Annotated in this window: 49 protein-coding genes, 5 tRNA genes and 1 riboswitch (2 of these 55 cut by a window edge); of the genes, 26 read left to right on the plus strand and 28 right to left on the minus strand. The window is 64.6% G+C overall.

The window, feature by feature from the left end; all coding sequences use genetic code 11:
- On the minus strand, positions 1 to 1,021 hold the 5' portion of the coding sequence (cytX, locus tag U5768_RS27045) for a putative hydroxymethylpyrimidine transporter CytX (RefSeq protein ID WP_322033444.1). 296 nt of this gene lie to the left of the window's left edge; 1,021 of the gene's 1,317 nt are visible here — the first part of the coding sequence; its start codon is at positions 1,019 to 1,021; its stop codon lies beyond the left edge, outside the window.
- Positions 1,022 to 1,248: 227 nt separating this feature from the next.
- On the opposite strand from cytX, the gene U5768_RS27050 reads away from it, so the two are divergent.
- From U5768_RS27050 to U5768_RS27060, 3 genes are all read left to right on the plus strand, one after another.
- Entirely contained in the window at positions 1,249 to 2,580 is a 1,332-nt protein-coding gene (locus U5768_RS27050) for a replication-associated recombination protein A (RefSeq protein ID WP_322033445.1), read from the plus strand.
- A gap of 87 nt (positions 2,581 to 2,667) precedes the next feature.
- Entirely contained in the window at positions 2,668 to 3,960 is a 1,293-nt protein-coding gene (gene serS / locus U5768_RS27055) for a serine--tRNA ligase (protein WP_322033446.1), read from the plus strand.
- A gap of 120 nt (positions 3,961 to 4,080) precedes the next feature.
- Positions 4,081 to 4,171: transfer RNA gene (locus tag U5768_RS27060), tRNA-Ser, on the plus strand.
- Between the two features lie 86 nt (positions 4,172 to 4,257).
- On the opposite strand, the gene U5768_RS27065 is transcribed toward U5768_RS27060, so the two are convergent.
- Positions 4,258 to 5,052, minus strand: coding sequence for a hypothetical protein (locus tag U5768_RS27065; protein WP_322033447.1), 795 nt, complete (start codon positions 5,050 to 5,052; stop codon positions 4,258 to 4,260).
- Positions 5,053 to 5,262: 210 nt separating this feature from the next.
- Between U5768_RS27065 and map the strand changes: the two genes are divergently transcribed.
- From map to U5768_RS27105, 8 genes are all read left to right on the plus strand, one after another.
- Positions 5,263 to 6,048 carry a type I methionyl aminopeptidase gene (gene map, locus U5768_RS27070; RefSeq protein ID WP_322033448.1) on the plus strand — a complete coding sequence of 262 codons (786 nt, stop codon included), beginning with the start codon at positions 5,263 to 5,265 and terminating at the stop codon, positions 6,046 to 6,048.
- Positions 6,049 to 6,190: 142 nt separating this feature from the next.
- Positions 6,191 to 6,739 (plus strand): GNAT family N-acetyltransferase, encoded by a 549-nt coding sequence (locus U5768_RS27075; RefSeq protein ID WP_322033449.1) that lies wholly within the window; start codon positions 6,191 to 6,193, stop codon positions 6,737 to 6,739.
- 171 nt (positions 6,740 to 6,910) lie between these two features.
- Complete coding sequence (gene minC, locus U5768_RS27080) at positions 6,911 to 7,780, plus strand: septum site-determining protein MinC (RefSeq protein ID WP_322033450.1); 870 nt, start codon at positions 6,911 to 6,913, stop codon at positions 7,778 to 7,780.
- A gap of 97 nt (positions 7,781 to 7,877) precedes the next feature.
- Entirely contained in the window at positions 7,878 to 8,693 is an 816-nt protein-coding gene (gene minD / locus U5768_RS27085) for a septum site-determining protein MinD (protein ID WP_112171401.1), read from the plus strand.
- 14 nt (positions 8,694 to 8,707) lie between these two features.
- Entirely contained in the window at positions 8,708 to 8,962 is a 255-nt protein-coding gene (gene minE / locus U5768_RS27090) for a cell division topological specificity factor MinE (protein WP_027795398.1), read from the plus strand.
- A 177-nt stretch (positions 8,963 to 9,139) separates the two neighbouring features.
- Positions 9,140 to 9,457 carry a YXWGXW repeat-containing protein gene (locus U5768_RS27095; RefSeq protein ID WP_322033451.1) on the plus strand — a complete coding sequence of 106 codons (318 nt, stop codon included), beginning with the start codon at positions 9,140 to 9,142 and terminating at the stop codon, positions 9,455 to 9,457.
- Positions 9,458 to 9,836: 379 nt separating this feature from the next.
- A complete protein-coding gene (gene waaC / locus U5768_RS27100) occupies positions 9,837 to 10,844 on the plus strand; it encodes a lipopolysaccharide heptosyltransferase I (protein WP_322033452.1) in 1,008 nt (335 codons plus the stop codon).
- Between the two features lie 271 nt (positions 10,845 to 11,115).
- Positions 11,116 to 11,241 (plus strand): hypothetical protein, encoded by a 126-nt coding sequence (locus U5768_RS27105; protein ID WP_256094537.1) that lies wholly within the window; start codon positions 11,116 to 11,118, stop codon positions 11,239 to 11,241.
- A 51-nt stretch (positions 11,242 to 11,292) separates the two neighbouring features.
- Here the strand turns inward: U5768_RS27105 and U5768_RS27110 are convergent, their stop codons facing one another.
- The 8 genes from U5768_RS27110 to rph form a co-directional block, all read right to left on the minus strand.
- Positions 11,293 to 11,472 (minus strand): hypothetical protein, encoded by a 180-nt coding sequence (locus U5768_RS27110; protein WP_322033453.1) that lies wholly within the window; start codon positions 11,470 to 11,472, stop codon positions 11,293 to 11,295.
- A 181-nt stretch (positions 11,473 to 11,653) separates the two neighbouring features.
- Positions 11,654 to 12,970, minus strand: coding sequence for an MFS transporter (locus U5768_RS27115; protein WP_322033454.1), 1,317 nt, complete (start codon positions 12,968 to 12,970; stop codon positions 11,654 to 11,656).
- Between the two features lie 391 nt (positions 12,971 to 13,361).
- Entirely contained in the window at positions 13,362 to 13,883 is a 522-nt protein-coding gene (locus U5768_RS27120; protein ID WP_322033455.1) for a TonB family protein, read from the minus strand.
- A gap of 120 nt (positions 13,884 to 14,003) precedes the next feature.
- A complete protein-coding gene (locus U5768_RS27125; RefSeq protein ID WP_322033456.1) occupies positions 14,004 to 14,216 on the minus strand; it encodes a hypothetical protein in 213 nt (70 codons plus the stop codon).
- Positions 14,217 to 14,546: 330 nt separating this feature from the next.
- Positions 14,547 to 14,636 (minus strand) — tRNA-Ser (locus tag U5768_RS27130).
- A 65-nt stretch (positions 14,637 to 14,701) separates the two neighbouring features.
- The gene (gene hemW, locus U5768_RS27135) at positions 14,702 to 15,871 is read right to left on the minus strand and encodes a radical SAM family heme chaperone HemW (RefSeq protein ID WP_322033525.1); all 1,170 of its coding nucleotides are present in this window, start codon (positions 15,869 to 15,871) and stop codon (positions 14,702 to 14,704) included.
- Between the two features lie 44 nt (positions 15,872 to 15,915).
- Positions 15,916 to 16,563, minus strand: coding sequence for an RdgB/HAM1 family non-canonical purine NTP pyrophosphatase (gene rdgB, locus U5768_RS27140; protein WP_322033457.1), 648 nt, complete (start codon positions 16,561 to 16,563; stop codon positions 15,916 to 15,918).
- Entirely contained in the window at positions 16,556 to 17,296 is a 741-nt protein-coding gene (gene rph, locus U5768_RS27145) for a ribonuclease PH (protein ID WP_322033458.1), read from the minus strand. The genes rdgB and rph overlap by 8 nt, the downstream gene beginning before the upstream one ends.
- A 303-nt stretch (positions 17,297 to 17,599) precedes the next feature.
- On the opposite strand from rph, the gene U5768_RS27150 reads away from it, so the two are divergent.
- The 5 genes from U5768_RS27150 (at position 17,600) to U5768_RS27170 (ending at position 22,585) form a co-directional block, all read left to right on the plus strand.
- Positions 17,600 to 18,538, plus strand: coding sequence for a YicC family protein (locus U5768_RS27150; protein WP_322033459.1), 939 nt, complete (start codon positions 17,600 to 17,602; stop codon positions 18,536 to 18,538).
- A gap of 14 nt (positions 18,539 to 18,552) precedes the next feature.
- Positions 18,553 to 19,266: a guanylate kinase gene (gene gmk, locus U5768_RS27155; RefSeq protein ID WP_322033460.1), complete on the plus strand. Its 714-nt coding sequence runs from the start codon at positions 18,553 to 18,555 to the stop codon at positions 19,264 to 19,266.
- Between the two features lie 40 nt (positions 19,267 to 19,306).
- The gene (gene rpoZ / locus U5768_RS27160; protein WP_006400783.1) at positions 19,307 to 19,510 is read left to right on the plus strand and encodes a DNA-directed RNA polymerase subunit omega; all 204 of its coding nucleotides are present in this window, start codon (positions 19,307 to 19,309) and stop codon (positions 19,508 to 19,510) included.
- Between the two features lie 150 nt (positions 19,511 to 19,660).
- Positions 19,661 to 22,027: a bifunctional (p)ppGpp synthetase/guanosine-3',5'-bis(diphosphate) 3'-pyrophosphohydrolase gene (locus tag U5768_RS27165; protein WP_322033461.1), complete on the plus strand. Its 2,367-nt coding sequence runs from the start codon at positions 19,661 to 19,663 to the stop codon at positions 22,025 to 22,027.
- A 78-nt stretch (positions 22,028 to 22,105) separates the two neighbouring features.
- Positions 22,106 to 22,585 carry a phage protein NinX family protein gene (locus U5768_RS27170; RefSeq protein ID WP_322033462.1) on the plus strand — a complete coding sequence of 160 codons (480 nt, stop codon included), beginning with the start codon at positions 22,106 to 22,108 and terminating at the stop codon, positions 22,583 to 22,585.
- Positions 22,586 to 22,647: 62 nt separating this feature from the next.
- Here U5768_RS27170 and U5768_RS27175 read toward each other — a convergent pair.
- Positions 22,648 to 22,724 (minus strand) — tRNA-Arg (locus U5768_RS27175).
- An 81-nt stretch (positions 22,725 to 22,805) separates the two neighbouring features.
- Positions 22,806 to 22,882: transfer RNA gene (locus tag U5768_RS27180), tRNA-Arg, on the minus strand.
- A 154-nt stretch (positions 22,883 to 23,036) separates the two neighbouring features.
- Between U5768_RS27180 and greB the strand changes: the two genes are divergently transcribed.
- Complete coding sequence (greB, locus tag U5768_RS27185) at positions 23,037 to 23,600, plus strand: transcription elongation factor GreB (RefSeq protein WP_322033463.1); 564 nt, start codon at positions 23,037 to 23,039, stop codon at positions 23,598 to 23,600.
- Positions 23,601 to 23,690: 90 nt separating this feature from the next.
- Here greB and U5768_RS27190 read toward each other — a convergent pair whose 3' ends face one another.
- On the minus strand, positions 23,691 to 24,839 hold the full coding sequence (locus tag U5768_RS27190; RefSeq protein ID WP_322033464.1) for a porin: 1,149 nt from the start codon (positions 24,837 to 24,839) through the stop codon (positions 23,691 to 23,693).
- A gap of 536 nt (positions 24,840 to 25,375) precedes the next feature.
- A complete protein-coding gene (locus U5768_RS27195) occupies positions 25,376 to 25,576 on the minus strand; it encodes a hypothetical protein (protein WP_322033465.1) in 201 nt (66 codons plus the stop codon).
- A 413-nt stretch (positions 25,577 to 25,989) separates the two neighbouring features.
- Here U5768_RS27195 and U5768_RS27200 point away from each other — a divergent pair, with 413 nt between their 5' ends.
- Positions 25,990 to 26,193, plus strand: a complete 204-nt coding sequence (locus tag U5768_RS27200) for a cold-shock protein (protein ID WP_028205165.1) — start codon at positions 25,990 to 25,992, stop codon at positions 26,191 to 26,193.
- Positions 26,194 to 26,472: 279 nt separating this feature from the next.
- Positions 26,473 to 27,642, plus strand: a complete 1,170-nt coding sequence (locus tag U5768_RS27205; RefSeq protein WP_322033466.1) for an exonuclease domain-containing protein — start codon at positions 26,473 to 26,475, stop codon at positions 27,640 to 27,642.
- A gap of 7 nt (positions 27,643 to 27,649) precedes the next feature.
- Here U5768_RS27205 and U5768_RS27210 read toward each other — a convergent pair whose 3' ends face one another.
- The 3 genes from U5768_RS27210 to U5768_RS27220 all read right to left on the minus strand — a co-directional run bounded on the left by U5768_RS27210 (position 27,650) and on the right by U5768_RS27220 (position 30,259).
- Entirely contained in the window at positions 27,650 to 28,240 is a 591-nt protein-coding gene (locus U5768_RS27210; protein ID WP_322033467.1) for a chorismate mutase, read from the minus strand.
- A 199-nt stretch (positions 28,241 to 28,439) separates the two neighbouring features.
- Entirely contained in the window at positions 28,440 to 28,589 is a 150-nt protein-coding gene (locus tag U5768_RS27215; RefSeq protein WP_027795377.1) for a hypothetical protein, read from the minus strand.
- Positions 28,590 to 29,146: 557 nt separating this feature from the next.
- On the minus strand, positions 29,147 to 30,259 hold the full coding sequence (locus tag U5768_RS27220; RefSeq protein ID WP_322033468.1) for an aldo/keto reductase: 1,113 nt from the start codon (positions 30,257 to 30,259) through the stop codon (positions 29,147 to 29,149).
- 120 nt (positions 30,260 to 30,379) lie between these two features.
- On the opposite strand from U5768_RS27220, the gene U5768_RS27225 reads away from it, so the two are divergent.
- The 5 genes from U5768_RS27225 to U5768_RS27245 all read left to right on the plus strand — a co-directional run bounded on the left by U5768_RS27225 (position 30,380) and on the right by U5768_RS27245 (position 37,731).
- Positions 30,380 to 31,333 carry a LysR family transcriptional regulator gene (locus U5768_RS27225; RefSeq protein WP_322033469.1) on the plus strand — a complete coding sequence of 318 codons (954 nt, stop codon included), beginning with the start codon at positions 30,380 to 30,382 and terminating at the stop codon, positions 31,331 to 31,333.
- A gap of 162 nt (positions 31,334 to 31,495) precedes the next feature.
- Positions 31,496 to 33,325, plus strand: a complete 1,830-nt coding sequence (locus U5768_RS27230; RefSeq protein ID WP_322033470.1) for a hypothetical protein — start codon at positions 31,496 to 31,498, stop codon at positions 33,323 to 33,325.
- A 519-nt stretch (positions 33,326 to 33,844) separates the two neighbouring features.
- Complete coding sequence (locus U5768_RS27235) at positions 33,845 to 34,045, plus strand: hypothetical protein (protein WP_322033471.1); 201 nt, start codon at positions 33,845 to 33,847, stop codon at positions 34,043 to 34,045.
- 238 nt (positions 34,046 to 34,283) lie between these two features.
- Positions 34,284 to 37,202, plus strand: coding sequence for a muramidase (locus U5768_RS27240; RefSeq protein ID WP_322033472.1), 2,919 nt, complete (start codon positions 34,284 to 34,286; stop codon positions 37,200 to 37,202).
- Positions 37,203 to 37,206: 4 nt separating this feature from the next.
- Positions 37,207 to 37,731, plus strand: a complete 525-nt coding sequence (locus U5768_RS27245; RefSeq protein ID WP_322033473.1) for a hypothetical protein — start codon at positions 37,207 to 37,209, stop codon at positions 37,729 to 37,731.
- Between the two features lie 1,006 nt (positions 37,732 to 38,737).
- Here the strand turns inward: U5768_RS27245 and U5768_RS27250 are convergent.
- From U5768_RS27250 to pepN, 3 genes are all read right to left on the minus strand, one after another.
- Positions 38,738 to 38,813 (minus strand) — tRNA-Thr (locus U5768_RS27250).
- A gap of 66 nt (positions 38,814 to 38,879) precedes the next feature.
- Complete coding sequence (locus tag U5768_RS27255) at positions 38,880 to 39,908, minus strand: class 1 fructose-bisphosphatase (protein ID WP_322033474.1); 1,029 nt, start codon at positions 39,906 to 39,908, stop codon at positions 38,880 to 38,882.
- 220 nt (positions 39,909 to 40,128) lie between these two features.
- Positions 40,129 to 42,837, minus strand: coding sequence for an aminopeptidase N (gene pepN / locus U5768_RS27260; RefSeq protein WP_322033475.1), 2,709 nt, complete (start codon positions 42,835 to 42,837; stop codon positions 40,129 to 40,131).
- Positions 42,838 to 43,171: 334 nt separating this feature from the next.
- Here pepN and U5768_RS27265 point away from each other — a divergent pair, with 334 nt between their 5' ends.
- Positions 43,172 to 43,870: a DUF4136 domain-containing protein gene (locus U5768_RS27265; RefSeq protein ID WP_322033476.1), complete on the plus strand. Its 699-nt coding sequence runs from the start codon at positions 43,172 to 43,174 to the stop codon at positions 43,868 to 43,870.
- 7 nt (positions 43,871 to 43,877) lie between these two features.
- Here the strand turns inward: U5768_RS27265 and U5768_RS27270 are convergent, their stop codons facing one another.
- The 8 genes from U5768_RS27270 to U5768_RS27305 all read right to left on the minus strand — a co-directional run bounded on the left by U5768_RS27270 (position 43,878) and on the right by U5768_RS27305 (position 54,851).
- Positions 43,878 to 44,450, minus strand: a complete 573-nt coding sequence (locus U5768_RS27270; protein WP_322033477.1) for a TMEM165/GDT1 family protein — start codon at positions 44,448 to 44,450, stop codon at positions 43,878 to 43,880.
- Positions 44,451 to 44,505: 55 nt separating this feature from the next.
- Positions 44,506 to 44,708, minus strand: a riboswitch (yybP-ykoY riboswitch).
- Positions 44,709 to 44,742: 34 nt separating this feature from the next.
- Complete coding sequence (guaD, locus tag U5768_RS27275) at positions 44,743 to 46,050, minus strand: guanine deaminase (protein WP_322033478.1); 1,308 nt, start codon at positions 46,048 to 46,050, stop codon at positions 44,743 to 44,745.
- 183 nt (positions 46,051 to 46,233) lie between these two features.
- Positions 46,234 to 47,295: an adenosine deaminase gene (locus tag U5768_RS27280; RefSeq protein WP_322033479.1), complete on the minus strand. Its 1,062-nt coding sequence runs from the start codon at positions 47,293 to 47,295 to the stop codon at positions 46,234 to 46,236.
- 35 nt (positions 47,296 to 47,330) lie between these two features.
- A complete protein-coding gene (gene xdhC / locus U5768_RS27285; RefSeq protein ID WP_322033480.1) occupies positions 47,331 to 48,389 on the minus strand; it encodes a xanthine dehydrogenase accessory protein XdhC in 1,059 nt (352 codons plus the stop codon).
- Between the two features lie 85 nt (positions 48,390 to 48,474).
- A complete protein-coding gene (gene xdhB / locus U5768_RS27290) occupies positions 48,475 to 50,874 on the minus strand; it encodes a xanthine dehydrogenase molybdopterin binding subunit (protein ID WP_415913981.1) in 2,400 nt (799 codons plus the stop codon).
- A gap of 23 nt (positions 50,875 to 50,897) precedes the next feature.
- On the minus strand, positions 50,898 to 52,421 hold the full coding sequence (gene xdhA, locus U5768_RS27295) for a xanthine dehydrogenase small subunit (protein WP_322033482.1): 1,524 nt from the start codon (positions 52,419 to 52,421) through the stop codon (positions 50,898 to 50,900).
- Positions 52,422 to 52,780: 359 nt separating this feature from the next.
- Positions 52,781 to 53,311: a disulfide bond formation protein B gene (locus tag U5768_RS27300; RefSeq protein ID WP_322033483.1), complete on the minus strand. Its 531-nt coding sequence runs from the start codon at positions 53,309 to 53,311 to the stop codon at positions 52,781 to 52,783.
- Between the two features lie 151 nt (positions 53,312 to 53,462).
- On the minus strand, positions 53,463 to 54,851 hold the full coding sequence (locus U5768_RS27305) for an amidase (protein WP_322033484.1): 1,389 nt from the start codon (positions 54,849 to 54,851) through the stop codon (positions 53,463 to 53,465).
- A gap of 160 nt (positions 54,852 to 55,011) precedes the next feature.
- Between U5768_RS27305 and U5768_RS27310 the strand changes: the two genes are divergently transcribed.
- Positions 55,012 to 56,713, plus strand: partial view of a cation:proton antiporter gene (locus tag U5768_RS27310; protein WP_322033485.1) — the 5' portion only. The gene runs 56 nt beyond the window's last position; the window shows 1,702 of its 1,758 coding nt (coding positions 1-1,702); the start codon lies at positions 55,012 to 55,014; its stop codon lies off the right edge, out of view.

Genomic DNA, 56,713 nt, shown 5'->3' on the forward strand with positions numbered 1-56,713 from the left:
TCTCGTACTTCGCCATCGGCACGACGAGGCCAATCAGCGTGCACAGCGCGCCGAACGCGGCGGAGAGCCAGGGCACGCTGGCGCGCGTCCAGAACGTGCCGGTCGAGACGGCGGCGGAGTGGATGTCGGCGAAGGCGTTGTCGATTTCGTCGATCAGCACGAGCAGCAGCGCGAAGCCGCCGCCGGCCTGGGCGAGCGCCGTGGTGAGGAGCGCGTCGCCGCCGCCTGCGGCCAGGCCGTAGACGGCGCCCAGCGCGTAGAACCACAGGTTCGCGATGCCGTAGCCCAGCAGCGTGCCGCGGAAGGTTTCGCCCGCTTTGCGGCCGAAGCGCGTGTAGTCGGCGATGAGCGGCAGCCACGAGAGCGGCATCGCCACCACGAGGTCGATGGCGCTGCCAAACGGCATCTCGCCCGTGCCCGGGCGGCGCATGAGCGCACCGATGTCCTGCTTCACGAGCAGGCTCCACGTGAGCCAGGCCGCGCCCGCGAGCAGCAGCCAGATGCCCCATGTGCGCAGGAAGCGCCGCACGAACGAGAGCGGGCCGCTCACGGCGAGCAGCGTGGCGAGCACGCCGAAGATCACGGTCCAGACGAGCGGCATCGAAAGGCCGAAGGCCTGTTTGGCGAGCGCATCGGCCGAATCGCGCATCACGATGATCTCGAACGAGCCCCAGCCCACGAGCTGCACCATGTTGATGACAGCCGGCACCGACACGCCGCGAATGCCGAGCGTCGGGCGCAGCGACGACATGGCGGCGAGGCCCGTGTCCGTGCCGATCACGCCCGCGAGCGCGAGCAGCACGACGCCGATCACGCTGCCGATGACGATGGCCACGAGCGCGTGGGGCAGCGAAAGGCCCGGCACGAGCAGCGCGCCCGCCTGCGCGACCAGCAGGCCGATGCCGAGCGAAAACCACAGCGCGAAGGCGTCGCCGGTGCGGAACTGGCGGCGCGCGTCGGGCACAGGCACGTTCGGCGCGTAGGTGGAGCCGGCTTCGCCGGCGTGCGAATCTTGAGTCATGTGGAACGCTTTCCTCTGTATCGTCTGTTTTATCTATGTTGTCCGGCCCAGTCGGCGTAAGCCGCCAGGCCCCGCGCTTCGCGCCGCGTCGCACACTGTCATAATGCACGACTGCATCCGGTGCGGCAGGCCGATTTGCGATGGCGGGCGGTATGTCCCCGAATCCTTCGGCGAATTGGCAACATACGAGCGGCCTGCCGGAAAGCCGTCATTATCGCGAAAACGTCATGTTTGAAGAAACCCGTGCCAACGTCCCCCTCGCCGAGCGACTGCGCCCGCGTTCCGTCGACGAGGTCATCGGCCAGAAGCATCTGCTCGGGCCCAACAAGCCGCTGCGCGTGGCGTTCGAGTCCGGCGAAGCGCATTCGATGATCCTCTGGGGGCCGCCGGGCGTGGGCAAGACCACGCTCGCGCGCCTCATGGCCGATGCCTTCCACGCCGAATTCATCGCGCTCTCGGCGGTGCTCTCGGGCGTGAAGGACATCCGCGAAGCCGTGGAGCAGGCGCAGGTGCATCGCGCGCATGGGCACCAGACGCTCGTGTTCGTCGATGAGGTCCATCGCTTCAACAAGAGCCAGCAGGACGCCTTCCTGCCGCATGTCGAGTCGGGCCTCTTTGTGTTCATCGGCGCGACGACGGAAAACCCGTCGTTCGAGGTGAACAGCGCGCTGCTCTCGCGTGCGGCCGTGTACGTGCTCAAGAGCCTCGACGAGGAAGAGCAGGGCGAACTGCTGGCGCGTGCTTCCGCGGAACTGGGCGGCCTGACGTTCACCGACGAAGCGAAAAAAGCGCTGATCGGTTCTGCGGACGGCGACGGGCGCAAGCTCCTGAACAACCTGGAAATCGTCGCGCGCGCGGCCGCCCAGCAAAAGAAGACGGAGATAGACGGCGAACTGCTCGGCAGCGCGCTTGCCGAGAACCTGCGCCGCTTCGACAAGGGCGGCGATGCGTTCTACGACCAGATCAGCGCGCTGCACAAGTCGGTGCGCGGCAGCAACCCGGACGGCGCGCTCTACTGGTTCTGCCGCATGCTCGACGGCGGCGCGGACCCGCGTTATCTCGCGCGGCGCATCGTGCGCATGGCGTGGGAGGACATCGGTCTCGCCGACCCGCGCGCCGGGCGCATCACGCTCGACGCGGCCGAGACCTACGAGCGCCTTGGCTCGCCCGAAGGCGAACTCGCGCTCGCGCAGGCCGTGATCTATCTGGCCGTCGCGCCGAAGTCGAACGCGGGCTACAACGCCTATAACGAGGCGCGTCGTTTCGTGGGCAAGGACCAGTCGCGCGCGGTGCCCATCCATCTGCGCAACGCGCCCACGAAGCTGATGAAAGAGCTGGGCTACGGCCACGAATACCGCTATGCGCACGACGAGCCCGACGCCTACGCGGCCGGTGAAACCTATTTGCCCGATGGCATGCGCGAGCCGCACTGGTACCAGCCCACGCCGCGCGGCCTCGAAGGCAAGATCGGCGAAAAGCTCGCGCGCCTCGCCGACCTCGACGCGCAATGGCGCGAGGAGCACCGGGACGAAATCCGCGAAAGGAAGCGCAAAGGCTGATGCCGGTCGCGCCGGAGTGCGCCAGACTGCCCCGGCCGGTGCGCTAAAATCGTCCCTTCATACAACGAAACTGCGTCTCACAATCCCATGCTCGACATCCAGATGCTGCGCAAAGACCTCGACGGCGTCGCGAAGCGCCTCGCCGACCGCGGCTACACCCTCGACGTGGCGGCCTTTTCCGCGCTCGAAGCGGAACGCCGCGCCATCCAGACCCGCACCGAAGAACTGCAGGCACGCCGCAACAGTCTGTCGAAGCAGATCGGCGCGATGAAAGGCCGCGGCGAGGACACCTCGGCGGTCATGGCCGAAGTGGGCGGCATCGGCGACGAGATGAAGGCGTCGGCCGCCAAGCTCGACGAGATCCAGTCGAAGCTCTCGGAGCTGTTGCTCGGCGTGCCGAACCTGCCGCACGAAAGCGTGCCGGCGGGCAAGGACGAATCCGACAACGTGGAAGTGCGCCGCTGGGGCACGCCGCGCGCGTTCGACTTCGAGGTTAAGGATCACGTGGACGTGGGCACGCCGCTGGGTCTCGATTTCGAGACGGGCGCGAAGCTCTCGGGCGCGCGCTTCACGATGCTGCGCGGCCAGATCGCGCGCCTGCATCGCGCGCTGGCGCAGTTCATGATCAACACGCACACGCTCGAGCACGGCTACACGGAAACGTACACGCCGTACATCGTCAATCCGGAGATCCTGTACGGCACGGGCCAGCTTCCCAAGTTCGCCGACGACATGTTCCGCGTGGAAAAGGGCGGCGGCGAGAACACGGTCACGCAGTACCTCATTTCGACCTCGGAAATCTCGCTCACGAACACGGTGCGCGAGAGCATCGTGGAAGGCAGCGCGCTGCCCATCAAGCTCACGGCGCATTCGCCGTGCTTCCGCTCGGAAGCGGGTTCCTACGGTCGCGACACGCGCGGCATGATCCGTCAGCACCAGTTCGACAAGGTGGAGATGGTGCAGATCGTTGCGCCCGAAACGTCGTACGACGCGCTCGAGCAGATGGTCGTCCACGCGGAAACCATCTTGCAGAAGCTCGGCCTGCCGTACCGCGTCATCACGCTGTGCACGGGCGACATGGGCTTCTCGGCGACCAAGACCTACGACCTCGAAGTGTGGCTGCCCGCGCAGAACACGTATCGCGAAATTTCGAGCTGCTCGAATACGGAAGCGTTCCAGGCGCGCCGCATGCAGGCGCGCTATCGCAACGCGCAGGGCAAGCCGGAACTCGTGCACACGCTCAATGGCTCGGGCCTCGCCGTGGGCCGCACGCTCGTTGCCGTGCTGGAGAACTATCAGGAAGCGGACGGCTCGGTCACCGTGCCCGAAGTGCTGCGTCCGTACATGGGTGGCGTGGCGCGCCTCGAAGCGAACGCCTGAATCTGCTCGCCCTCGAAACTTTTTTGCAGAGAGGGCTTGCGGAATTCAAAAAACGTTCTATAATCTTCGCTTCTCCGGTCGCCGACCAAGGTCGGAGAAGCAGTAAAAAGGCAGTACACCGGAGAGGTGGCAGAGTGGTCGAATGTACCTGACTCGAAATCAGGCGTACGGTTTCCCCGTACCGTGGGTTCGAATCCCACCCTCTCCGCCAGATTCAGAAAACCCCTGCATGCTTAATCGCTGCAGGGGTTTTTGCTTTTCTGCCTGTGCTCCGGCGTGCGCCGCCGGAGCACAGCTTTACTTTTGCATATGCCCGCGCAGGTTCAGCGCATTGAGGTAAGTGCCCGAAATCGACGATCCGCCGTGGTGCACGATCTTTTCGTCGACGAGCGCCCACACCGACTTGCCCGCCGCGCGCACGCGCCGGCAGAACGACAGGTCTTCCGAGAGATACACGCCTTTCTCGCCAACGGTGTCGAAGAACGCATAGAACTTGCCGTCCGGCAGATAGCCCGCGTACTGCGTGGGCGGGCGGTAAAGCTCCGTATGCGGCACGATTGCCTCCAGCGCCTCGCGCCGCACGAGGAAAATGCCCGTGCCGATATGACTCACCTCGGCCCAGCCGTCGGACACAAAGCTGTTGCCCGCTTCGTCGGCGAGAATCGCCGTGTTGTAGTCCACGGTTTTTTCCTGCCATTCGCGCAGTGTGAGCCCCACGTCGGCGCTCGTAATCACCTTTTCCCGGTCGAAATAGCGATACGGGCAGGCAACGCCGGCCACGGGCTTGTCACCGGCGATCAGGCGCAAGATCGCCTCGCGCGTGAAGTCCATGTCCGTGTCGAGAAAAAGCAGATGCGTGAACTCGGGATGGCTCAGAAAATAATTCGCAAAAAAATTGCGCGCGCGGATGATGTGCGACGAAGCGGTATGAATGTACTCGTAGCGGATGCCGTTTTCCTTGAGCGCTTCCATGAGCCGCGCGAGCGCCATGGCGAAGTCGAAATGCACCGAGTTGTCGTAAGTCGGCAGTGCAATCAGGACGTTGAGCGCCGCGTTTTGAGTGGAAGAGGGGGCGGGATGACTTGAGATCATGATCGGACTGTCTGCTCGCGATGTAAGATATTTCTCATTCTTGACGGTGGCTTGCGCTCGAACAATCGGAGATATCTGAAAATTCGATGCCCGGCGTCAGCGGGATGACGCGGTTTGGGGCGCAAGCGACGTCGCAGCGCCGGTACAATCGCTCCTTTGAATTTGCGGCGAAGCGCATGCGTGCGCCGCCGCGCCCACTTCGGTCCACAGATGCCTATCACCTACAAGTCTGCCGACGATCTCGAGCGCCTGCGCATTTCGGGCCGTCTCGCCGCCGACGTGCTCGCGATGATCGGTGAGCACGTGAAGCCGGGCGTCTCCACCGACGACCTCGACGCGCTCTGCAACGACTACATCGTCAACACGCTCAAGGCCGTGCCGGCCAATGTCGGCTACCTTGGCTTTCCGAAGACGATCTGCACGTCCGTCAATTCCGTGGTCTGCCACGGCATTCCGAATCGCGGCGAGGTGCTCAAGGACGGCGACATCATCAACATCGACGTGGCCGTGATCAAGGACGGCTATTTCGGGGACACGAGCCGCATGTACTGCGTCGGCACGCCGAGCACGGTGGGCCGTCAACTGATCGACACGACCTACGAGGCGATGCTCGCGGGCATCCGCGAGGTGAAGCCGGGGGCGACGCTCGGCGACGTCGGCCACGCCATCCAGAAGCGCGCTCAGGCAGCCGGCTTCTCGATCGTGCGCGAGTATTGCGGCCACGGCATCGGCAAGGTCTATCACGAGGAACCGCAGGTGCTGCACTACGGGCAGCCGGGGCAGGGTGTGCGCCTGAAGCCGGGCATGGTCTTCACGATCGAGCCGATGGTGAACGCGGGCCGCGCGGGCACGACGGTGCAGCGCGACGGCTGGACGGTCGTCACCAAGGACCGCTCGCTCTCGGCGCAGTGGGAGCACATGGTCGCCGTCACGGAAGACGGCTATGAACTCCTCACGCCCTGGCCGGACGGCACTGGCGCCTACGAGGCCCCGTGAGCGCGGCTGTGCGGCCTGGGCGGCCGTCTGTCAAGGCTCGCACGCCGGGCGTGGTCCGCCCGCAATTGTCAAATAAGGATTTGACTCTCAAGCCAGTTCGGTTAAAGCTACGCGTTAGCGCTTTATTGGGGTTTACGACTGCATGAGTCCGTCACTGACCGTTCGCCGTATCGCCGCCGATCAGGGTGCCGTGCTCCGCGAGCTTCGAACAGCTTCGTTGCGCGATGCGCCTTATGCATTCGGCGACACGCTCGAAGACGCGCTATCCGCCGATGCCGCCGTTTTCGACGCTGCGGCGGCCCGGCATGCGGTTTCGCACACGGGCACGTCGTTCATTCTCTATACCGAAGGCCATCCGGCCGGTTTGATCGGCGCGAGCTTCGAAAGCGCGCCCGCGCGCCGCGCGTTCGTCTCGGCGCTGTGGGTCGCGCCTGCGGTGCGTCATCTGAGCGGCGGCGAACTGCTGCTGAACAGCGCCATCGACTGGCTCGTGAGCGAAGGCGCCACGCAGGTCTACGCCTGGGTGACCGACGCGAACACGACGGCCATGCGCTTCTACGAGCGCCTCGGCTTCGTCGCCACCGGCGACCACGCGCGCAGCCAGCAGCAGCCCGAACAATGGGAAACGCTGCTCATGCGCGCGCTGGGCGAGCCCACGGCGTCCGCTTCTTCGGCCGCTCCTTCGCCATAACGCCCGGCATTCGCGCCGCGGCGTCCCTCGCGGCGTCTCTCCTTCGCGCGCTTTTTTTGCGCCAGATTTGTTTGCGCGTATTCAGCAGCGAATTTGGCCGAATACACCATTAAAAATAATGGCCGTGCGCGCCCGCGCCTGTAAAATACGCAAAATTTTTAGCCGAACGCCATGTCGCCCAGGAAATCGCCATATTTTGAACTGAAGAGCGGTTCAGTCGATACGCTTCTGTTCGTGGTCAAGACAACCGAGCTCGATGCCATGCGCGCCGAGCTTACTCGACGCTTCGAGGCGACGCCCGAATTCTTCGCAAACGACACGGTCGCGATCGACGTGCGGCGTCTCGCCGACGGCGAGCAGGTCGCGCTCGGCGATATCGTTCGCTTGCTCCAAAGCGTGCGCATGCGCCCGGTGGGCGTGGTTGCTCAGCCCGAACAACATGGCTGGGCCGCCGAAGCAGGCCTGCCGTTCCTCGAAGCGCGCGACCGCCGCGGCGCGGGCGCGAAGCCGGCCGAAGAAGCCGCAAGCGAAGGCGAGGCATCGAACGCGGCCGCTTCCGTCACCCCTTCGGCCGCTCCGCAATCCGCCGCTGCGCAGCCCGAACTCTTTTCCACCGACACGGGCCCATCCGCCGCCGAAGCGAGCGCGGCAGCCACGGTGAGCGCCGCGGCAATGCTCGACGCGAGCCCGTCCGGCACGCGCACGGAACCCACGCTCGTGGTCGACCGGCCGCTGCGTTCGGGCCAGCGCATCTACGCGAAGGGCGACGTGGTCGTGCTCGGCCTCGTTTCCAACGGCGCGGAAGTGATCGCCGAGGGCAACATCCACATTTACGCGCCGCTGCGCGGCCGTGCGCTCGCGGGCGTGCACGGCAATCACGACGCGCGCATTTTCTGCACGAGCCTCGAGGCGGAACTGATTTCGATTGCGGGTATCTACCGTACCACTGAAGTTCCACTCGCCGACGACGTGCGGGGCAAGCCGGCGCAAATCCGGCTCGAAGAAGAAAAGCTGTTGATCGAACCGTTGAGGCTCACCTGAGTCGCCGCCCGAGCGTTGTGCCCGGGCGAGCAGGGCCATGAGCGGCAGAGGCCAGGACGAGGCCAAATTGGGAAACTGACGAACGCAAGGTAAGGGAATGGCAAAAATCATTGTGGTGACTTCGGGCAAAGGTGGTGTCGGCAAGACGACCACGAGCGCGAGTTTCGCATCGGGCCTCGCGTTGCGCGGCCACAAGACCGCGGTCATCGACTTCGACGTGGGCCTGCGCAATCTCGACCTCATCATGGGTTGCGAGCGCCGCGTCGTGTACGACCTGATCAACGTGATCCAGGGTGAAGCGAACCTCAATCAGGCGCTCATCAAGGACAAGAAGTGCGAGAACCTCTTCATCCTGCCGGCCTCGCAAACGCGCGATAAAGACGCGCTCACGAAGGAAGGCGTGGAAAAGGTGATCGAGGACCTGCGCAAGATGGACTTCGAGTACATCGTGTGCGATTCGCCCGCCGGCATCGAGTCGGGCGCGCTGCTCGCCATGCACTTCGCCGACGAAGCGCTCATCGTGACGAACCCCGAAGTCTCTTCCGTGCGCGACTCGGACCGCATCCTCGGCATGCTGTCGTCGAAGACGAAGCGCGCAATCGAAGGCAAGGACCCGATCAAGGAGCACCTGCTCATCACCCGCTACAACCCCAAGCGCGTGAGCGAAGGCGAGATGCTCTCGCTGTCCGATATCTCGGAAATCCTGCGCATCGAGCTGATCGGCGTGATTCCGGAATCGGAAGCGGTGCTGCACGCATCGAACCAGGGGCTGCCCGCAGTCCATCTCGACGGCACCGATGTCGCCGAGTCGTACAAGGACGTGGTTTCGCGTTTTCTCGGCGAAGACAAGACGCTTCGTTTCACCGATTACCAGAAGCCGGGGCTGCTCCAGCGCCTCTTCGGTAGCAAGTAAGGGAGGCGAACGTCATGTCGTTTCTTTCGTTTTTTCTCGGCGAGAAGAAGAAGTCCGCCTCGGTAGCGAAGGAACGCCTGCAGCTCATCATTGCGCACGAGCGCGCAGGCGGCCATCCGCCCGCCGACTATCTCCCGGCCCTGCAACGCGAGCTGGTCGCGGTGATCTCGAAGTACGTGAAGATCTCCGATGAAGACATTCGCGTGAGCCTCGAACGCCAGGACGATCTCGAAGTGCTCGAGGTCAAGATCGAGATTCCGCAGGCTTGAACCGAAAGCGCGCGCGGCTGCCGTGCTGCGCGCGTTTTTGGCGTGGCCGCCGCCTTACCGAAATATTCAGTTTCACTTCACCCTGCGCCGTTACACCGCCGATGTCAGCGCAACGCCGTGCTCGCGCATTGAACGGATAACGCCAATCAAGGCGTCCAAAAATCAAGGGTGATCAACATGAACAACTCCATTCGCCTCCTCATCGCCAAGGCTGCGATCGTCGCCGCTGGCACCTGCGCTGTCGCGGCTCCCGCATTCGCCGAAATCGTCGTGGTCGAGCCGAGAATGGCGCCGCCCGCGGAGCGCGTGGAAGTCGTGCCGGCGCCGCGTGCGGGCTATGTCTGGGACAAGGGCCACTGGCGCTGGGACCACGGCCAGTACGTGTGGGTGACGGGCCACTGGCAGGCCGAGCGTGTCGGCTATCACTGGGTGCCCGGCCACTGGATCGAGCACGGCCCGAACTGGCATTGGGTCCAAGGCCATTGGGCCGCCTGATCTGGCGCGCGAAGGGAGCCCTCTTATGAGTAAAAAGCTGCTCGCGGCGGCCGTGCTCGCGTTGATGCTGGCGGGCTGCATCGTCGTGCCGGCGCGGCCCATGTACGTGAGAACCGCACCGGTCGTCGTCTACTAGTCGCCGACCGTTCCTCGCGATCCTTCGACGGATCGCGCATACCGGGCTCGACGCGCTGTGGCGTGTCGGGCCCGGCGCATTTTGCGGCGCACGCATGTCGATGCCGCCCCAGAACCTGTAAGAAAGGGACAGATTTCGCGCGTGCCGGATCGCACCGTTCGCAGGCTGGCGCAAGGTTCGTCCGCTAAAATCTCCCGCAATTCCCTGAAGACTGGACTACCGGGCCCTGCGGCCTGCAGCACAATGAAACGAGTTTTGATTGTCAAAGTGACTTCGCTCGGCGACATCGTCGAGGCGCTTCCGGTCGTCGCCGACGTGCAGCACGCCTTTCCGGGCGTGAAGGTCGATTGGGCCGCGGACGAGGCCTTTGCCGATATCGTGCGCTGGAACGCGGGCGTGGACCGTGTGCTTTGCGCGCCGCTGCGCCGCTTCAAGAAGGCGCGCCGCTGGAGCGACTTCAAGGCGATCTGGGCGTCGATTTCGGAGCTGCGTGCTTATCGCTATGACGCCATCATCGATATTCACGGCGTCTACAAGAGCGCGATCATCGCGTTTCTCGCGCGCGGGCGGCGGCGCTTCGGCTATCGCTCCCAGGACCTCGGCGAGCGCGGCGCGGCCTTCGCGTACAACGGCCGCTTCGGGCCGCGTCCGAAGTGCGATGCGTGGCACGGCATGCGCATCAGCGCGGGCGAAGCGCTCGGCTATACCGTCGACACGCCGCCCGAATTCCAGATGCGCATTCCGCGCGACAGCACCGCGCTGCCCGCACCGGAGGCGCCCACCGCGCTGCTCTTTCACGCGACCTCGAAAGACGAGAAGAAGTGGCCGGTCGGCCATTGGGGCGAACTCGGCAAGGCGTTGATTGCGCGCGGCCTGCGCATCGAACTGCCGTGGGGAAGCGAGAGCGAGCACGTCACGGCGCGCGAGATCGCGGCGCTCATTCCGGGCGCGACGGTGCTGCCGCGCCTCACCGTTTTGCAGGTCGCGCAGCGTATCGAAGATTGCGCGCTCGTGGTCGGCACCGACACGGGCTTCGTGCATCTCGCCCACGCGCTCATCAAGCCCACGGTGATGGTCTTCGTGACGACCGACGCCGAGCACAGCGGCGTGCGTGCGTCCAATCGCTCGATCTCGATTGGCGATGGCCGTCACGTGCCGCCGGTGCAGGTCGCGATCGATGCCGTCGATCGCATCTATCCCGCGCGCGAAGGCGGCGCATCGGCACAGGCATCGGACGTTCACGCCGCTTGAGTTTGGCGGGCTGGTCTGCGCTTGCTTCGGCGTTTCCCGAATGTCTTCCCGCGTACTTTCCCATTACGAGCTTGTTAAAAGTGTCGCGCTTGTATTGCAAGGGCGCCTCGCGCCACGTGTGCCAAAGGCTTCGAGCGCTCGCACTGTTACACGAGCCATACCGCTGCTTACAAATTGCAACGCCTCACTTGTTCGCTGTCGTGTTCAATCGTAACCGTCCAGCCCGACATCGCATGGCCGGACACAGACACTGACTTGAAGGGAGAACACTGTGAAACGATTGACGCTTACCCTCATCGCCGGCGCACTGCTCGCGGCTTCGCTGGGCGGCTGCGTCGTGGTGCCGGCCGGCGGCTACTACGGCGGCGGCTACCATCACGGCTATTACTATCGCTGATCGGTGTCGCACAGTGCCGCGCAGGAGGCGGCGCTTACGGCGCGACTGCCTTCAGGCAAGCAGCATTTCGATCGCGACGACCGCGGCGATTGCCGCGGCGTTCGCCGCCAGCGCTTCGAGCAGGACCGCGCGCCAACTCGCGGTGCGCAGGCGAAACGCCAGCAGAAGGGAGATGCCCAGGGCGAGGGCGATGATCAGAACAATGTCAGCGTTGCCCAGATGCAGGTTCATCGTCGGCTCCCCCGGGAGTTCGCTCCCCGCCTGTTGATTCGAGTATAGGCATGCATTGCGCGTGCCCAAAGGCATTAACGCGGGATTAAAGCGGGATCAAAAGCGCGACTGGAATACCCATGAAAAAAGCGGAATCCGCGCCTGCGGATTCCGCTTTTTTTACGTCAATGCGGGCATGCGTTTACGAGAGCGACGTATGACGCGTCTCACGCATGCACAGGACACCGAACAGGCTCACGCAGGCCGCGATCGACACATACGCGCCGACCCACGAGAGCCCGCCGCGCGCGGCCAGCACCTGTGCGATATACGGCGCGACCGAAGCGCCGAGAATACCGCCGAGGTTGTACGCGACGCCCGCGCCCGTATAGCGCACGTTGGTCGGGAACAGCTCGGGCAACAGCGCGCCCATCGGGGCGAACGTGGCGCCCATCAGGAAGAGCTGGATCACGAGGAAGAGCAGCACGAGCGGCGTCGCACCGCTGCCGAGCAGCGGCTCCATGGTGAAGCCCGAGAGAATGGCCAGAATGCAGCCGACGATCAGCACGGGCTTGCGTCCGAAGCGATCGGAAAGCCAGGCCGAGATCGGCGTGGCGATGCCCATGAACACTACGGCGACGCACAGCATGCCGAGGAAGGTCGGACGCGGAATGTGCAGCGCCGTCACGCCGTGCGAGAGCGAGAACACCGTGGCGTTGTAGAAGAGCGTGTAGCAGACGACCATGGCGAGCGCGCCGAGCAGCGTCGGCCACCAGTACTGCGAGAGCAGCGTCGCGACCGGCACCTTTACGCGCTCCTCGCGCTCGACGGCGGCCTTGAAGGCGGGCGTTTCGGCGATCTTCAGGCGCACGTACAGACCGAGCGCGACGAGCACCGCCGAGACGATGAACGGCACGCGCCAGCCCCAGTCGCGAAACTGCTGGTCGGAGAGCGTCGAGGCGAGCCCGAAGAAAAGGCCGTTCGAGGCGAGGAAGCCCACCGACGGCCCGAGCTGCGGGAACATGCCGAACCAGCCGCGCTTGCCTTGCGGCGCGTATTCGGTCGCGAGCAGCGCGGCGCCGCCCCATTCGCCGCCAAGGCCGATGCCCTGGCCGAAGCGCAGGATGCACAGCAGGATAGGCGCGAGGCTGCCAATCGCGTCATAGCCGGGCAGGAAGCCGATCAGCGTGGTGGAGAGGCCCATGACGAGCAGCGACGCGACCAGCGTCGATTTACGGCCGATGCGGTCGCCGAAGTGACCGAAGATGAACGAGCCGATCGGCCGCGCGACGAACGCAATGCCGAAGGTGACGAACGCCGAGAGCGCCTGGGCCGTGGCCGAGCCGTGAGGGAAGAACACGGGGCCGATCACGAGCGCCGCGGCCGTTGCGTACACATAGAAGTCGTAAAACTCGATTGCAGTGCCGATAAAGCTCGCAAAGATCACGCGTGCGGTGCTTTGCTGCTTCGCTGCGTTTGCCTGATCGGCGCGCGCGGGCGAAATGGGTGAGGTTGACATTCAAGGGTCTCCAGTCGTTGTGGCGCGCTTGCGCCAGAGTCTTGCGAGGCTTGCGCGGGCGTCTTGTTCAGGTTCGAAGCGGGGCGGCCGCGTGGCTGGCGTTTAAGGCTCAGGCAGGCTCGGGCGGGCTCCGGCCGCATGCGCCGGGGTGCGGCGCTTCGCCAGTATGCATCGCACCGCGCGGGCTGTGCACGTTGATTCCTGACCGGTCGTGGCGCGCGCCGATAGGCGCGAAGGAGCGGCAGCACGGTCGAAGCCTCACGCGCAGGCGCGGATGGCGCGTGGCGGGAGGCGTGGCCGGCTGGCGCCGGCGGGGGATAGCGAAAAATTATAACGACCGTGCGCACCGTGCAGCAAGGCGGGCGTAAGCAGGTGGCGCAAGCGTTTTATGTCACTGGAAGTTCTGCGCCTGCGGCGTGGCGAGCGTGCGCAACTGGAACTTGCCGTTGTCGTTGAAGAGCCAGTCCTCGAACATCTCTAGCTGGCCTGCCGAATTGAGCAGACGGCCGGGCGGGGGCGGCAGCGGCGCGGCGCGGCGCAGCGTCGCGAGGGCGGTGGCTTCGGCTTCGTCGTCGCCGTTGGTGCGATAGACCGATGACTTCACGATCTGGCCATTGCGATTGACCGTGAAGGACACGACCACGAGCGAGCGCAGCATGGCTTGCGGTGTGCCGTGCAGAACGTAGGATGGGCTGCGCGCGACGATGTGTTTCGCGACCGTGGTGCGGTAGTCGTCGAGCGTGACGCTGTTGATTGCAGCCGGTGGGATGGCGACGAGCGGTTTGGGCGGCGGCGTGATCGTGCACGCGCCAAGGCAACCGAGAATCGCGAACAGCACAGGCAGACCGAGGCGCCGTGCGAGGAAGGCGCGCGTTGCGGACGGACCGCATGACCACTGGACGCAAATGAGCATGTCGAACAAGCTCGGAAGCAGGACTTGAATTCGAGCTTAGACGATACGCGGCGGGAAGCAATCAGCACTGTCCCGCGTAGTTCGCGGGACACGCAGAACGGCGAAGGTGCCTGGGGATGCTTATTCGACCGGGAACTGCGCGCAAGGGTCGGCCGCGGTTGTTGCGCACGCGTACGAGTATTCGCCGCTCTTCAGGAACAGCTCCTTGCCTACCTGGAAGTTGTCGCGCAGGTTGGGCGACGTTTCCCACGCGATGTAGCTGGAGCACATTACGGCGAACAGAACGACAAGTGTAAATGCGAATTTTTCGAGCAGTTGATATTGGTGCGGCATGGTGATCTTCCCATCGATGGGTCGGATTTTACCTCATGATTAGGGTTTTCACCTAGTGTTTTGGGTGTGGTTTGCTGGGTGGATTATTTCTCTCGACCCTTTAATCGACCCTCGATGGCAAGGCACGCCCTCGGGCGGCGGCAGGGATCCGTCCTACGGTGCGCCGCCTGCCATATCAAATATCTCGTAGTCCTGATTATTTTCAACGCGATAATTCGTCACGCGTTTTCGCGTGGCGGAGCAGCATCGAATTGATTAACGGTGTTTCGGCCTGAAGGCCGGCCGCTTTGAGGACACGCTGACGCCGCGAAGCGCCAGGGTTTCATGAATTGGCGGAGGCGGTGAGATTCGAACTCACGGAAGGGTTACCCCTTCGCCGGTTTTCAAGACCGGTGCATTCAACCACTCTGCCACACCTCCGGAGCCGCGCATTGTAACCCGAAACGCAAGCGCGGCGGCACTCGCTCAGTCGATGCAGATCGACCTCAGTGCGGGTCCTTGAGAAAGAGCGCCTGCAAGTCGTTCAGAAAACGCTGTCCCAACTCCGTCGGCGCGATCTTTTCGTAATCGCGCGTGATGAGCCCGCGCCGTTCCGCTTCCTGCAGCGCCGGTTCGATCGTCGTGATCGGCAGACCTGTGCGCTCGATGAAACGGTGCACCGGAAATCCCTCCACGAGTCGCAGCGCGTTCAGCATGAATTCGAACGGCAAATCGCGCGCGCTCACTTCGTGCTCTTCCTGGACCGGCGTGCCGGCGCGTGCCTGCTCGATGAAGGTCGCCGGATGCTTGTAGCGCGCCTGGCGCACGATGCGGTTCGGAAACGAGAGCTTCGTATGCGCGCCTGCGCCGATGCCGAGATAGTCGCCGAAGCGCCAGTAGTTGAGGTTGTGCCTGGACTGGCGACCCGGCTGCGCGTAAGCCGACACCTCATAGCGTCCGTATCCCGCTGCGCTCGTGCGCTCGTGAATCCAGTCCTGCATGTCGGCGGACTGGTCGTCGTCGGGGAGCGGTGGCGGGAACTTCGCGAATAGCGTGTTCGGTTCGAGCGTGAGGTGATACAGCGACAGATGCGGCGGCTTGAACGAGAGCGCGGTCTCGATGTCGGCCTCGCACTCGGCAAGCGTTTGCTGAGGCAGCGCGAACATCAGGTCGAGATTGAAGTTGTCGAAAGTATGCGCCGCGACTTCGACCGCGTGGCGCGCCTGCGCCGCGTCGTGAATGCGGCCCAGCGCCTTCAGGTGTGCTTCGTTGAAGCTCTGGATGCCCACCGAGAGCCGGTTCACGCCGCTCGCGCGAAACTGCGCGAACTTCGCGGCCTCGAACGTGCCGGGGTTCGCTTCGAGTGTGATCTCGGCGTCGGCGTCGAGCGGCAGCAGGGCGCGCACGTCCGAAAGCAGCCGGTCGAGACCCGCCGCGGAAAGCAGGCTGGGCGTGCCCCCGCCGATGAACACCGTATGCACCTGGCGTCCCCATACGAGCGGCAACGCGTGCTCGAGATCGGCGCGCAGCGCGTCGAGATAATCGTTTTCGGGGAAGCGCTCGCCTTTCCATTCATGCGAGTTGAAATCGCAATACGGGCACTTGCGCACGCACCACGGAAAATGCACGTAGAGCGCGAGCGGCGGCAGCGAAGCGAGCCGAATGCTGCCAGGCATCGTGAACGACTTCACGACTTCGATGCCGATTCGATGCTGCTCGCTCACGCGTCCTCCCGAAGTCGCGCGAGCAGTTGGCGCAACGCGATCGCGCGATGGCTCGACGCGTTCTTGAGCGCCGGATCGAGTTCGGCGGCCGTGGCCTCAAGCTCGGGAACGTAGAAGTAAGGGTCGTAGCCGAAGCCGTTGTCGCCGCGCGGCGCGTCGAGCACCACGCCGTGCCAGCGGCCTTCGGCGATCAGCGGCTCGGGGTCGTCCGCATGACGCACGAGTGCTAGCACGCAGTAGTAGTAGCCGCGGCGATCCGCGTGATCTTTCAGGTTCGCGACGAGTAGCGCGTTGTTCGCCGCGTCGCTCTTCTCGCCGCCGGCAAGCTGCGCGTAGCGCGCCGAATACACGCCCGGCGCGCCGCGCAGCGCGCGCACGCACAGGCCTGAGTCGTCGGCGAGTGCGGGCAGGCCCGTGAGCTTCGCCGCGTGCCGCGCCTTGGCAAGCGCGTTCTCCACGAAAGTGGGATGCGGCTCCTCGGCTTCGGGCACGTTGAGCGCGCCTTGCGGCACAAGCTCGATGCCGGCCGCGCCGAAGAGCGCCGCGAACTCGCGCAGCTTGCCCGCGTTGTTCGACGCGAGCACGACGCGCGCGAGCGCGTGAGCCGCGGTGTTAGCCGCTGAATCTGGCTGCTGATCAGCCATGCGAAATCTCCAGCGCGGCCTTTTGCTTCTCGATCAGCGAGCGGATGCCGCTTTGCGCGAGGTCCAGCAGCGCGTTCAGTTCTTCACGCGAGAACGGCGCGCCTTCCGCTGTGCCCTGGACCTCGACCATGCCGCCGGAGCCCGTCATGACGACGTTCATGTCGGTGTCGCATTGCGAGTCTTCGTCGTAGTCGAGGTCGAGCACAGGAACGCCGTCGTACACGCCGACCGAAATCGCGGCCACGTAGTCGCTGATCGGCGAGCGTTCGATACGGCCCGTGGCCAGCAGCTTCGAGACGGCGTCGTGAGCCGCGACGAACGCGCCTGTGATGCTCGCGGTGCGCGTGCCGCCATCGGCTTGCAGCACGTCGCAATCGAGGTTGATGGTGCGCGCGCCGAGCGCTTCGAGGTCGAATACCGCACGCATGGCGCGGCCGATCAGGCGCTGGATTTCCTGCGTGCGGCCCGTTTGCTTGCCGCGCGCGGCTTCGCGGTCGCTGCGCGTGTGCGTCGCGCGCGGCAGCATGCCGTATTCGGCGGTGAGCCAGCCCTGGCCCTTGTCTCGCAGGAACGGCGGCACGCTTTCCGACACGCTGGCGGTGCACAGCACCTTCGTGTCGCCGAACTCGACGAGGACCGATCCTTCGGCGTACTTCGTGTAATTGCGGGTGATGCGGACTTCGCGAAGCTGGTCGGCGGCGCGGCCCGAGGGGCGCTGGTTGGATTGGGTCATCGTGAAGGTGCGCGAGGGCACGAGAGGGAAGGGGAAACCATGATTTTACCGCCTAAGCGCGGCTCGCGATGGGCGCGGCCCGAAGGCGGCGGGAGGATGGCGGGAAGGCAAAAAGGGACACGCTCAGGCCGGCGGCGCCATGGAGCCCGCGCTTGCGAAGGCGCGCCCCCAAAAATGGGATAATACGGTTTCTCCGCCCCGCGCTTTTCGTCCATTCGCGACAACACGCCGGGCGCCTCGATTCCTTCGCCGTGACCCGCGCGCCCTGCGCACGACGCCACGGCTTTCTTCGCGAGACGAACCATGATTTACAGCATGACCGGCTATGCCAGCGCCACGCGCGAGCTGGCTGCGGCTTCGGGCACGGGCGGCGCCAGTGTTTCCGTCGAATTGCGCACGGTGAATTCGCGCTTTCTCGACCTGAATTTCCGCATGCCCGAAGACGTGCGCGTGTGCGAGCCCACGCTGCGCGAAATGCTGATGACGAAGCTCTCGCGCGGCAAGGTCGATATCCGCATCAACATTCAGCGCAGCGAGCAGGGCGCCAACGCGGGCGCGCTCAACCGCGACGCGCTCGATCAACTCGCCGGGCTCGAGCGCGCCGTGCTCGAAGCCTTTCCCGAGTCGGGCCGTCTGCGCACGGGCGAGATCCTGCGCTGGCCCGGCGTGCTCGCGGAAAGCGGCGTGGCGGCCGAAGTGCTGCGCGACGCCGTGCTCGGCTGCGGCAAGCAGGCCATCGCCGATCTGATCGAAGTGCGCGGCCGCGAAGGGGCGCAGCTCGCCAACATGCTGCTCGCGAACGTCACAGAAATGGAGGCGATCGTCGCGCGTATCACGCCGCTCGTGCCGGAGCTGATCGCGAAGCACCAGCAGAAGATCGTCGAGCGTCTGCAGGAAGCGCTCGGCATTGCCGCGCCGGATAGCAACGGCAACGGCGGCAGCATCGGCAATATTTCGCGCGAGGAAATTGCCGAGCGCATTCGCCAGGAAGTGACGATGTACGGCATTCGCATCGACATCGCCGAAGAACTCTCGCGCCTTACCGCGCACCTGAACGAAACGCGTCACGTGATCGAGAAGGGCGGCCGTGTCGGCAAGCGTCTCGACTTCATGATGCAGGAACTCAACCGCGAAGCGAACACGCTTGGCTCGAAGGCGGCCGCGAAGGAACTCGCCGACGCCTCGATGACGCTCAAGCTGCTCATCGAGCAGATGCGCGAGCAGGTTCAGAATCTCGAATGAAGGAAGCAACGAACATGACCGACCACACCAGCGCACCGCATGCGGATGCGAAGCACGACAAGAAGCGCAATCCCTACGCGGGCAACTATCCCGGCAACCTCTTCATGGTGGTGGCGCCTTCGGGTGCGGGCAAGTCCACGCTTGTGAACGCGCTGCTCGCCGAGGACAGCGCGATCCGCCTGTCGGTTTCGTACACGACGCGTGCGCCGCGTTCCAAGGAGCGCGACGGCGAGCACTATCACTTCACGAACGTCGACGACTTCCTCACGCGTCACGCCGCGGGCGAGTTTCTCGAGAGCGCGGAAGTGCATGGCAACTACTACGCCACGTCGCGCGTGTGGATCGAAGACCAGATGAAAATCGGCCATGACGTCCTGCTCGAAATCGACTGGCAAGGCGCGCAGCAGGTGAAGAAGCAGTTCCGCAACGCCGTGGAAATTTTCATCCTGCCGCCCTCGCTCGAAGCGCTCGCCGACCGCCTGAAAAAGCGCGGCGAAGACGAGCCGAACGTCATCACGCGACGCCTGCTCGCAGCGGGCAGCGAGATCGCGCACGCGAGCGAATCGGAGTACGTCGTGATCAACGAGAACTTCGATCGCGCGTTGCAGGAGCTGCGCAATATCGTGAGCGCCACGCGCTTGCGCTTCGCTTCGCAATACGCACGGCATACGGAGCTGTTCGTGCAGCTCGGTATCCATCACCCGCAGCCCGGCGCATCGGGCACATAAGGTAGAATAAGAACCTGCTGAGAATGAGAAGGAACACGACATGGCCCGCATCACCGTCGAAGACTGTCTGAAACAGATTCCGAACCGTTTCGAACTGGCGCTCGCCGCGACGTATCGCGCCCGCCAGCTCGCACAAGGTCACACGCCCAAGATCGAAAGCCGCGACAAGCCAACCGTTGTCGCGCTGCGCGAGATCGCGGCTGGCCAGGTCGGCCTCGAAATGCTGAAGAAGGTGCCCGTCTGAAGTTGTCGGACTAAGGGCGCGTTCGCGCACATTCCCGCGCGTATTCCCGCATTCCGTTAGGCACGTAGTCGTTAGGCACGTAGTTCGTAGCACGCGCAGTTGCAACAACCGGCATCAACCGTCAACGCCAAACCTGATACGGAGGGGAACATGAGCCTTACGCCCTCGCCGGCCACCGAGGTGGACCAGGAAGCCGAGACCGCGAGCCCTGCGCGCAATTACATCGACGCGGTTCTCGAACAGTCGTTTCGCCATCTGTTCGGACCGACCGCGACGCCGGAGCAGCCCCGCAAGCACGGGGTCGTCTCCATCGCCAATCTGACCGCCGCGCTTTCCGGTTACCTCACGCCCGAGGAGATCAAGGAAGTCAAGGCGGCGTTCCACTTCAGCGATGAAGCCCACCTCGGGCAATATCGCCAGAGCGGCGAACCCTATATCACCCATCCCGTCGCCGTCGCCGAAATCTGCGCCGGCTGGAAGCTCGACGCGCAGTCCATCATGGCCGCGCTCCTGCACGACGTGATGGAAGACCAGGGCGTGACCAAGGCGGAACTCGCCGAGCGCTTCGGCGCGAAAGTCGCGGAACTGGTCGACGGCCTGTCGAAACTCGACAAGATGGAGTTTCGCAACCGCGAGGAAGCGCAGGCGGAAAATTTCCGCAAGATGCTCCTCGCGATGGCGCGCGACGTGCGCGTCATTCTCGTGAAGCTCGCCGACCGCCTGCACAACATGCGCACGCTCGGCGCAGTGCCGCCCGAGAAGCGCCGCCGCGTGGCGCGCGAGACCATCGACATCTACGCGCCCATCGCGCACCGTCTGGGCCTGAACAACACCTATCGCGAGCTGCAGGACCTGAGCTTCGCGAACTTCAACCCGAATCGCTACGCCACGCTCGAAAAGGCGGTGAAGGCCGCGCGCGGCAATCGGCGCGAAGTGGTGAGCAAGATTCTCGAAGCGGTGCAGCGCGCCATTGCCGACGCGAAGCTCGACGCCGAAGTCACGGGCCGCGAGAAAACCATCTTCAGCATCTACAAGAAGATGCGCGACAAGCAGTTGTCGTTCTCGCAGGTGCTCGACGTGTACGGTTTTCGCGTCGTGGTCGAGTCGGCGCTCGAGTGCTACACGTGTATCGGCGCGCTCCATGCGCTGTACAAGCCGGTTCCGGGCAAGTTCAAGGACTACATCGCCATTCCCAAGGTGAACGGCTATCAGTCCCTGCATACGACGCTCGTGGGCCCGTTCGGCGCGCCTATCGAGTTCCAGGTGCGTACGCGCAAGATGCACGAAATCGCCGAGGCGGGCGTGGCCGCGCACTGGCTCTACAAGAACGGCGGCGCGGACCTCAACGACGTGCAAAAGCGCGCGCACCAGTGGCTCAAGTCGCTGCTCGACATCCAGAGCGAAGTGGGCGACTCGAGCGAATTCCTCGAACACGTCAAGATCGACCTGTTCCCGGACGCCGTGTATGTGTTCACGCCGAAGTCGAAGATCATGGCGCTGCCGCGCGGCGCCACGGCGCTCGACTTCGCTTATTCGATCCACAGCGACCTGGGCAACCAGTGCGTGGCAGTGAAGATCAATAACGAACTTCTGCCGCTGCGCACCGAACTCAAGAGCGGCGATATCGTCGAGGTGATCACCGCGCCGTACTCCAAGCCGAATCCGGCGTGGCTCGGCTTCGTGCGCACCGGCAAGGCGCGTTCGGCGATCCGGCACTATCTGAAGACGATGCGTCTCACGGAGTCGGTCCAACTGGGCGAACGGCTCGTCGACCAGGCGCTCAAGGGTTACGGCTACCAGCTATCGGAAGTCACGCCGGAAGTGTGGGAAAAGCTGGTCCTGTGGACCGGCAACAAGAACCGCCAGGAAATTTTCGCCGACATCGGTCTTGGCCGGCGCGTGGCGGCGGTCATGGCCAAGCGCATCGAAGTGCTGATGAACGGCCTGGACGCCGACGACGCCGAGCATCATCATCCGCCGCGCGACCCGAACGCGCCGCCGGCGCCGCCTGTGGTCATCACGGGCACCGAGGGAATGTCGGTGCAGCTTTCGGCTTGCTGCCGCCCGATCCCCGGCGACGACATCATGGGCTACATCGGCATCGGTCTCGGTATGGCGATCCATACGACCGACTGCCGCGTCGCGCAGCGTATCCACCGGCGCGACCCGGGCCGCTGGATCGACGTGGCGTGGGCGCCGCAGCCGGGCCGTCTGTTCGACGTCGCCGTGAAGGTGCTCGTGAAAAACACCAAGGGCGTGTTTGCGCGCGTGGCGGCCGACATCACGTCAGCGGACGCCAATATCGTGCACATCGCCATGGACGACGATCTGGCACAAGAATCGAACATGCTGCGCTTCGTGATACAGGTGAGCGACCGCGTGCACCTCGCGAACGTCATGCGCCGCGTGCGCACGAATCCGGACGTGATGCGCATTGCGCGCGAGCGTTCGAGCGACGACGGGCACCATCGCCACGACGGCGGCATGCGAATCGAGCGCGAACGCGCCGATTATTGATTCGATACTTTGCGGTGGCCTGACTGGGCTTGCCGGTCGCGTCGCCATCTTCCTTCGACCTGAAACGAGGGACTCGCAATGAACGTAGCTGAACTCACCGGCCTCGCGCTCGATTACTGGGTGGCGCGCAGTCTGCCGGACTTCGTGCGCGAAATCTATTTCACCGACAGTGGCGAGACAGTCGCCGTGCGTGGCAACGACCGCGGGCGGCCCTGGGATGGCCGCTTCATGCCCAGCGATTCGTGGGAGGCGGCCGGCGTGGTGCTGGAGCGCGCAAAGCGCATCGAGCTGCGCGAAGGCGAGCCGGCCTCCTGCGTGGCCGAGTTCGAGGGTGAGTCGGGCGCGATTCAAGCCTACGGCGAAACGACGCGCGAGGCGTTGCTGCGGGCGTTCGTGACGAGCCGTTTTGGCGAGACGGTAGGGGAGATGGTGCGTCAGCCCCAGGCATTGCTAGGAATGGGCATGGAGCCCGTGGCGGAGCCCAGCGCGATTGGCGACGTTGAGGATCTGCCGCGTCCCGATGCGCAGATCGGCGACATCGGCACGCCGCCGCGCTAATGCGGAAAAGACGCTGAAAAGACAAAGGGCCTTTCCATACGGAAAGGCCCTTCTTCAATGGGTGGCGCGGCTGGCAGGATTCGAACCCACGACCCCTTGGTTCGTAGCCAAGTACTCTATCCAACTGAGCTACAGCCGCACGCTAAAACGATACTACTAATAACACTATACAGCTTGAAACCCTTCCCGGCTCAAACAGACGAGAAACGTTTCGAATAAGTGGCGCGGCTGGCAGGATTCGAACCCACGACCCCTTGGTTCGTAGCCAAGTACTCTATCCAACTGAGCTACAGCCGCACGCAGAAAAGAGATTATAGCAGGGCTTCAAAAAAAGGGAAGGCCCTTGTCGTGATTTGTCTTGCGGCGAGGTTCGTGTACGCTGACAGTAGCGACGCATAGCTGTGACGCACGGCAATGAATCAGTCAGTACACGTACCGCAGTGATCCCATCATGAACAAGGCCTTTGTCAAAGAATCGACCGACAACGACGACGACGATCTCGAAGCCGGTCACTCCGAAATTCCCGCCGGCACGAAGAACTACATGACGCCCGCCGGCTACGAGCGCATGCGCAGCGAATTGCTGCATCTGATAGACGAGGAGCGGCCCGAAGTGGTCAAGCTCGTCTCGTGGGCGGCGTCGAACGGCGACCGCTCCGAAAACGGCGACTACATCTATGGCAAACGCCGTTTGCGCGAAATCGACCGCCGCATCCGCTTTCTCACGAAGCGGCTGGATCTGGCCGAAGTCGTGGACAGCAGCCGGCAGGAGAACGTGGACCAGGTGTTTTTCGGGGCGACCGTCGAGTACGGCACCGAAGACGGCGAGGCGCACACCATCACGATCGTCGGCATCGACGAGGTCGATCTCGACCATGGGCACGTGAGCTGGATTTCGCCGATCGCGCGGGCGCTTCTGAAGGCGAAGATCGGCGATCAGGTCACGTTGCACACGCCCGCGGGGCCGGAGCCGATCGACGTGCTGGACGTGCGCTATCCGCCGCCGCGCGCCTGAATGCATCCGTCGTTCGCCGCGCAATAAAAAAGGCACCCGAAGGTGCCTTTTTAGCTGCAGTGCTGGCCGAAGCGGCCAGCTGCGTGCTGCTTAGAAGCGGTGACGCATACCAACCGTCACAGCGATCTGGTCTTGACGGGTCGAAGCCGAACCGAGACCGTTCAGGTAAGCGCCGATACCGTCCTGGTTCGACGACACGTGCTGCCAGTCGCCTTGCAGGTAGACGTCCGTGCGCTTCGACAGTGCGTAGTCCGACTGCAGAGCGACCGTGTTGTAGTTCGGGTTCACGCCGCCGGCGAAGCTCGCACGGGTGTACGTGTACGCGCCAGCCAGGCTCAGGGCCGGGGTCAGAGCGTAACGGACGTTGCCTTCAAAGTTCTGGAAGCGTGCGCTGCTATCGCCCAGCGAGACGCCATTCGTTCTACCCGACTGCGTGGGCGAAATGCCAACCGCGTTGCCCAGTTGCGTCTGCGTGTAGACGAAGCCAGCCGTTGCCGGGCCGAACGTGTAGTTCACGCCGCCGCCGAACGTGCTTTGACGGCCTGCAGCAAACGTGTATTCACCCGTTTGCGCGCCCGAGTTGGCAACGCCGAGTTGCAGATTGTTGATGTCGCTGTTCGCGTGCAGATAACCGCCCGCAACGTTCAGGCCGCCCCAGTTGTACGATGCGCCGACGCTGTACGCACGGTTGTTCGCGAATTCGCTGCTGTTCGAGAACGAGTACGTGCCGCCGAACTTGAAGCCAGCGTAGTTGACGCTCGAGTACTTGATCGTGTTGTTGAAACGAACCGAATTGTTCAGGTTGTCGTTATCGTACGGGTGAGCGGCGATCGTGCCACCGTATTGCGTGCCGGTATTCGACAGCGGTGCGAGGTAGTCGACCACGGAGTCGTACTGACGACCGAGGGTGACCGCGCCGAACTGGTCGCTTGCCAGACCAACGAATGCTTGACGGCCGAACATGCGGCTCGACTGGCTAGCCGTACCGTTCATGATGTTGAAGCCGTTTTCCAACGTGAAGATGGCCTTCAGACCGCCACCGAGGTCTTCAGCGCCGCGCAGGCCCCAACGGCTGCCGTTGACCGTGCCGCTCGATGCCTTCCACAGGCTGTGGCCACCCGAGTTGTTTGCGTAGGTGATGCCTGCGTCGATCAGGCCGTACAGCGTAACGCTGCTTTGCGCGTGTGCAGCCGTTGCAAAAACGCCCGTCAGGGCGGCGACCATGAGAGTCTTTTTCATCTTTGTAAACTCCGAGAACAGAGGTGGGTTTCGTTGAACCCTGTTTGGGAAACCATCCATGCGAAGCGCAGCGAGAGGCAAAGTTCGCGTGGTGCGGATTAATCCGCCCAAGATGGTTTCCAGACAGGCAGAGTGTAGAGAGGGTGCTCGAAGAGGGGGTATTCCGAAATTCGCAATAAAGTATTGCGATATCGGAAATGATTATCTCGCTCGCCTTAAGCCCTGCTGGTAAAGGCTTTGAGCGGATTTCTCAGGGAGGGGATGAAACTGTCAACCGCGGGAGCGTTGTGCGATCGCTACAACAATCGACTGCGAAAAGCGGTTTAAATCGATGCAAACCGATTATTGCGTCCGACGTAACAGATGATTGTGCGTCGTATACTTAATCGTCAGACCTGTGCCCGGCTATACTTGAATCGCTGCTTTCCGAAGCAGACTTTTTCGTTGACGAAAAAGATCTCCAAACCTTTGTCGGCGCGGCCTTTCAGCCGCGCTTTTTTTTTGCCCGTCTTCAGGCCACACGCCACGCGCACCGCTTAGCGGGTGCCCGAGTGGGGCGGCTCCGGTTGCAGGCTCCAGTCTTCCATTACGTAGTGCCTGGCGTCCATAGGGGAACACAGCAGGTTGTGCCAGTGGTCCCCGTGCCATGCGCCATACATCCCGGCTTCCTCCGCCGTTGGCGTAATGCCGTCCGTTTGTACGAGCCAGTGAATCCATCGCCGAAGAGTTGTCAGCATGATGACCTCCGATGCCGCTAACAATATGGATCATGAATTGAATGTATTACTCGAACAACCGGGAGAAACACTTACGTTTGACACGAATTGTTACACTTCGGGAAAACTTCCCGGTAGAAATGACGTGCGCGAGATAATCGCGTAAAAATGACGCATCTTTATTAGGGTGATTCGAATCGCATACGATTCTGAGCACTTTTTGATGCGTGCCGCTTTTATCGTTGAATCGGGAAAGCTGTTATAAAAAATTCGCTTGACTGGCGATTGACGTTCCCCGTATAACGGCAAAGCTGATTTTCGTTCCGCTGCAATTCCAGACGCGTGGAATTCGTTGAAGCGGAACGGCGGGAATTGGCTGGATACGGCGTGAGGGTTATTACCCGCGCCATTAAAATCTCGAGGGAAACTGAAACATGGAAACCGGTATCGTCAAATGGTTCAACGATGCGAAGGGCTTTGGCTTCATCACGTCTGACGCCGGCGGCGACGATCTGTTCGCACACTTCTCGGAAATCCGCGCCGACGGCTTCAAGTCGTTGAAGGAGAACCAGCGTGTGTCGTTCGACGTCAAGGTCGGCCCGAAGGGCAAGCAGGCAGCGAACATCCAGCCGCTGTAAGTACAGCGTGCGGGCGCTCGCCACGCGAGCGCTCATGCAGGAGCAGGCCCCGGGCTAACCCCGGGGCTTTTTTATTTTTGGCTTATTGATATTCACGCAATATTCGTGGCTACGCTTTTACTCGCGGATTTTAATCGGGAAAACCCTGGGATCTTGGGATTTTTCTCATTCGGGTTTTACGAAAAGCAGAAAGTCCCCGTTACGTTGTCGGAACCGTCGGCGCGTGGCGTCTAAACAGTGCATACTTGGGCCGTTTTCCATTTCCTCTGTCGTTTCACCATGCTTGAATCCTCCTTGAGCGCCGCGCAGCCCGCCGGCGACCTTCCCATCGTCTTCGTAGACCTCGAGACGACCGGCGGTTCAACAGGCGAGCACCGGATTACGGAAGTTGGCGTGGTGGAGGTGGCGCAAGGGCAGGTGAAGCGATGGAGCACGCTCGTCGATCCCGGTCAGCCCATTCCGCCCTTTATCCAGCAGCTCACCGGCATCACGGACCAGATGGTGCGAGGCGCGCCGCGCTTCGCCGACATCGCCGCGGACCTCCATGGGCGACTCGCGGGCAAGCTCTTCGTCGCGCACAACGCGGCCTTCGACCGCGGTTTTCTGCGCGCGGAATTCGAGCGCGCCGGCTATTCCTTCCATCCCGATGTGCTGTGCACGGTGCGGCTGTCGCGGGCGCTTTTCCCGGCTGAAAAACGCCACGGGCTCGATGCGCTGGTCGAGCGCCATGCGCTCGTGCCGTCGGATCGCCACCGCGCGCTCGCCGACGCCGATCTCCTCTGGCAGTTCTGGCAGCGTCTGCCGGCGCTGGTGCCGGGGGAGGCGCTCGCCTCGCAGATCGAGCGCATGACGCGCCGGCACGTACTCGCGGGCGATATCACCGACGAACTCATCGAAACGGCGCCGGCCGGCCACGGCGTATATGCGTTTTACGGCGAGGACGATGCGCCGCTCTACGTGGGGCGCAGCGTGCGGGTGCGCCAGCGCGTGCGGGCGCATCTTTCGGGGGACCGGCGTTCTTCACGCGAGCAGCGGATGGCGCAGCAGGTGCGCCGTGTGGAGTGGCGTGCGACAGGCGGCGAGCTTGGCGCGCTGCTCGTCGAGGCGCAATGGATCGCCGCGCTCAAGCCTTCGTTCAATCGGGTGCCGCGTGTGTCGAAGCGCGATCCCGCCGGTCCCGGGGCGGCGCCGTGGCCGTTCGACGGCGCAGTGGTCGTGCTGGAGCAGGACTCGACGAACGGCGCCGACGTTTATCACCTGATCGATCGCTGGTGCTATATCGGCGCGTTTCCGAACACGGCCGAAGCCGAAGCGTTGGTGGACGGCAACGCCGAGCGCGTATTCGAGCCTTCGACGTGGCGCATTTTGCAGACGCACTTCGAACGCGGACTGCGCGTGCAGGTGCTGCAGCCGGCCGCGGCTGATGGCATCGCTAGCGCGGTCTGGTAGCCAGCCCTCAGGCGACGCCGCCTACGCCGCCCGATTCGCACACATGCTCCAGCGCCTGATTCATTGCATTCGTGCGCGTGGAGTCGTATTGCGTGAGTTCCTTCCAGTTGGCAACGGTTCTTGCGACGCGCGCCGGGCAATCCGGTGTGCCGCGCATTGACTGCACGCGTGCGAGCGCGCCGATCAACTGTCCCGTAAGTTTGTCGAGTTGGGGCCGCGTGGCCGTGGCGAGATCGGGCGCCGGCTCGCTCGGCGGCTGCGAGGCGCGCCAGGTATCGAACAGCGACTTTTGCACCGCCGTGCTGGCGTCGATCTGATCGCGGAAGAACGCACGCGCGAACGCCGGATCGACGCCGGCCGCCGTGGCGCGCTTCTGCACGTCGGCGAGCAGGGCGTCTTCGCGGGGCGTATCGGTGATCGGCTTGTGATGTTGCCATTTCCAGTGCGCGACGCTTTGAGCGAGCGCGAGCCGCTGCGAAACGAGCGCGACGAGATTGGTCAGGGCAGTGTCGTCACCGTCGGCGTGGACGGATGCGATCGGCAGGGCGAAGAGCAGCGCAGCAGCGCAACGCGCGCTTGCGCGGGTCAGCAATGTCATCGAGGAGGGAGAGACGCCGGCAATAAAAACCGAAGCATAGCCGGTTATGGTGTGCTTGCGTTCGATGGCGCGGGTTACGGCGCAAAACCGCTCACGCAGCACGATACGCGCGTCCCCGTACTACGCGATCGTTGTGCACACGTACGTATGCGGCGCGGCGCGCATGATCGTGCCAGCGCAAACGTGTGCGTGTCCCCGTTTACTTTTGTTCGTGTGCCTTGCGTTGCTCGTCAAGAAACGCCCGCACGTGAGCAGGCAGTTCGTCGCCGAGGAACTCAACGGCCACCGGTTCCGGATCCGGGCTGAAGACTTGGTCCGGGGTCGGAATCCTTGGCGGTTTGGCGTCCATGATCTTTCTCCTATGTAAGCCGATTATCCGGCCCGGCACTTCTAATGCGCTAGTCCCGCTTACGGTAACAGTGCTTTTCCCGCACGCGTGTTGCTTTCTTCGCACAGCCCTACAACTGATTAACGGCGCGGGAATATAATTGTTGAGATGTCCTTCGTCCTTGCGCATGCCGCGTGAATCGAATTCGGCTCGTTGATTCTCTCATCTTCGGGCAGCGGCTGCTGCACCCGCACAACGCCTCAATCCCGTCTCCCCGGCTCTCGCACGCGCCTTCCACCGCGGCGTATTGACGCGCTTCCGCTGGCCGCGCCGCAAGCGTGAGGCGTGGCACCGAAGCGAATCGGCACCACCGCCATTTGTGTACAACGGACGATTATGCTTAGCCGTTGACGGCGAAACGTTAATAAGAATTAAAACTATGTAAGAGTCCGTTTCTATCTGATTTCGCGATTAATACGACACGCCGCGTCAATTGACCGCTTTTTAAAGACCGAACGTACGTAAATAGCCGCGCACTCCGGCGCGGCGTGGGGTTGCAGTCCGATGATTCGTTACGTTTATGCCTGCGGCGGCGCCGGAACGCGTTGCACGTGAGCGTGGTTTGCGGGCGTCGCGCGCACGTCCACCTGACCGTGGATGCGTGACTGATGGCCGTCCGCGAACATGTAATACGGGAACGGATGCGCGGGTTCCGAGGCCGCGTTCAGACGCGCGACCAGTTCGGGGGCGAGCGTGAAGTCGAGCGCCCCGAGCGATTCTTCCAGTTGCGTGGCCTTGGTCGCGCCAACGATGATGCTCGCCACGCCGCGCTTTTGATGCAGCCAGTTCAGCGCAACCTGCGCCATGGGCCGGTTCGCTTCGCGCGCGACCTGTTCAAGCTCGGCGACGATCGCGAAGTTGCGCGTCGAGAGCTTGTCGAATCCGGGCGGCGGCTTTGCGCCCACGGTCTGCAGGCGGCCCGCGCCGCTCACCCCATCGCTTGCCTGCGACGGCCGATATTTCCCGGACAGCACGCCCATGCCGAGCGGGCTCCACGGCACGAGCCCCATGCCGAGCTGCGTCGCCAGGTCGGCGAATTCGTGCTCCGCGTTGCGTTCGATCAGCGAGTATTCGAGCTGCATGGCCGCGACCGGCTCGAAACCGCGCCATTCGGCCAGCGTTTGCGCGCGGCCCGCGTACCAGGCGGGCACGTCCGAAAGACCCACATAGCGGATCTTGCCCGCGCGGACGGCGTCGTCCATGGCGCGCATCACTTCGTCGGCGGGCGTCATGCGGTCCCACGTGTGCAGGTAGTACAGATCGATGTAGTCGGTGCCGAGACGCTTGAGCGAGCCGTCGAGCGCACGCAGCAGGTTCTTGCGATGGTTGCCGCCAGCGTTCGGATTGCCCGGTTCCGCGTTGTAGGAATACTTGGTGGCGATGACGAGCCGCTCGCGCAGGCCGCGCGCCGCCGCGAAGCGGCCGACCCAGGTTTCGCTGGTGCCTTCCGTGTAGAGATCGGCGGTGTCGATGAAATTGCCGCCCGCGTCCACATACAGGTCGAAGAGTCGCTGTGCGGTGGTTTCGTCGGCGCCCCAGCCCCATTCGGTGCCGAACGTCATCGTGCCGAGGGCGATGGGGCTGACGCGCAGACCTGAGCGGCCAAGCAGGGTATAGCTGTCGAGTTTCATGACGGGTTTCCTCAAAAGGACGAGCGGTAAACGTGAGTCCATCTTGCGCTTTTCCTTTTTGTGGAAAAATCGGGTTCAACTGAAATTACTGTGAAGCTGTGCTTCACAATGGAGGCAAGCATGAATCCGGTTTCCTCTGCGCAGTCGGCTCAGCCCGCCGCGTCCGGCCTGGCAGGACGCCTGCCCGCTCTGCTTGCCGTAGCTGCCGTCGCGCGGCACGGCAGTTTCACGCGCGCGGCGTCCGCAGTGGGCTTCTCGACTTCGGCGCTCTCGCAGGCAGTGCGTGCGCTCGAAGCGCAACTCGGCGTGCGGCTCTTCAATCGCACGACGCGCCGGGTCGCGCTGACCGAGGCGGGCGCGCAGTTTCTCGCGCGCGTTCAGCCCGCGCTCTCGGAGATCGAGGCGGCGTTCGAAGCGCTCGACGCTACGCGCGACGTCCCGGCCGGTACGCTGCGCATCAACCTGCCGCGCGTGGCGAGCGAGCTGCTCGTCATGCCGCATCTCGCGGAATTCATGACGCGCTATCCGCAGATGAAGCTCGAACTCGCCCTCGACGATGGTTTCGCCGATATGGTGGGCGAGGGCTTCGACGCAGGCATCCGCCTCGGCGAATCGGTGGCGCCTGGCATGGTCGCGGTGCCGATCGGCGGGCCGATTCGCATCGTCGTGGTCGGCTCGCCGGCGTATTTCGAACGGCGCGCGCGGCCCCTCACGCCCGACGATCTCGCCACGCACGATTGCCTGCACTATCGTTTCGCGACGGGCGGCGTCTACCGCTGGGAGTTCGCGCAGCCGGACGATCCCAGGCGCGTATTCGATGTGGTCACCGAGGGCCGCTTCGTCACCAACGATCTGCGCACGATGGTGCGCGCCGCGGAGCAGGGCGTGGGTCTTCTGCACGTGATCGAAGATTACGTGCGGGCGCCGCTGAACGACGGCCGCCTCGTGCCGGTGCTAGAGCCGTGGGGCGCTTCGTTCCCGGGCTTCTATTTGTACACGGCGGGGCGCGCGCAGTTGCCGCCCAAGCTGCGCGCGTTCATCGACTTCCTGCGTGAGAAGCGTGGGGGTGCCTAAATTCAGATAGCCGTTTTCAGATACGTCTGATTCGGCCGCGAGCCAAACTTGCTTATCTTTAAAAGATGCCGACGCAACGCCCGCGCGGCGCCGAGCAGCATGCCCCTTTTCCAGATAGCGACGTAACAAATTCGCGCGCCACCACGCCGGCGCGCTCCCAAGATGAGCGACCATGCCACCACGCCGGCCGAAGCCTCGGCCGAGCAAGCACGCGCCAGTGCGGCGCTTGCGCTAGCAGACCAGCACTTCGAGACGGGCAGAACGCGCGAAGCGTTGCTCGCCTACCAGGAACGGCTCGCGCACGAGCCGGGCAATGCGCACGTGTTGCATCGCCTGGCGCTCTCGTATTTTCGCGACGGACAACGCGATCTCGCGCGCGACTACCTGGAACGCGCAATCGGGGTGGCGCCCGAACGTGCCGAGCTATGGGAGCATCGCGGCTTGCTCGCGGCGATGGCGAACGAGCATGTCGCCGCCGAGGCGTTCTACCATCGTGCCATGGCGTTGGGCGGCGGCACGGCCAGCCTGCACCGCAATCTGGCCGACGTCCTCAAGCTGGCGAAGCGCCGCGCGCAGGCGCGCCTGCACTACGAAAAAGCGCTCGACCACGATCCCGCGCTTCATCACGCCCTGGCGCGCCTGGCGAGGCTGAGTCTCGAAGACGACCAGCCGGAAGCGGCCGCGGCGTATCTGCGTCGCGCGCTGGCGGTCGGGACGGCGCGGCTCGCGGACGGGCTCGAGTTGCTGAAGGTCCTCGCGAAACTCGAACACGCCGCCGAACTGAATGCGCAAATCTCCCGGATGCGAGCGGAGTTCGCGGCAGATGCGGCAGCGCTCGAAAGCCTCGCGTTGCGCCTGAACGAGATCCATCGCTTCGAAGACGCGTATCAGGTCGCGCTGGCAGGCCTCGCCGTCGATGCCACTCGGGGCAAGCTGCATCACAACGCGAGTTACGCGTCGAACATGCTCGGCGAGCACGCGCGCATGCGTCGTCACGCCGATGAGGCCGCGCGCTTGCTGCCCGGCGACGAATATGTGCAATTCAACGCCGCCGTCACGATGCTGCGCGACGGCGACTTCGAGCGAGGCTGGCGGCACTATCACTGGCACGAACGCTTGCCGCAGAACGACACGCTGGTGCGCCCGGCCTTTCCGGAGTGGGCCGGTGAAGCCGTGAACGGGCGGCGGTTTCTGCTGATCGGCGAGCAGGGGTTGGGCGATCAGCTTCAGTCCTTGCGCTACATCGACTGGCTGCAGCGCCAGGGCGCGACGGTCGATGTCTGGGTCGACAAGGCGATTGGCGACGTCGCCGCCTGCGCGCGCGGGGTGAACAAGGCCTGGACGACCTTGCCGCCGGGTCCTTACGACTTCTGGAGCCGCATGTTCCGCTTTCCCGAATCCATGAAGCTGAAGGTGGACATGCTGCCGCTGGCGATGCCGTATCTCGTCGCGCCGACTGAGCGCGTCGATCATTGGCGCGAGCGGATTTCGGGCGCGGCGCATGGCGGCGCGGGCAAACTTCGCGTGGGGCTCGTCTGGGCGGGAAACCCCGAGTACGAACTCGACCGCTACCGCTCGCTTGCGCTGCGCGCGTTGCTGCCTGTGCTCGCCCGGCGCGGCGTGTCGTGGTTTTCGCTGCAGAAGGGCGCTGCGCAAAGCGAGCTTGCGGCGCTGCCTCACGACACCGACGTCGATATCGATATCACGCCGCTCGGGCCGGAAATCGCGAACTTCGGAGACACGCTCGCCATTGTCCAGTCGCTCGATCTCGTGGTGACCGTCGATACTTCCGTCGCGCATCTTGCGGGTGCGGCGGGTGTGCCCGTGTGGATCCTGCTGCCGACCTGCACCGACTGGCGCTGGATGACGCAACGAGCCGACAGCCCGTGGTATCCGTCGGCGCGTCTTTTCAGGCAGCGCGAGCTGGGGCGATGGGATGAGGTGATCGCGGAAGTGGGCGAGGCGCTGGATGTGTTGCGGCCAGGGGAGTAGGGCGCCCGGCGCCGGACCCCATAAACGGCACAAAGCAAAAAGCCCAGTCCGAAGACTGGCTGGCGGACGGCGCAAGCGGGCAAATGGCCTAGGACACTTCGCCTTGCGGTCGCCACCGCCGCAACGAATGGTGTAGAACGTCCAATATTAGCAACGGGAGCGGGCGCGGGCGCGGGCGGCATGGACATCAAGCAAGCGGGGGGAATTGCGTTCAGGCGCATCCGCGACGATACCCTGAGCGGCACCGCGCATTGGGTCGAGCGGGACGACCCACGATGCCCCTTCCGGTGGGAATCGTCCAGACAGCGCGAAAGGGACGACGAAGGCGAGGATTGGGACGAGGCCGACGAGTGGTCCGTCAGCGCGCGGCGTGTCGAAAGTAGAGGCGGATGGTGCGCAACATGACAATCGGGCGCAAGACGGGCGGCAGGAAGGCCGGGACGCCGAACCACCACGGCGGAAATCCGGGCGCTCGCGGGCCAGCACGCCGCTGAAGCGGTCGAACGGTTGGTGGGCCTGATGCGGCACGGCGAGGCCGAGACGACGCGGCTGGTGGCGATCCGCAAACTGCTGGACCGGGGCTTTGGACGGCCCGCGCTTCACGCCGATATCAAAAGCGAAGTGCAGACCACGCCTCGCAGCGTGCGCTCCATGACCGACGAAGAACTCATGGAAATCATCGAGCGCGGAAAGGGCGAACGAGAGAACGGCGAGGTATGAGCCGCGCCGCCAACAGGACGAACCATCCTCCCACACGCCGCACTTGCTCTCCGTCAACAGATGGTGTTTTTCGCAGCCTGACGGCATCGGCACGGGCAATCGCGGCGTTATAAAACCGGTGGGCTGTACAGGGTCCCTATCGCGGTCGCGCCCACGCCTGACGTTGCCACATCCGGGCCGCCGCCCGGTTCGCGCACGCGCGAGCCTGTCCCCCGAACTGACAGAGACAGCGAGATTCATGGCCAATCCCCATCATCCGCATCACCCGGCAGCGCCTGCGACACCCACGCCGACACCCGCGCCGACACCCGCGCCGACACCCGCGCCGCAATGGCAGCCGCTGAACTGGAGTTTTCCGTTCGCCCCCAAGAGCGGCAATTCAGCCGATCCCCAGACCTGGCTCCATGCGCTTGCCGGGGCAGACGGCGGATTCTATCCGCTCGGGTCGAACGGCATGTTTCACGGTGGCATCCACTTCGATGCGGGCACGGGCAGCGACCTTAAACAGGGCGATGGCGTCAAGGTCATTGCCGATGGCGAGGTGGTGGCGTACCGGCTGGATTCGAAGTATCCCGAGCTGAGCTATCCGAGCACGCCGCCCCGCTATGCGCTGTATTCAACCGGTTTCGTGCTGGTGCGTCACAAGCTTGTGCTACCACCCGCGCCGAAGGCCGCCGGTTCCCCGGCTCGCGCGTCGGGGGCATCGACTCCAGCAACGACTCCCGCAGCCGCGAGCGGCGCGCAGGCTCCGCAGACTTACCAGCCGCCCGCCGATGAGGTGCTGGAGTTCTACAGCCTCTACATGCACCAGCTTGACTGGGCGGGCTACCAGGCAGTCGAACAGGCGAGCAGCGGTAGCGCCCAGTCTGCGCCGTCGATTCTCCGTTTGCCCTTCTGGAAGGGCGACAGACATTTTCAAGTAGGCACGAAAGCGAATGATCGCCAGTCGCTCCCTCCACAACTCAATACGCCGCTGGAGTTCGCGCAGCCTCCAGGGGGCCTGGGCGCGTCTCCACTGGGCGACGGCGCGTTGCTCGGCAGTGTCGTGTCAGGTCCGGCACCGGAAAGCGTGAATGCGCTCTCGCAGTATCCCGACCGGGTACGCTACACCGTGCCGCTAGCGAGTCCGGCAGGCACTTCGCAGAATGCCGATACGCCGCAGACCGGTGTTGCTATTCGCGACCTGGCCTTCGGAAAGGTTATTGGGCTGCTGCCGCGCGGCGGCGAACTCAGTATCGTTGGCGATGCCCAAAAAGGCTGGGTACAGATTGCCAGTATCACGAAGGGCACGCCGGTTGCCGCCGTCGCTGGCGGGACGCCTGACTCGAGAGCGGTAACGGGCTGGGTGAATCTGGACGAACTCGACGCGGTAATCGATCCCAAGCCGCTGGATACAGTCGTTGTGCTCGATACGCCGTTCGGGGTCAAAGCAGGCGACGTGGTGGGCTACCTGGGCGAGTACCAGAATTCCACCCATGCGAGCCTGCTGCCGCCCGACCCCCAGCGCGCAATCCTGCACGTCGAGGTTTTTACCGGCACACGTATCAACGATTTCATCACCAAAAGCCGGGAACGCGCGAACAAGCTGGGCGACAAGGTGCCTGGCGGAAAGTCTCTGCTGGTGATCCAGTCTGGCGCAAAATTCGTCCAACCCTCCGATGCGCAAAGCAACACCCAACTGGCCGGCTTGACGCTCGCACCCGCAAAGGGCGATCCGGGTAAGGGACGCTGGGCCAAGGTGCAGCCAACCCGGATTGCGGCACAATCCAGCGCGCATGGTCACGGTCACGCCCACACCCACGCCGCCGCCGGTACGCCCGTGGGTAATCCGCTATGGGTTGAACGCGCGTATGTGGGCAAGGTGGCCGGAGCGACGATCCAGACCTGGACAGATTTCCCGTTGCAGCTTGCCAATGCACAGGGTCCGGCGGTCGGATACCAGCAAGTGCTTTCGCGCGCCCAGCTTGACGAACTTCGCGACAGTTACAAGGCGGCGGAAGAGGATAAGGGCCAAGGTACGCCCACGCAATGGTGGGAGATTGATGCGGGCGGCAGCGACGGCGGGACGATCTCCGGGTGGGTGTGCGAAAAACCCGATACGCAATGGCAAAGCCCGTGGGCGTGGCCGGGGTTCGAGACGGTCGATACCACCAGCATCCCGCTACTCGACATGTGGCGGCGCTGCCTGTTTGAGAAGAAACAGTTGCTTGATGGCGAGGAAACGGAATTCAGCGCCGTTGCCGCAACGGTCAACGCCAGTCCGTTTATCGCGAAGCTGGAGAGGGCAGCCAAGCGCCAGGGCGACGGCAAGGGGAACGTGGTTCCGGCCGACCTGAAGCAGGCGTTGACGGTGCCGTGGCTGGCGGAGGCGATATCCCATCTGATCTTTCGCTACGAAAGTGAATGGGCCGACAATATTGGCAAGTGGGCGAAGTTCCTCCCGTACATGGGCGACGGCAAGCACATCTGGCGGGCCGAAATGGAGCGTATTGAAAAACTGGCATGGTGGGACAAGGTGAGCGCCGTCAAGGGCTTTCCCGCCAGCCCGAACGCCTGGCATATCCACCCAATCGGGTTGGTGGGAAATTTTGCGGGCTGCACTGGCACTATCACTTTAGAAGAAGCCCGCGTTAGAGCCTTTCTCCGGATGATCCGAACTGGAGAAGGCACCCACGGCTTGGACAGTTACGAGCGCTTATTTGGCGGACAATCCTTCATTAAAGATTATGGCCGTGATTTTAGTGACCATCCTCATATTATGGTGACAAGGATGATACACGGAAGATCTGTCACATCATCGGCAGCCGGGGCGTATCAGGTAATGGGATACAATTGGGAAAGTACCGACGGCAAGGTGTACCGGCAAAAGGCTCGTGTCACGGATTTCTCCCCTATTTCCCAAGACAGATACGCTGTTGCATTACTGTCCTTCAAACGGCATGCTCTTGATGCAGTAAAAAGAGGAGATATGGAAAGTGCGGTGTTCGAGCATCACTGTAATTTAGAGTGGGCAAGCCTTCCCGGCAATCAATATGACCAAGGCGGCGTCACAATGCAGTCGGTGAATCAGAATTTTCAAAGATACGTTAAGGAAGAGCTTGCCGGGCAAACGGAACTCGCGGTTCCAATTGGCGGTTTGGACGATTTGATAAAATAATTTTATGAAAATTGTTAAATTTATCACTGCGATTGCATGCCTGTTTTTGATCTCATTTGGCGCGGAATGCAAAGCCGCATCCGATGAATTTTTAAAGTACGGTGTTGATGTTTATAAGGGTGAGTTCAAAATACCAGATTATTATAAAAAAACTGCCGACGGGTGGCGCGATGATGAAGGGAAATTGGTCGATATTCCACATGTCAATTTTTCGGGAAAGTATTTTATTGGTAGGCACAGTTGCGGGACAGAATGCGTCTATTACACGCTCAGTGATCTAACAACCGGAAAGGATTACGACTATTTGAATATGTTTTCCTCTGGGGGCGATACTCCCACACTGACGAGAGATGGTCGCCGCTATTTGACGGAATTACTTAGCAAACCAAATAGCAGATTGCTTATTGCGAGATATCACATTTCAGCATCCACTAATCGTGGTGAGGAGTGTAGGCAAAAGGAATTCTTACTCAAGAGTACGGGAAAAATTTCTCCGCTCTCAACAACTACCACGCAATGCGTAAATTGATTTTTCGCCGTCGTGTGCCGTCGCCGCGGCGCGCCCAAGACCTCTTGGCACGTTTCGTTGATCTTTGATGGACTATTGTCCCGGCATGGTGCAGCCGGGACTGTGAATCAACTGGCCATTTCACCAACATGCGCCGACCAAGCTTCCATCATCAGGATAGCGCTGCTGCACTCCCGATTGCCGCAAGCCACGCGCCGCAGTTACGTTTTACTCTTACGCATTGCTGCAGTGTCGATCCCCACGCGAGGTGGCCCCCATGCCACGCGAAATGCCGGTCGGGTGGACGTACACGATGCAGGCGGTATCGCGGTTCGCGGACCCCTTGGGCGGTGAAGTATGTCGGACCTGCCTTCTCCGGCGATCCGGACGCCGCCTTTCACCTGTTTACGACACTCGGCAACGCGAAGCGCGGCGGGGTGGCCGTGGCGATGTGGGATGCAAAGGTGCCCCGGCCCGCGTTTCGCATGTAATTGGAGAACGCGTGGACCATAACCACGGTTACGTGATTGAAACTGTCCGGACGCGCCGCCGCTTGGTGGCGACATCCCAGTATGCCGTGTTCGTGCTGCCGGATTTCATAGGAGAAATCGTGAGCGTGTGGCGCGGCACCTGTGGCGTGTCGGCGGCGCGGTCGCGGACCGGTTCTAGCTGGACGCTCGACCACGATATGGCCTGCTGGTTCGCCATGCGGCTTGCCAGCCCGGAGCGCGTGCCGCTCGTACTGCGCAGAGATGCCGCATGGGGTCCTTGCGCTGTACACGAAAGCGCGACGAAGCGGAGGCGGCGCTGGTGCGTGCACCCGCCGCCAGCGTGGAGGGGCGGTTGACGAATGGCAACGCCGCTTCGAGGCGGTGGAGGCGGCCCGGCGCGCGAAGGATTCCGCGCCGGTCAACCCATGACGCCAGTCTGGGAGCGGGCTACGTTGACCGAATTTGCCTACATAGAGCCTACATGGCCGCACAAAGCAAAAAGCCCAGTCCGAAGACTGGGCTTTTTGCTTGAATCCTGGTGCCGGAAAGAGGAATCGAACCCCCGACCTTCGCATTACGAATGCGCTGCTCTACCGTCTGAGCTATTCCGGCGTGCATCAGAGAAGAAAGATTATAGGAAGTCGCCGCGAATTATGCAAGCCTATTCCTCATCTTTTTTCATTTTTTCGCTTCGCTCAGTGCTTCGTGATGGTAGCGCGTGACTCGCTCGACCTCGTTCTTCGAGCCGAGGAATACGGCGACGCGCTCATGCAGGCTCTTCGGCTGGATGTCGAGAATGCGCGCTTCGCCGTTGGTCGCCATGCCGCCCGCCTGCTCGACGATGAACGACATCGGGTTCGCTTCGTACATCAGACGCAGCTTGCCGGGCTTCGACGGGTCGCGCTTGTCCGCCGGGTACATGAAGATGCCGCCGCGGTTCAGAATACGGTGCACGTCGGCGACCATCGAGGCAATCCAGCGCATGTTGAAGTTCTCGCCGCGCTCGCCGTCCTTGCCCGCGTTGAGTTCGCCGATGTACTTCTGCACCGGCTCATACCAGTGGCGAGCGTTCGACGCATTGATCGCGTACTCGCGCGTTTCTTCCGGAATGCGCATGTTGCTCTGCGTGAGCACCCACGAGCCCAGTTCGCGGTCGAGCGTGAAGCAGTTCACGCCGTGGCCGGTCGTGAGCACGAACACCGTTTGCGGGCCGTACACGGCATAGCCCGCGGCGACCTGCTTCGTGCCGGGCTGCAGGAACGATTCCTCGGTCGCCTGCTGGCCGTCCGGGCAGCGCAGCACCGAGAAGATCGTGCCGATCGACACATTCACGTCGATGTTCGACGAGCCGTCGAGCGGATCGAACACCAGCAGGTATTCGCCCTTCGGATAGTTGGCCGGGATCGGGAAGAACGTTTCCATTTCCTCCGATGCCATCGCGGCGAGGTTGCCGCCCCATTCGTTGGCGTCGAGCAGAATTTCGTTCGAGAGGATGTCGAGGTTCTTCTGCACTTCGCCCTGGACGTTCTCGCTGCCTGCCGTGCCGAGCGCGTCGCCGAGCGCGCCCTTGCTGACGTTGAAGCTGATCGCCTTGCACGCGCGCGCGACGACTTCGATCAGAAGGCGCAGGTCGGCGGGCAGGTTGCGGTGCTGGCGCTGTTGCTCGATCAGGTACTTGGTGAGGGTGGTGCGACGTTGCAAAGCCATTGCAGTACTCCGGATACGCTTGGGGATGTCGCAATTCTACCCGCTCGACTGTGACCGCCCGCCGCGCAGCCGCGCAAAATAAAGCGCCGGCGCGCAGCCCGGCTACGCGAGGCTAAAAATAATCAGGAAAAAATGCGCAAAAAAACCGGCGCGGCGGCCGGTTCGCGGGTTGGCGCGCGGCGCCGCCCTGGCGCCGCGCGTTCGACGTCATTTCGTCTGATCAAGCCAGCGCTTTTTCGACGATCTCGCGCACGTCGCGCGATTTCGCCTCGGCGGCCACGCGCTCCAGCGCCGCGCGCATGGCGTCGCGCAGCGCGGGCGTGAAGCGGCGCCACAGTTCGAGATTGCGGGCGAGGCGCGCCGCGACCTGCGGATTGAGCGCGTCGAGCGCGATCACCTGGTCGGCCCAGAACGCATAGCCCGAGCCGTCGGCCGCGTGGAACTGCGCGGGGTTCGCGGCGCAGAAGCTGAAGATCAGCGAGCGTGCGCGGTTCGGGTTCTTGATGTTGAACGCCGGATGACCCATGAGCGCGCGCACGGTCCCGATGGTCGGGCGTTGCGCCGTGCCGCGTTGCGTGGCCTGCAGCGCAAACCACTTGTCGATCACGAGGGGTTCCTTCTCGAAGCGCACATAAAAGTCTTCGAGCGCCTTGCGCGCCGGGTCGCCAGCCGCGCCGCCCGCGGCCGCCTGCACGTTCAGCAGCGCGGAAAGCGCCGCCGAGCGATCGGTCATGTTGTTCGCGGCGTCGTATTGCGCCGTCGCGAGCCGCACCGCTTGCGCGGAGTCGTCGAGTTCCGAGAGATACGAGAGCGCGAGGTTCTTCAATCCGCGATGTCCGGCCGCCTCGGGCGTCGGTTCGTATGCGCCCGGCGTGACGTTGCGCTCGTAGGCCGCGAGCCATTCGCTCTTGAGCGCCGTCGCCAGTTGCTTGCGCACGAACTGGCGTGCGGCGTGCACGGCGGCCGGGTCCGATTCGGCCATCTGCTCGGCGAGATACGTTTCGGAAGGCAGCATGAGCGCAAGCTCGCGGAACGACGGCGAGAGCGCTTCATCGGTCAGCACGCGGCGGAACGCATCGACGAGCGCGGGGTTGATTTCGAGCGGCTGGCCCGCCGCGGCGCGGCTCGCGAGCGCAAGCAGTTCGCGCGTGGCGAGGCGCTGGCCCGCTTCCCAGCGGTTGAACGCGTCGCTGTCGTGCGCGAGCAGGAAAGCGAGTTCGTCGTTGCCGTAGTCGTAATCGACGATGACGGGCGCCGAGAAGTTGCGCAGCAGCGACGGCAGTGGCCTCGCCATCACATCGGCGAACGTGAAGGTCTGCTGCGTGTCGGTCAGTTCCAGCACGCGCGTGGTGCCGTGCGCCGCGGTTTCGCCCTCGAGGCGCAGCGGCAGGTCCGCGCCGTCGGGGCCGATCAGTCCGATCGCAAACGGAATGTGCAGCGGGCCCTTTTGCGTTTCGCGCGCGGCGGGCGAGCCGTTGGCGTAACCCTGCGTGAGTGTCACGGCGTAGCAGCGCGTGCCTTCGTCATAGCTCGTCGTCACGGTGACGCGCGGCGTGCCCGCCTGGCTGTACCAGCGCTCGAACTGCGCGAGGTCGCGGCCATTGGCGTCGGCCATGGCGCGGCGGAAGTCGTCGCAGGTCACGGCCTGGCCGTCGTGGCGCTGGAAATACAGGTCCATGCCCTTGCGGAAGCCGTCGCGGCCGAGCAGCGTTTGATACATCCGCACGACTTCCGCGCCTTTTTCGTAGACGGTCATCGTGTAGAAGTTGTTGATCTCGACATAGCTCTCGGGGCGCACCGGATGCGCCATCGGGCCTGCGTCTTCGGCGAACTGCATCTGGCGCAGCACGCGCACGTCCTCGATACGCTTGGTCGCGCGCGCCGCTTCGTTTTCGTCGCCGCCCGACATCGCGGCCGAGAACTCCTGATCGCGGAACACCGTCAAGCCTTCCTTCAGGCTCAACTGGAACCAGTCGCGGCAGGTCACGCGGTTGCCGGTCCAGTTGTGGAAGTACTCGTGGCCGACCACGGCTTCGATGTTGGCGAAGTCGACGTCGGTGGCCGTTTCGGGATTCGCGAGCACGTACTTCGTGTTGAAGATGTTGAGCCCCTTGTTCTCCATCGCGCCCATGTTGAAGTCGCTCACGGCGACGATCATGAAGCGGTCGAGATCGAGTTCGAGGCCAAAGCGCTGCTCGTCCCAGTGGATCGAGTGGATGAGCGAGTCCATCGCGTGGCGCGTCTTGTCGAGATCGTGCGGCTCGACCCACACCTGCAGCAGCTTTTCCTTGCCCGAGCCACTCTGGATGCGCTCTTCCAGCGCCACGAGCTTGCCCGCCACGAGCGCGAACAGATAGCTCGGCTTGCGGAACGGGTCTTCCCATTTCGCATAATGACGGCCGTCGGGCAGATCGCCTTGCGCGATCAGGTTGCCGTTCGACAGCAGCACCGGGTAATCGATCTTGTCGGCGCGCAGCGTGACCGTGTAGGTCGCCATCACGTCGGGGCGGTCGAGGAACCAGGTGATGCGGCGAAAGCCCTCGGCCTCGCACTGTGTGAAGAAGTTGCCGCTCGACACGTACAAGCCCGAAAGCGTGGTGTTGGCCGCGGGATCGCATGCGCCGGTGAGCGTGAGTTCGAAGGCGTCGGGCACGTTCTCGACCGTGAGGCCGTGCTCGTGCGCGCGCACGTTCGCGTACCGCTTACCGTCGATCGCCGCGCCGATGAATTCGAGCTGCTCGCCCATGAGTTCGAGATGCGCGGTGGCCGCGGTGGCTGCGGCGTCGGGATTGCGACGCACGCGCAACGTGCTCTTGACGACCGTGCGTTCCGGCACGAGATCGAATTCGAGGTCGACGGTATCGATCAGAAACGCGGGCGGCGCGTAGTCTTCACGGCGGATCACGGTGGGCGTGGCGGTATCGGACATGGTCTGGATAGGGGCTCGGATCGGTTGGGCCGCGATGTGGATCGCGTTGTGGATCAGGTTGGCCGGGCGCTGCCCGCGTTCGCGCGGGCCCGGCGGTTCGCCCCATTGTACAAAGGCTCGGGCCGCTTTGTCCGCCGGGGCTCGGCCCCCGAACTTTCGCGCCGCGCCGCGAGTCAGTATGATCAGGCCCTGCCGCGCGGCTCGCGCAACGCAAACAAAACACGACCGGCACGGACCGGACACGATGGAATAAGCGCGGCGTAAAGATCGTATCGGAGAGAGCGGCCCCACGACTGCGCTTTTCCAACTGAAGCAATACTGCTACGAGAAGACCATGATGCACGACCGATGGACCCGCCGCGCCCTCCTGATGCTGGCGGCGCTCGCACTCACGCTCTCCGGCTGCACGACTTACGTGACGAGCCAGGTCACGGCGTTTTCCGCGTGGGACGGCGGCAGCGACGCCACGCGCACCTTTGCGTTCGCACGCAGCCCCGAGCAGAGCCAGAGCATCGAGCAAAGCACTTACGAGCAGTTCGTCGCCAACGGGCTCGCGATGCATGCGTTCCGCCTCGTGGCCGAGCCCCAGGCGCGCTATCTCGTGGGCCTCGCGTACGGCAGCCGCACGGACACGGTGACGGTCGCACAGCCCGTGTTCTACAACCCGTGGCCAGGCCCCTACTGGGGACCGTGGAACCCGTGGGGCGCGTGGGGACCGTATCAGCCTGCCTATGTGAACCAGACGTATCCCGTGTATTCGCATGCGCTCGGCATCCGCATCACGGAAAAGGCGAGCGGCAAGGAGGTCTACAACGTGACGGCGCGCACGTCAGGCGACGATCCCTCGCTCGTGCGCGTAATGCCTTTTCTCGTGCAGAGCGCGTTGGGCAATTTCCCGCTGACCAACGGCACGGTCGCGGAGGTCAAGATTCCGGTAGGCAAGAACGGCGGCGCGCCGAACGAGACCGCCGCGGCCCCGGCGAATGCGGGGCCGGGCGCCGCCCCCGCGCCGGCACCTGCGACCGTGAAATAGGCGCGCGTCAGAATCCCACGCCCAGAATCGCGAGCCCCCCGAGCACGACGAACAGCACGGCCGCGATCGCGTGCACGAGCTTTGTCGGCAGCGTGTGGGCGAAGCGGTCGCCGAGCAGGATCGCGGGCACGTTCGCGATCATCATGCCGAGCGTCGTGCCCGCCACCACGCCGAAGAAGTCGTGAAAGCGCGCGGCGAGCGCGACGGTCGCGATCTGCGTCTTGTCGCCCATTTCCGCGAGGAAGAAGGTCACCACCGTTGCGCCGAGCACGCCGAGCTGCGAGCGGTTCACGTTCGCCTCGCCTTCTTCGAGCTTGTCCGGCACGAGAATCCAGAAGCCCATTGCGACGAACGAGGCGGCGAGCGCCCAGCGCATGATGCCCGGCGTGACGAGTGCGCCGAGCCACGTGCCGAGCGCGCCCGCACCCGAGTGGTTGACGAGCGTGGCGACGAGCACGCCCAGAATGATCGGCAGGGGTTTGCGGTAGCGGGCCGCGAGCACGAGCGAGAGCAACTGCGTCTTGTCGCCGATTTCGGCGAGCGCGACCGCTCCGGTTGAAACCAGAAAGGCTTGGTTCACGTTGTGATGGATCCTCGGGCCGTGAAGTGTGCGAGCGACGACCCACGAACCGCCGGGCCCTGTTGCGGCGGTCATGGATCATCGGTCTCGCCAGGCCCGGGATAAAGGCTGCGTTCGCCATGGCCACGGGAGCGATACGGGCCAGGTCTGTTGACGGACGCCCCCGCGAATTCGCGCGGCCGGCCCCCAATCCGAAGACCGGCGCTGCGGCGCGAAAGCGGGGCGGCTACTCCCCAATGAGGCGCGGATTATAGCATGCGGATTTTCCTGTAACCCGCGTGGGGCGGGGCTGTCAGCGCTTCGCGCCGTCGCGGCTGTGCACGCGTTTGCCCGCCGCGTAGGTCTCGAACACGGCGCGGTCGTCGCCGAGCACGGCGAGTGCGAAGAGCAGTTCCTCGAGCGTCTCGGCGCGCGCCGTGCGCCGCGCGAGCAGCGGCGTGGCCTGCGCGTCGAGCACGACGAAGTCCGCCTCGCTGCCGGGCGCGAGCGTGCCGATCTTGTCGGCGAGATCGAGCGCCTGCGCCGCGCCCGCCGTCGCGAGCCAGAACATGCGCGTAGCCGTGAGGTGATGCCCGCCCATGCGCGCGACCTTGTGCGCCTCGTTCATCGTTTGCAGCATCGAGAACGAGGTGCCGCCGCCCACGTCGGTGGCGAGCGCGACGGGCATCGACGATTCGTCTGCCTTGTCGAAATCGAACAGGCCGCTGCCGAGGAACAGGTTCGAGGTGGGGCAGTGCGCCGCGACCGTGCCCGTGTGCGCCATGCGCTGGCGGTCCTCGTCGTCGAGCCAGATGCAGTGGCCGTACACGGCGCGGCGGCGCAGCAGTCCGTAGTGATCGTAGACGTCGAGGTAGCTGCGATGGCCCGGAAACAGTTCCTTGACCCACTTCACCTCGTCGGGATTCTCGGCCACGTGGCTCTGGATGAATACGTCGCCATGCGCCTTCGCGAGCGCGCCGCAGGCTTCGAGCTGCGCCTCGGTCGAAGTGGGCGCGAAGCGCGGCGTGAGCGCGTACATCTGGCGCCCGCGGTTATGCCAGCGCTCGATCAGCTCGGCGCTGTCGTCGTAGGCCGTTTGCGGCGTGTCGCGCAGGAACTCGGGGCAATGGCGGTCCATCAGCACCTTGCCCGCGACCATGCGCAAATTCTTCGCTTCGCTCGCGGTGAAGAGCGCATCGGCGGACTGCTTGTGCACCGTGCAGTACACGAGCGCCGTGGTCGTGCCGCAGGCGAGCAGCTCGTCGACGAAAAAGCGCGCCGTGTCCTGCGCCACGGCTTCGTTTTCGAAGCCGCGCTCGGTCGGGAACGTGTAGGTGTTCAGCCACGGCAGCAGACCCGGCGCGGGCGAAGCGATCATGTCCGTCTGCGGATAGTGGATGTGCGTGTCGATGAAGCCCGGCACGATCAGCTTGTCGCGCATATCGTGAACCGCCGCGCCAACGCTCACGCGCGACTTGAGCGCGGACCACGCGCCCGATGCGAGCACGTGGCCGTTTTCGACGATCACGACGCCGTCTTCGTCAAAGACAGCGGCGTCGGACGATTGCGCGGGGTCGCCGGTGAACGTCAACAGTTTTGCGCGGTAAGCCGATTGAGTCATGGGTACTTCGTCTCCGATAAATTCAGGTATTCGTCCAATGCATGCCCCGCATGACGTGTGCCGCTCCTGAAAACGCAGCACGAGAGGGCCCACGGTCCGGCGCTCGCGCGCTGGACCGGATTCGTGTGACAGCCCGGGCTGGGGCTTGCTGTGCGGACGACTTTCGCGTTCTTTGCCGGCTTTTTAAGCCGTTGCGCGATGCCAGTTCGCGTCGAGCTTCGCGATCAGCGCGGCGCGCTCATCGGGCGTCACGAACGAAGCCTCGAAGCCGTTGCGCAGGATCGTGTACACCTCGTCGTCGTCGAGCTTGAGCGCTTCGATGATGGCGCGGAAGTTCTCGTTGACGTAACCGCCGAAGTAGGCGGGATCGTCGGAATTCACGGTCACGGCGACACCCTTGTCGAGCAGCGCCTTGAGCGTGTGCTGGGTCATGTCGTCAAATACGCACAGCTTGGTGTTCGACAGCGGGCATACGGTCAGGGCCACGCGCGTGTCGGCGAGGCGCGTGACGAGCGCCGCGTCTTCGATGCTGCGCACGCCGTGATCGACGCGATCGACCTTGAGCAGATCGAGCGCTTCGTAGATGTACGAGGGCGGCCCTTCCTCGCCCGCGTGCGCGACGAGCTTCAGCCCCATCGCGCGTGCCTTCTCGAACACGCGCTCGAACTTCGAGGGCGGATGGCCGCGCTCGGACGAGTCGAGGCCCACGCCGATCAGGCGCGCATAGCGCGGGAACAGCGGCCGCGCGGCTTCGAACGTGGCGAGCGCGTCGGCTTCGCTCAGATGGCGCAGGAAGCACAGGATCAGCTTGCTCGTGAGGCCGCGCTTTTCGGCGTCGGCGAGCGCGCGGTCGATGCCTGCGACCACGGTTTCGATCGGCACGCCGCGTTCGGTGTGCGTTTGCGGATCGAAAAATATTTCGGTGTGCACGACATGGTCGGCGAGCGCGCGCTCGCAGTACGCCATCGTCATGTCGTAGAAGTCCTGCTCCGTGAGCAGCACGCTTGCGCCCGCGTAGTAAATGTCGAGGAACGACTGCAGGTCGGTGAACGCGTAGGCGGCGCGCAGCGCGTCGATCGACTCGTACGCGAGCTTCACGTTGTTGCGCTGCGCGAGCGCGAAGATCAGCTCGGGTTCGAGCGAGCCTTCGATATGGATGTGCAACTCGGCCTTCGGCGCGTTCGCGGCCTTTTCGACGAGCGCCTTTGCGCTGGCCGCGGTGTCGGCGGGGGTCGTGATCGTCATGTTCGGTTCTCTTGTGGGTTCTTCAATATTCGACATCACGCGCAATGGGTGGCGGGGGCATGCGCCGCGCTCGCGAGCTTCGCCGCCTCGATGGCCTGCAGCAGTTGCGCGGCGGCCGAAACGGCGATGACTTCCGGCGACTTGTCGACGATACCGTCCACGCCGAGCGGGCAGTTCATGCGCGCGATCTGCATGGGGTCGATGCCGCGCGCGGCGAGCCGGTGCTCGAACTGCGTGCGCTTCGTGTGCGAGCCGATCATGCCGAAGAACACGAAGTCGCCGCGGCGCAGGATGCGCTCGGCGAGATCGAGGTCGCGCGAATGATCGTGCGTCATCACGATGAAGCTCGTGCCGGGCGGCGCGGTGTCGACGGCTTCGTCGGGCGCGTCGTTGGCGTCGATCGCGACGTTGGGCGCGTTCAGCAGCGCGAATGCCTCGGGGGCCGGAAACGCGGCGTCGCGCTCGTCGACCCATAGCACGCGGCAGGGCAGCGTGCCGAGCACGCGCACGAGCGCCGCGCCCACGTGGCCCGCGCCGAACAGCACGACCGGAAAGTCGTTCGGCGCGATGGTTTCGGTGAGGAGCAGCGCGCCGCCCGTTTCCCAAAGCAGGCAGTCGGGCGCTTCCACGCCCGGTTCCGGTTCGGACAGCATGGCCGGATCGGCCGCGGTGCCTTCCCCTTCGGGGCTGCCGTTGCGCGAGGAGCGGAATGATACGCTACGCACGGTCGAAGCGCCTGCCGAAAGGCGGCGCGCGAGCGTGGCGAGCCAGCCGAGGTCGGCCACGTCGAGGCGCTCGAACGCGAGCACCACGGCGCCGCCGCAGCACTGGCCAAGGCTCGGCCCGAGCGCGAGGCGTTCGAGACGCCGCGCGTGCGGCGTACGCATGCCCTCGCGCAGCACCTGGCGCGCGATCTCGATGGCCTTCCATTCGAGGTGGCCGCCGCCAATGGTGTGGCGGGCCGCTTCGCGCGTGACGATCATCTTGGTGCCGGCCTCGCGCGGCGCCGATCCCTCGACGCGCGCAACGGTGACCAGCACGGCGGCGTCGCCGTGCGCGAGCAGTTGCTGCAGATCGGAAAGCCAGGTTTGCATCTGGCGGTTCTCCCTACGGGGCGGCACGGTGTTGCCTGTGCCGCCGGTTAATCTTCGTGGCCTCGCCTGGACCTTCGGCCGTGCATCACGGTTGGAGCGCGCGAAGCGCCGCCGGTTCGCTTTCAGTTTGCGCGACCCGCGCGGCCCGCGCGTTCAGCGCATCGAGCGCGTCGAGAATCGCTTCGGGCGTGGCGGGCGCGCGCAGCGGCGCGGCTTCGCGCGCCTCGGGCACCGCCGCGCCCACGGCGTCGCGAATCGCGAGAAAGACCGAGAACGGCAAAAGCAGCGGCGGTTCGCCCACGGCTTTCGAGCGGAATACGGTCGGCTCCACGTTGTCGTTGCCGCCGCTGCGATAGAGCTTCGCATCGAACGCCTCCGGCGTATCGCTCACCGCCGGAATCTTGTACGTGGACGGCGCGTGCGTCATGAGTTTTCCGTCGCGGTCCCACCACAGCTCTTCGGTCGTGAGCCAGCCCATGCCCTGGATGAAGCCGCCTTCCACCTGGCCGAGATCGATGGCCGGATTGATCGACTGGCCCGCGTCGTGCAGCACGTCCGCGCGCACGAGCTTCCATTCGCCCGTGAGCGTATCGACGACCACTTCCGATACCGCCGCGCCATAGGCGAAGTAGTAGAACGGATGGCCGGTGAGCGTGCGCGCGTCCCAATGCACTTTGGGCGTGGCGTAAAAGCCGTCCGACCACAGCTGCACGCGTTTCATATACGCGAGTTCGACGAGTTCGGCAAAGGGGATCGCCTTGCCGTTCGCTCGCGCATGGCCGTCTTCGAACGCGACGTTTTCGGGCGTGCCGCCGTATTGCGCCGCCGCGAACGCCGCGAGCCGCGCGCGGATCGTGAGCGCGGCGTCCTCGGCAGCCTTGCCGTTGAGGTCGCTGCCGGTGGAGGCCGCCGTGGCCGACGTATTGGCCACTTTCGACGTATCCGCGGCGCTCACGCGCACGCGCGCGAGCGGCAAACCGAGCGTGCCCGCCACGACCTGCGCGACCTTGGTGTTCAGCCCCTGGCCCATCTCCGTGCCGCCGTGGTTCACGAGCACCGAGCCGTCGCGGTACACATGCACGAGCGCGCCCGCCTGGTTCAGATGCGGAACGTTAAACGAGATGCCGAACTTGACCGGCGTGAGCGCCATGCCGCGCTTGAGCACGGGGCTCGATCGGTTATACGCGGCGATGGCGGCGCGCCGTTCGCGATAACGGCTCGACGCGAGCAGTTCGTCGGTGAGCGGGGCGAGCACGTTGTCCTCCACGCGCTGGCCGTACGGCGTGACGTCGCGCTCGCCGACGCCGTAGTAGTTCGCGCGCCGCACGTCGAGCGGATCGCGGCCCAGCGCTTTCGCGATTTCGTCGAGCATCACCTCCATCACGAGCGCGCCCTGCGGGCCGCCGAAACCGCGAAACGCTGTGTTCGACTGCGTGTTCGTCTTGCAGCAGAGCGCGACGATCTCGACGTCCGGAAGATAGTAGGCGTTGTCGAAGTGACACACCGCGCGCGTGGCGACCGCGCCCGACAGATCGGCGGAATAGCCCGCGCGCAGCGCGATCTCCACACGCGCGCCGAGTAGCCGCCCTTCGTCGTCGTAGCCCGCTTCGTACGTGTAGAGCGCATCGTGGCGCTTGCCGGTGATCATGAAGTCGTCGTCGCGGTCCGCGCGCAGTTTCACGGGGCGCCGGAGCTTGTGCGCCGCGAGCGCGGCGACGCACGCGAACAGCGCCGACTGCGATTCCTTGCCGCCGAAACCGCCGCCCATGCGCCGGCATTCGCAGCTCACGCGGTGCGCGGGCCAGCCGAGCAGATGCGCGACGACCTGCTGCATCTCGCTCGGGTGCTGCGTCGAGCTGTAGACCAGCATGCCCGTTTGCTCTTGCGGCAGCGCGTAGGCCACCTGGCCTTCGAGATAGAACTGTTCCTGGCCGCCCACGGCGAATTTGGCCGCGAGGCGATGCGGCGCCGCGGCGAGCGCGGCATCCGGCGCGCCCCGCACGAGACGCAGCGGGGGCAGCACGTAGTGCTGGCGCATGCGTGCGTCTTCGATGCTGAGAACGGGTTCCAGCGGCGCGTAGCGAACGACGTCTTCGCTTGCGGCGAGCGCCGCGGCGCGGCGCGCGAGATCGTAGCTCGTGGCGATCACCGCGAACACGGGTTGCCCGAGGTATTGCACGACGCCGCTCGCGAGCACCGGATCGTCGTGCACGACGGGGCCGCAGTTGTTCTCGCCGGGGATGTCGGCGGCTGTCAGCACTGCAAGCACGCCCGGAGACGAGCGCACGCGTTCCAGATCGAGCGCGACGATGCGGGCGTGCGCATGGCGCGCGAGGCCGAGCGCCGCGTGCACGGTGCCGTGCAATTCGGGAATGTCGTCGGTGTAGCGCGCCTCGCCGCTCACATGGGCATCGGCCGATTCATGCGGCAGCGGCGCGCCGAGCGCGCTTTCGTGCGCGTGCTCCGCGCCCGGTTCCGGGCGCATGACGAGCGGTTCGGCTTGATCGTTCATGGCGTGGCTCCGTCGGCGAAGGCGAACGCGTTGACCTCGCGCAGCGCGAGCGGCGCGTCGTCGCGCGTTTCGAGCCAGCAGCGCCACAGCAGGTTGCGCGCGACCTTCAACCGATACGCGCCGCTCGCGCGCATGTCCGTAAGCGGCTGATAGTCGGCGGCGAGCGCATCCATCGCGCGTTGCGCGCTCGCTTCGTCCCAGCGTGCGCCTTTGAGGGCGGCCTCGGCGAGCGCCGCACGCTGCGGGGTCGCGGCCATGCCGCCGTAGGCAATGCGCGCGCTCGCGAGCGTGCCGTCCTCGCGCACGTCGAGGGCAAACGCGCCGCACACGGCCGAAATATCCTGGTCGTAGCGCTTCGAGACCTTGTAGGTGCGAAAGCGCAGCGTCGGCGCGGGGCGCGGCACGCGGATCGCCTCGACGAATTCGCCCGCTTCGAGCGCGTTCTTCTGATAGCCCGTGTAGAACGCCGCGAGCGGCAGCGTTCGCACGCGCGCCGCGCGGCGCAGCACGAGCGTGGCGTCGAGCGCGAGCAACGCGGGCATCGAGTCGCCGATCGGCGAGCCGTTGGCAACGTTGCCGCCGAGCGTCCCCGCGTTGCGAATGGGCAGCGATGCAAAACGCGCCCACAGTTCCGCGAGTTCGGGGTAGTCGATGGCGAGCGCCGCGTACGCTTGTTCCAGCGTGACGGCCGCGCCGATCGTGAGCGTCTGGGCGTCGCGCGAAACGGTCGTCAACTGCGCGACGTTGCCCGTGTAGATGAGGTCGCCCAGGTCGCGGAACTGCTTCGTGACCCACAGGCCGATATCGGTGCTGCCCGCGAGCACGCGCGCGTCGGGATGCGCGGCCCGCAGCGCCGCGAAAGCTTCGAGCGTGCGCGGCCCGTAGAACGTGCTTTCGCCGTGCTCGGCGCCTCGTACATCGGGGCCGCGATACTCGAACGTGCCGGCGCGCTGCAGCGCGCGCAACTGCGCTTCGACGCGTGCGCGATCGAGCGCCACGCGCGGGTGGCAGGTTTCGTCGAACATGCGCAGCGCCGCTTCGATGATCGGCCGGTAGCCGGTGCAGCGGCACAGGTTGCCCGATAGCGCTTCGTTGATCTCCTCGCGGCTCGGCAGGCCCGCGCCGGCGGGCTGGTTCTCGTAGAGCGCCCACAAGGACATGACGAAGCCCGGCGTGCAGAAGCCGCACTGCGAGCCGTGGCAATCGACCATTGCCTGCTGGACGGGGTGCAGAGCGCCGCCGGGCTGGCGCAAGTCTTCGACGGTGTAGAGCGCGCGGCCGTCGAGGGTAGGGAGGAACTGGATGCAGGCGTTGACGGCCTTGAGCGCGAGACGGCCTTCGTCATCGAGTTCGCCCACGACGACGGTGCACGCGCCGCAGTCGCCTTCCGCGCAGCCTTCCTTGGTGCCGCAGGCGCGCAGATCCTCGCGCAGGTGCTGAAGCACCGTGCGCGTGGGAGGCAGGCCGCGCACTTCGTGCACGGCGCCTCGATGAAGGAAGCGGATGGTTTGCGTTGTCATGGTGAACCCGGGGACATTGCGGATCGGGCGCGCGTTACGGGAGGGGGCGCCGAAGCCGGCCTCGCGCACGTGGATCGCCATCCAGTTCCGAAGATAGCACCGCTCGCCGCAGGAAGTATTTCCCCCGCAAGATGGGGGTTATGTGATTTGGGTCATGACATGCCGACCCGCGGAGGGAGGCTGATTGGCGGTGTATGCGGAAAACGCGCCGGGATGGCGCTGAAGATGCGGGAATCGCGCGCAATCCGGTGCTGCCGTGCAAGGCAAACGCTCGACTCGCGCTGGCGGGATGCGCCGCCGAAGATCGGGCGGCGGACGATGTGCTGGCGCGGCGCGTGCGCGCCGTGCCCGTTAGCCGTTCAGCGGCGGATGCCGGGCCACGACACCTGGCGGTGCCGGTTGCGCCACAGGCTCAGGGTGACCGCCAGAAACGCGATGATGAACGCGAGCAGCGACCACATCGGCATGGTCAGGCCGAGCGTGGCCGGATAGGTGGTTTCGCAAAGGCCCTGCACCTTGAACACGCCCGGCAGCCAGTGCGCGAAAGGCAGGCCGTCGACAACGGGCTGCAGCGTATCGAAGCCGCAGCTATAGCTCGGGAATGCCTGCACCCAGACGAGTTTCGCGGCCGCGACCGCTCCGCCGACCGCCGACAGCACCACGAGCGCCTCGAGCACGCGCACGCCGCGCCAGCTCGTCATGCGCGCGCCGAGGAAGGCGAACACCGCGATCAGGATCAGGAAGTAGCGCCCGAGAATACATAGCGGGCAGGGCTCCTGATGCTCGACATATTGAAAGTACAGGGCGCCACCGAGGAGCGCGAGGCAGATCAGTCCAAGGAGGACCAGCAGGCCGCGCTCGCGGCGCAACAGCGCGTTATCGTCGTTCATGAGGCTCGTTTATGGGCTCGTTCGTTCGGGTTGTCAGTCGCAGCGCGAAGGCAACTGCGGCGACGTGACGGGATTCTAGCGCGAAGGTTGCGCGCGGCGCGGACGGCTCCTTGCTCGCGCGCACGGGTTGACGCCGCGATGGCCGCCCAGGTCAGCGCAGCGGTGCGAGCACCGCCTCGACGCCGCGCCCGATGGCGAGCAGCGCGTCGTCGTTGCCGGGCGCGGCGGCGAGCATCAGCCCGACCGGCGCCGCGCCGTAGTGATGGCACGGCAGCGAGAGCGCGCAGGCATCGAGGAAGTTGAACGCGCTCGGGTTGCGCAGCACGAGCGCGTTGGTGCGTGCGAAGACATCGTCGTCGGCGGCGAGCGGGGCGACGGGCGGCGGCGCGATCGGCACCGTCGGCGCGACCACGACGTCAAAACGCGACCAGAGCGAGGCCTCGGCCTCCGCCAGCACGGCGGCGCGCGCGGCGATGAGGTCCAGATAGTCGGCGGCCGTGGCGCTTTCGCCCTTGAGTATGCGCGCGAGCACGCGCGGATCGTACTGGTCGCGATGCTTCGCAATCAGCTCGCGATGCCACGCGTACGCCTCCATCGACGAGAAGCCGATGCGGTTGATGTCGGCGAAACGCTCGAAGGCGGCAAAGCGCACCTCGCTTACGATCGCCCCGGCCGCATCCAGATGCTTGAGCGCCGTATCGATCGTTTCCGCGACTTCGGGGTCCACGCCGTCGGTCACGTAGTGGGTGAGCACGCCGAGGCGCACGCCTTCGAGGTGGCGCGCGGCCGGCACGCGCGGCGCGAGCCCGGCGAGCACGCGGTCCACGAGCGCGCAACATGCCACCGTGTTGCCGATCGGGCCAAACGAGTCGAGCGTGGGGGAGAGCGGCACGCCGCCCGTTTTGGGCACGCGCGCGGCGGTGGGCTTGAAGCCGGTGAGGCCGCAGAACGCGGCCGGAATGCGGATGGAGCCGCCCGTGTCGGTGCCGAGGGCGACGGCGGCCATGCCGTCCGCGACCGAGGCCGCCGCGCCTGACGACGAGCCGCCCGCCACGCGCTCGTCGCCCGCCACGCCGCGCCGCCAGGGCGAGAGCGGCGTGCCGTAGTGCGGATTCAGCCCGAGGCCCGAGAACGCGAATTCGCTCATATTGGTGCGCCCGACCAGCACCGCGCCCGCGTGCCGCAGCCGCGCGACGGCGGCGGCGTCTTCTCTCGCGGGCGCTGCATTGGCGAGCGCCGTGGAACCCGCGCGCGTGACCTCGCCGGCCACGTCGAAGAGATCCTTCACCGAAACGGGAATGCCCGCGAGCGGCGAAAGCACGGTGCCGGCCGCGCGCAGGCGGTCGTGCGCGTCGGCGGCGGCGCGTACGCGCCCGGCGTCGACGTGTGTGAAAACGGTTGCGCCCTGGCCGGCCGGGTCGGCGATGCGTTCGAGCGCGGCTTCGGCGAGCGCGCGGCTCGTCGTGCGGCCCGCGGCGAGATCGGCGCCGAGCTGGGCGAGGGGCGGGAACGGCGTAAAGGCGGTGGATGTGGATGTCATGGCGGCGAAAGATTCGGTCGATGCGCTGCGGCGCGGGCGGCCACGGCCCGCGAGGGACGCATCATTGTAGGTCGGCTTTTTTCCTTGCGGGCGATTTGGCTCACGCCGCGCATCGGGTAACATGCACAAATTCGATAGCTATTTGTAAGGAAAGACCTTCATGCATCACGGAATCGGCTTCATTCAGGATCTGGCAGTCGTGATGGCGCTCGCGGGCGTCGTCACCGTGCTGTTTCATCGCCTGAAGCAGCCGGTCGTGCTCGGCTATATTGCGGCGGGCGTGATCATCGGGCCGTACACGCCGCCGTTCCAGCTCATCCACGACGAGCAGACCATCCAGACGCTGGGCGAACTCGGCGTCGTGTTCCTGATGTTCTCGCTCGGCCTCGAGTTCAGCCTGCGCAAGCTTTTCCAGGTGGGCGCGACCGCCATCGTCGCGGCGCTCTCGGAAATCGTGCTGATGCTGTGGATCGGCTACGAGATCGGCCGCGCGTTCGGCTGGGCCACGATGGATTCTCTGTTCCTCGGCGCGATTCTCGCCATTTCCTCGACGACCATCATCGTCAAGGCGCTCTCCGACCTCGGCGTGAAGCGCGAGCCGTTCGCGCAGCTCGTATTCGGCATTCTGATCGTCGAGGACATTCTCGGCATTGCGATGCTCGTGCTGCTGGGCGGCATTGCGCAGACGGGCGAACTGTCGCCGGGCATCGCGCTCATCACGCTCGGCAAGCTGCTGCTTTTCATGCTGGTTTCGCTGCTCGCGGGCATTCTGATCGTGCCGCGCGTGCTCGGCTACATCGCGCGCGTGGGCAACGACGAGATGCTGCTCGTCTCGGTGCTGGGCTTTTGCTTCGGCTTCTGCCTGCTCGTGGTGAAGCTCGATTACTCGATCGCGCTCGGCGCGTTCCTGATGGGCGCGGTCATGGCCGAGTCGCGCCATCTGCATCGCATCGAGCATCTCGTCGCGCCGCTGCGCGACGCGTTCTCCGCCATTTTCTTCGTGACGATCGGACTCATGCTCAACCCGCTCGTGCTGGTGGACTACGCGTGGCCGATCGCCGTGATCTCGATTGCCGTGGTGCTCGGCAAGCTCGTGTCGTGCGGCCTCGGCACCTTCCTCGCGGGCCGCGACGGACGCACCGCGATGCGCGTGGGCATGACCGTCTCGCAGATCGGCGAGTTCTCGTTCATCATCGCCTCGCTCGGTCTTACGCTTAAGGTGACGAGCGGGTTTCTCTACCCGATCGCCGTGACGGTCTCGGCGATCACGACGCTCACCACGCCTTACCTGATCCGCATTGCCGATCCGCTTTCGCAGCGCCTCGCGCGCGCCATGCCGCCCGCGGTTTCGAACGTGTTCGGCATGTATGGCCAGTGGCTGCGCTGCCTCGTGCCGCGCTCTGACGGGCCCACGCTCTTTTCGCTTACGAGGCGCATCGTCGTGCAGATTGCCGTGAACCTTGCGCTCGTCTCGGCGATCTTCATCGGCGTTTCGTATGGCGCGCGCTACGCGGCGCCGTGGCTCGCGCACTGGATCGGCGACGAACGCATTCAGCGCGTCGTGCTCTGGAGCGCCGCGCTCGTGCTCGCGATGCCGTTTCTCGTGGCCGTGTGGCGCAAGACGCAGTCGCTCGCGCTCCTGCTCGCCGAAGTGAGCGTGCAGCCGGAGAAGGCGGGGCGCTTCACGCGCGCCATCCGTCATGTGATCGCGGAACTGGTGCCCGTGGTTTCGATGTTCGGCGTGTTTTTGCTCGTGGCGGCGCTTTCGGGGACGATCCTGCCGCCCACGGGCTTTCTTGTCGGCGTGCTGGTGTGCGCGGCGGCGCTCACCATGCTGCTGTGGCGCTGGTGCGTGAAGATCC

This window comes from Paraburkholderia sp. J76 (assembly GCF_905220295.1).
In the GTDB taxonomy this organism is placed as follows: Bacteria; Pseudomonadota; Gammaproteobacteria; order Burkholderiales; family Burkholderiaceae; genus Paraburkholderia.

Coding starts and splice junctions, on each gene's coding strand:
- U5768_RS27225 (WP_322033469.1), top strand. CDS start 30,380: ATGAATCCGGTTTCCTCTGCGCAGTCGGCTCAGCCCGCCGCGTCCGGC.
- guaD (WP_322033478.1), bottom strand. CDS start 46,050: ATGACTCAATCGGCTTACCGCGCAAAACTGTTGACGTTCACCGGCGAC.
- U5768_RS27120 (WP_322033455.1), bottom strand. CDS start 13,883: ATGCTCATTTGCGTCCAGTGGTCATGCGGTCCGTCCGCAACGCGCGCC.
- rph (WP_322033458.1), bottom strand. CDS start 17,296: ATGACCCAATCCAACCAGCGCCCCTCGGGCCGCGCCGCCGACCAGCTT.
- U5768_RS27110 (WP_322033453.1), bottom strand. CDS start 11,472: ATGAACCTGCATCTGGGCAACGCTGACATTGTTCTGATCATCGCCCTC.
- minE (WP_027795398.1), top strand. CDS start 8,708: ATGTCGTTTCTTTCGTTTTTTCTCGGCGAGAAGAAGAAGTCCGCCTCG.
- gmk (WP_322033460.1), top strand. CDS start 18,553: ATGACCGACCACACCAGCGCACCGCATGCGGATGCGAAGCACGACAAG.
- U5768_RS27075 (WP_322033449.1), top strand. CDS start 6,191: ATGAGTCCGTCACTGACCGTTCGCCGTATCGCCGCCGATCAGGGTGCC.
- waaC (WP_322033452.1), top strand. CDS start 9,837: ATGAAACGAGTTTTGATTGTCAAAGTGACTTCGCTCGGCGACATCGTC.
- U5768_RS27190 (WP_322033464.1), bottom strand. CDS start 24,839: ATGAAAAAGACTCTCATGGTCGCCGCCCTGACGGGCGTTTTTGCAACG.
- U5768_RS27305 (WP_322033484.1), bottom strand. CDS start 54,851: ATGACATCCACATCCACCGCCTTTACGCCGTTCCCGCCCCTCGCCCAG.
- U5768_RS27125 (WP_322033456.1), bottom strand. CDS start 14,216: ATGCCGCACCAATATCAACTGCTCGAAAAATTCGCATTTACACTTGTC.
- xdhC (WP_322033480.1), bottom strand. CDS start 48,389: ATGCAAACCTGGCTTTCCGATCTGCAGCAACTGCTCGCGCACGGCGAC.
- U5768_RS27245 (WP_322033473.1), top strand. CDS start 37,207: ATGAAAATTGTTAAATTTATCACTGCGATTGCATGCCTGTTTTTGATC.
- U5768_RS27150 (WP_322033459.1), top strand. CDS start 17,600: ATGATTTACAGCATGACCGGCTATGCCAGCGCCACGCGCGAGCTGGCT.
- U5768_RS27205 (WP_322033466.1), top strand. CDS start 26,473: ATGCTTGAATCCTCCTTGAGCGCCGCGCAGCCCGCCGGCGACCTTCCC.
- map (WP_322033448.1), top strand. CDS start 5,263: ATGCCTATCACCTACAAGTCTGCCGACGATCTCGAGCGCCTGCGCATT.
- xdhB (WP_415913981.1), bottom strand. CDS start 50,874: ATGCGCCCGGAACCGGGCGCGGAGCACGCGCACGAAAGCGCGCTCGGC.
- U5768_RS27240 (WP_322033472.1), top strand. CDS start 34,284: ATGGCCAATCCCCATCATCCGCATCACCCGGCAGCGCCTGCGACACCC.
- U5768_RS27280 (WP_322033479.1), bottom strand. CDS start 47,295: ATGACGATCACGACCCCCGCCGACACCGCGGCCAGCGCAAAGGCGCTC.
- greB (WP_322033463.1), top strand. CDS start 23,037: ATGAACAAGGCCTTTGTCAAAGAATCGACCGACAACGACGACGACGAT.
- U5768_RS27115 (WP_322033454.1), bottom strand. CDS start 12,970: ATGTCAACCTCACCCATTTCGCCCGCGCGCGCCGATCAGGCAAACGCA.
- pepN (WP_322033475.1), bottom strand. CDS start 42,837: ATGTCCGATACCGCCACGCCCACCGTGATCCGCCGTGAAGACTACGCG.
- U5768_RS27300 (WP_322033483.1), bottom strand. CDS start 53,311: ATGAACGACGATAACGCGCTGTTGCGCCGCGAGCGCGGCCTGCTGGTC.
- U5768_RS27095 (WP_322033451.1), top strand. CDS start 9,140: ATGAACAACTCCATTCGCCTCCTCATCGCCAAGGCTGCGATCGTCGCC.
- minD (WP_112171401.1), top strand. CDS start 7,878: ATGGCAAAAATCATTGTGGTGACTTCGGGCAAAGGTGGTGTCGGCAAG.
- xdhA (WP_322033482.1), bottom strand. CDS start 52,421: ATGACAACGCAAACCATCCGCTTCCTTCATCGAGGCGCCGTGCACGAA.
- U5768_RS27170 (WP_322033462.1), top strand. CDS start 22,106: ATGAACGTAGCTGAACTCACCGGCCTCGCGCTCGATTACTGGGTGGCG.
- serS (WP_322033446.1), top strand. CDS start 2,668: ATGCTCGACATCCAGATGCTGCGCAAAGACCTCGACGGCGTCGCGAAG.
- U5768_RS27220 (WP_322033468.1), bottom strand. CDS start 30,259: ATGAAACTCGACAGCTATACCCTGCTTGGCCGCTCAGGTCTGCGCGTC.
- U5768_RS27235 (WP_322033471.1), top strand. CDS start 33,845: ATGCGGCACGGCGAGGCCGAGACGACGCGGCTGGTGGCGATCCGCAAA.
- U5768_RS27265 (WP_322033476.1), top strand. CDS start 43,172: ATGATGCACGACCGATGGACCCGCCGCGCCCTCCTGATGCTGGCGGCG.
- U5768_RS27230 (WP_322033470.1), top strand. CDS start 31,496: ATGAGCGACCATGCCACCACGCCGGCCGAAGCCTCGGCCGAGCAAGCA.
- U5768_RS27165 (WP_322033461.1), top strand. CDS start 19,661: ATGAGCCTTACGCCCTCGCCGGCCACCGAGGTGGACCAGGAAGCCGAG.
- U5768_RS27215 (WP_027795377.1), bottom strand. CDS start 28,589: ATGGACGCCAAACCGCCAAGGATTCCGACCCCGGACCAAGTCTTCAGC.
- rdgB (WP_322033457.1), bottom strand. CDS start 16,563: ATGGCTGATCAGCAGCCAGATTCAGCGGCTAACACCGCGGCTCACGCG.
- U5768_RS27195 (WP_322033465.1), bottom strand. CDS start 25,576: ATGCTGACAACTCTTCGGCGATGGATTCACTGGCTCGTACAAACGGAC.
- minC (WP_322033450.1), top strand. CDS start 6,911: ATGTCGCCCAGGAAATCGCCATATTTTGAACTGAAGAGCGGTTCAGTC.
- U5768_RS27210 (WP_322033467.1), bottom strand. CDS start 28,240: ATGACATTGCTGACCCGCGCAAGCGCGCGTTGCGCTGCTGCGCTGCTC.
- U5768_RS27065 (WP_322033447.1), bottom strand. CDS start 5,052: ATGATCTCAAGTCATCCCGCCCCCTCTTCCACTCAAAACGCGGCGCTC.
- U5768_RS27255 (WP_322033474.1), bottom strand. CDS start 39,908: ATGGCTTTGCAACGTCGCACCACCCTCACCAAGTACCTGATCGAGCAA.
- hemW (WP_322033525.1), bottom strand. CDS start 15,871: ATGCCTGGCAGCATTCGGCTCGCTTCGCTGCCGCCGCTCGCGCTCTAC.
- U5768_RS27050 (WP_322033445.1), top strand. CDS start 1,249: ATGTTTGAAGAAACCCGTGCCAACGTCCCCCTCGCCGAGCGACTGCGC.
- rpoZ (WP_006400783.1), top strand. CDS start 19,307: ATGGCCCGCATCACCGTCGAAGACTGTCTGAAACAGATTCCGAACCGT.
- U5768_RS27200 (WP_028205165.1), top strand. CDS start 25,990: ATGGAAACCGGTATCGTCAAATGGTTCAACGATGCGAAGGGCTTTGGC.